The organism is Salmonella sp. 32100201201700099SM, from assembly GCF_017572645.1.
In the GTDB taxonomy this organism is placed as follows: Bacteria; Pseudomonadota; Gammaproteobacteria; order Enterobacterales; family Enterobacteriaceae; genus Salmonella; species Salmonella enterica.
In genome coordinates this window covers 1-57282 of the sequence record NZ_JAGERQ010000007.1, presented here as the reverse complement: position 1 = coordinate 57282, position 57282 = coordinate 1, and the positions used below count along the sequence as shown (strand labels likewise).

Genomic DNA, 57282 nt, shown 5'->3' with positions numbered 1-57282 from the left:
AAAGATCATGAAGAATGGACGAGGTTGCTGCAGCAAGCCCGTAGGTGCAGTTGTATTCATATTCCTTCGCCTTTTAATGCCATCCCGAAACGTATGAACGCGTATATCAAAACGCGCCGAAAAGTCTTACCCTGATATAGACTGCGGTTATTAGCCTGATCAATAGGTTATTATACAAATGATACGCAAACTAATTAGTGGATCACACTAATTATGTTTGGTGTGATGGAATGATGTACTGAGTACTGCGAAGAAGGGGGGATAAACAAAACGCCCACATAAGCGGGCGTTGTTGTTGATAGCCGGAGTTTGCCTGATGGTTCAGGCCAACCTGATTGACTATAGACCAGATGCGGTCTTAGCCGCCAGCCGGCACGGTAAGTTAAGTATTACTCTTCTTCGTCGCGCAGCGGAACAATCAGCATGTCAACGTGAACGGTGTTGATCAGCTGGCGCGCAGAAGACATCAGTTTGCTCCAGAAGTCCTGGTGATGACCGCAAACGACCAGATCCATATCGTATTTCTTGATGGCGTCAACCAGCACCTGGCCCAAATCGCCGCTACCGCTCAGGGTTTCAGTGATAGGGTAGCCAGCGTTGGTAGACAGCTCGGTCAGCGCGTGGTGGGTTTCTTCGGAGATACGTTTCTGCATATCGCCCAGATTGACGTCAATCAGACCGGTGTACAGGTCTGAATAGTTCACATCAACGTGGATGAGGGAGATTTTCGCGTTGTAGGGGCGCGCCATAGAGACCGCTTTTTCAACCAGAACTTTACTTTCCGGGGAGAGATCAACTGCGATAAGAATGTGTTTATAAGCCATAGTGTTACTCCTTCCATAAGTTGTCGATGACCATTGAGCTACTGGCGTTTCTTATGCCGCCGCGTCACCCGCGTCCTGCGAACTCTATGCGCGGGGCTAGCTCAGCCGTTTACCATAACTATCCTTACATTATAGCGACCAGGATAATCCGTCAATCTGCCTTGCTTGCCAGTTAGTTAAACAAAATTTTCAGGGAATTGCATTGATAGTGATTAACCTTCTGGTAAAAAAATTAACTGATCTCCTACAATGTGTATAAGAGCCGTTCGAATGCGGAGCGCTAATATGGACGGCTTTCGTAGTACTCTTTCACTGATTGTCTGGCAGGGTATCGGGGAGCGGTAGTCCCGGAGAGGAACTCCGTGGGCGGGTCGCCGGGGAGGAGATATGATAAGCACCGTCTCACTATTCTGGGCTTTATGTGTCGTTTGCATTGTTAATATGGCGCGCTATTTCTCATCGCTACGCGCACTGTTAGTGGTACTTCGTGGTTGCGATCCTTTGCTCTATCAATATGTCGATGGCGGCGGCTTCTTTACCACGCATGGTCAGCCCAACAAACAGGTGCGCCTGGTATGGTATATCTACGCTCAGCGCTATCGCGATCATCATGATGAAGAATTTATTCGCCGTTGTGAACGCGTGCGCCGCCAGTTTCTGCTGACCAGCGCGTTATGCGGTTTGGTGGTGGTGAGCTTGATTGCGCTCATGATTTGGCACTGAATAAAAAAAGCGGGCCAGTTTCCTGACCCGCTCGTATTAGATAAGCCTCCGGATGACACCGCTTGTAGCGGCCTGTCAGGCCTGTGTCGTTTCATCCTGACAGGCCGGATTAGCGACAGCGCTATCCGGCCCATTTGGCTTAAATAATCTTCAGGGAAAGCCAGTACAGCACGCCGGAAAGAATAATCGCCGCCGGTAACGTAAATACCCAGGCCATCAGAATGCTGGTCACGGTTTTACGCTGTAACCCGCCGCCATCAACGACCATGGTTCCCGCCACTGAAGAGGAGAGTACGTGAGTGGTAGAAACTGGCATACCGGTGTAGCTGGCAAGACCGATAGAGACTGCCGCCGTCATCTGCGCCGACATTCCCTGCGCATACGTCATGCCTTTTTTACCAATTTTCTCGCCGATAGTGGTCGCCACGCGACGCCAGCCGATCATCGTACCAATACCCAGCGCCAACGCCACTGCCATAATGATCCACACCGGCGCATACTCAATGGTGCTTAACATATCGGTCTTCAGCTTTTTCAGCAGGCGCTGGTCATCGCTGCTTACGCCAGGCAATTTCACGACTTTGTCGGTCGTGTCGGAAATGCACAGCATAATGCGACGCAACTGACTACGCTGTTCAACGCTTAACTTGTCGTAGCTTTCCACGTTTGCCAGCATCCCTTTCGCACGGTTAAGCGCGTTAATGGTGTTAGCCGGATGGCAGTGGAATTCAGTCGGTTCAGTCGCGCCCGGTTCCGGAGAGGGAATCAGTTGGTCAACGCCGGTGACGGCTTTCAGCAGGTCAGGACGCTGCTCAAAGTACGTTTCGACATTGTTGATAGCATCGCGCGTACGGGTGATTTCGTAGCTGGAGGCATTCATATTGACCACGAAACCCGCAGGCGCGACGCCAATCAGCACCAGCATGACCAGGCCAATGCCTTTCTGACCATCGTTCGCGCCATGCGAAAACGCCACGCCGATAGCTGAGAGGATCAGCGCGATACGCGTCCAGAATGGCGGCTTTTTCTTGCCGTCTTTCTTTTCACGTTCGGCTGGCGTCAGGTGGATACGGGCGCGTTTCTTAGTACCGCTCCAGTAGCGGCGCAGCAAGAAAATCAGACCGCCGGCGAATACCAGACCGACAATAGGGGAGATAATGAGTGAACCGAAAATATTGATAACTTTCGGGATGTTAAGCGCATCCACCACTGACGTGCCGGTCATCATCGCATTGGTTAAACCGATGCCGATAATGGCGCCAATCAGCGTGTGGGAACTGGACGCCGGCAACCCGAAATACCAGGTACCGAGGTTCCAGATAATCGCCGCCAGCAACATGGAAAAGACCATAGCGAGGCCGTGCGCGGAACCCATGTTGAGCAGGAGATCCGTCGGTAGCATATGCACAATGGCATACGCCACGCTGAGACCCCCCAGCAAAACGCCAAAAAAGTTAAACACCGCCGCCATGACAACCGCCAGCTGCGAACGCATCGCACGGGTGTAAATCACGGTTGCGACTGCATTGGCTGTATCATGGAAACCGTTAATCGCTTCGTAGAACAGCACAAAAGCCAGATCAAGCAATAATAAAAGCCCGGTATGTAAATCCAGGCCAGCAAACAAATGTAGCATAGGACGTTACGCCATTTTGAGGACATGAACGCGGCGCATTATCAGTGACTTTGGCGGCGCGGGCAAAGTGAAATATAGACTTTTTTTGATGTACTTCGTGCTTTGTTTGATATCACTAAAGAATTATCTTATATATTTCAGATAAATACCATTTTCAGGCGCTTTTCGCGCTGGTGCGACCACTGAGGAAACTTTACAATTCTCGCCCGAATTTGAGAGAGGAAGGCGACGTGGAAAGGTTTGATGCCGTTATTATAGGCGCTGGCGCAGCGGGCATGTTTTGCGCCGCACAGGCAGGACAAGCGGGTAGCCGCGTGCTGCTCATCGATAATGGCAAGAAGCCAGGACGTAAAATCCTCATGTCCGGCGGTGGGCGCTGCAACTTTACTAATCTTTATGTTGAGCCTGCTGCGTATTTGAGCCAGAACCCCCATTTTTGCAAATCAGCATTAGCCCGCTATACCCAGTGGGACTTTATCGATCTGGTCGGCAGGTATGGGATAGCCTGGCATGAGAAAACGCTGGGACAGCTTTTTTGCGATGATTCCGCCCAACGCATTGTCGATATGCTGGTTGCCGAGTGCGACAAAGGTGGCGTAACGATGCGCCTGCGTAGCGAGGTATTGAGCGTCGAGCGTGATGAGTCGGGTTTCGTACTGGCGTTGAACGGCGAGACGGTGACTACGCAAAAGCTGGTGATTGCCAGCGGCGGCCTGTCGATGCCGGGGCTTGGCGCATCGCCGTTTGGCTATAAAATCGCCGAACAGTTTGGTCTCAAGGTGTTGCCGACGCGCGCCGGGCTGGTGCCCTTTACGCTACATAAGCCGCTGTTAGAACAGCTCCAGACGCTGTCTGGCGTCTCTGTGCCCTGCGTGATTACCGCCCGCAATGGCACGGTATTTCGGGAAAACCTACTTTTTACCCATCGTGGGCTGTCCGGCCCCGCCGTTTTACAGATTTCCAGCTACTGGCAACCGGGCGAGTTAGTGAGCATTAACTTATTGCCGGATCTCTCGCTGGAAGACGTTCTCAATGAACAGCGTAACGCGCACCCGAACCAGAGTCTGAAGAACACGCTGGCGATGCATCTGCCGAAACGGCTGGTGGAGTGTTTACAACAGTTGGGGCTCATCCCGGATGTATCGCTCAGGCAGTTGAACGTTCGTGACCAGCAGACGTTGGTTGACACGCTGACGGCCTGGCAAGTACAGCCTAACGGTACCGAAGGCTATCGGACAGCGGAAGTGACGCTGGGCGGCGTGGATACAAACGAACTATCATCGCGGACTATGGAGGCGCGCCGCGTGCCGGGTCTCTATTTTATCGGCGAAGTGATGGACGTCACCGGCTGGTTGGGCGGCTATAACTTCCAGTGGGCCTGGTCGAGCGCCTGGGCCTGCGCGCAGGATTTGATTGCGTTAAAAATTAACTAATTGATATTATGTGTTTTTCGGTCTCATTTGACTGATCGCCGTATATCTTGGCCTATAGCATCTTTTAGTCAGAAGTATTCTGGATAAGGGGCACTCATTTTGCATGGCATGACCACCGATTTCGTTTTAACAATGGGGAATGCGGACGGTAGTTTTCGCTATAAGGTCGTGGCAGTAAAACCAGATAAATTGGTTTCAGCTCGGGAGCCTGAATAACTTTAGATTGAACATCTGTTCTGGATGTTACTTTGGGTTGATTTCCCGATTTGCGTTGACTCAAAACAGAATCAAGTTTAGAGATAAAAATGTGTTAGACGATATCTATAATCAGAATGAAACATGTTTAACCATTTTCATTATGAATGCATTAATCTCAGCTGGGTTTTGAAGCAGACCGCATTCAGGTCGGATACTGGCCAACAACACCAGATACAGAATAAGGCCCCTGACAGGGCCTTCTGGTAGTATGTAGTCGATATTTACACTGTTTACAACGGGGAGTCATACTTTCTTATTAATCCTGTAAAGCAAACCACTGCACAGTGCGCCAGCAAAAAGAACAACTGCAATAGTGGCAAACATCAGCGTATATGCAAATTCTTTATACGTATCAAGAAGGTATCCGAAGATAAGATGGACATAAGCTTCCGGGCTGAATCCGATGCAGATTAATATCCCCATTGCGGTCCCGGTAAACACTTTCGGTATGCGAATTTCATTTACCTGCGCATACATTATACCGCGCATGCCAAACGTAAGCGCTCCCAGTAATAAAACCAGAGTAATAAGCAGGATCAGAAATCGTGAGTCATGAGGAATAAATATAAAAGATGCAGTTATCAATGCACCGAGAATAAAGAAGCTGGCCATAACTTTCAGGGAAGAACCAATCTTATCTGCAAGTAGGCCAGCAAAAGGCGAAATAATAAAAGCGAGAAAATATGCCCTAATCATCCCGATAACGGCAGTTTGGTCGGGAGTCATTCCATAGGCATCGGAGAGGTATGGTACCAGATAAGCTCCGCCCTGGTAAACAAAAATAACACAGCTGATAATGAATGCTGCCAGCCAAAGTTTTACACTTTTGAGTAGTGAAATAAGATCCGACATTTTTTTAGGTGCCGCATTTTCAATAGCACTAACACCTTTCGGAAATAAATAATAAGAGGTGAATCCCAGAATAATATAAATGGCTGCGTCAAATCGTAAAATAAAACCAATGCTGACAGCACTGGAGCCATGCAGACCAACAATAGCCACGGCACATAACGTCAGAACAGTGCCGGCAATTCCACGACCGGACTCCAGAAATCCAAAATACCGCCCCTGCTCATTGTCTGATGCAAGGAGTCTGGCAATTTTTGTCATGGAAACCAGGAACAGTCCATTACCGACTAAGGACATAAATCCGACGATAATAAACATGGCCTGATAGGAAGGCCGGAAGGACTGCCAGATGGCAAGGGCCGCCATTGTGAGATAGGCAATGGTAAGAATGCTTTTAGGATTTTTGAAACGGTCAACGATGATGCCTGAAACAGCACCTGATATAATGCCTACAAACCCGAGCCAGCTCATTAACATGCCCGATTGTGTATTTGTCAGTGAAAAGTATTCATTCCACGGATAGTAGAATACTTCACGCAAATACATAGCCTTGAATATTGTTCCCCCACCGACTGCCAGAAGAATAAAAAAAATCAGGTTATGCCTTTTAATCGATTTGTCTTCTGCATGTTCCATATGTCCGCCTGTATAACTAGACGTTATTGTAGATTGATCCGTTAGTGTCTTGTGTTATTTTAATTTTTGTATGTATTTATAAACAGTGGGTTCAGATATGTTAAGTTTTTTGGCTACTTTCGTTACTGCCCCTTTAAGCAGAAATACGCCTTCATCATTTAGTAATGAAATAATATGGCTTTTATTTTCAGCATTCAGTGACTCTGGATTAATATTTCCAATATTGATTACATTATTAATTTTGAGATCAACCATTTCAGGAATGGTCAGTCCAATATGTTCATCAAGCTGAGTGCCGTTATTATTGTCAGTCTGCCCGACAAAAATGCTTAAAAAATGACTAAGTTTATCATTCAGGGCAATTAAATCTTCGACGACGGTATTCAGACATAGTGCACCAACAATTTCTCCCTGCTTATTCCGGATAAAAAAAGTGGCACACTTAAGTCGTCTGCCATCGCGTGTCTTGCTGAGATAATTACACTGGTAATGTACCTCACTGTCATTGTTCTTCATGGCACGGACTACCAGATCGGTGATGGGATCTCCGACAGAGCGACCGCTGATATGTCCATTTCTGATTTTATGTATAGAAGACTCAAGATCAGAAAGATTGTGCAGAACAACTTCCGTGTTTTCGCCAAAATAATCGGCCAGGAAATCGATCAAAAATTCATAGGGTTCAAGACAAGTGTTTTTCATGGTTAATCTGGTTGCCACCTCAGTGGCAACCACCTTTGTTATTGACGAAATGCCACAGCTTCAATCTCAACTCTGGCACCCATAGGAAGTGTTTTTACAGCAAAACAGCTGCGTGCCGGCGGATTTATCTTAAAAAAGCTGGCATAGACATCGTTGAACGCAGCAAAATCAGCCATATCACTCAAGAAACAGGTCGTTTTCAGTACCGTATCAGTATCACCGCCTGCCATCTTAACTACAGCCAGAAGATTAAGCAGTGACTGACGGGTCTGTTCCTGAATATCATCAGTTTCAATTTTGCCACTGTCAGCGTTAATGGGCAATTGTCCGGAGGTAAAAATTAAATTACCCATCGCATTGCCCTGACTGTATGAGCCAATTGCTGCCGGTGCTGTTTCTGTAAAAATAATCTCTTTCACTTCTGTTCCTTAAAAATACTTACTGAATGCCTTTTCCAGACGACTCAGTGCTTCATCAATACGTGACTCCGGAACACCACAGTTAATTCGGGCAAATCCGGTACCGGCAACACCAAACTGATCTCCCCGGTTAAATCCGAGTCCCGCATCCTGCACTAAAAATTCCTGAATGCGATCACCTGACCAGCCCGTATCATTAAAATCGGCCCATACAAGATAAGTGGCTTCCGGCAGATTGGCTTTTACCGGATATGGCATGTTATTGAGCCCGTTAACCAGTTTAATCTGCATTTTACGGATATGATTCACCACCTCTTCACGATAGTCATGGCAATATTTATATCCGGCATAGGCGGCTTCATGCGCGAACGCAGTGGGCTGAAAATGTAATTCTTTCAGGACAACTGCCATCTGTTTTTTAAATACAGGATCGGCCGTGAAGACATAGGAACTAAAAATACCGCCAATGTTAAACAGCTTCCCTCCGGATGAAAAAACGATAATGCCATTTAAATTTTCCGCAGCTTTCATGACCGGCGTATAGCATTTTTCGTCATAGACAAAATCTGCATGAATTTCGTCAGAAATCAGGATTGTTCCTGTTTTCTGGGCAATTGCGGCGACTTTCCTGACTTCCTCTTCAGTCCAGCAACGACCTACCGGATTATGAGGGTTACAGAAAATCAGAATCTTATTCTCCGGGCGTGAACAGGTATCTTCCAGCTTTTCAAAATCAATAGTGTAATGATTGTTTTCATCACGCAGCAGATCACACTCAGTTACAGCACGGTGGTTTTCACGGATGGTTCTGGCAAAAGAATGATAGACCGGTGTCATAACCACAACGGATTCATTACACTGTGTCATTCCCCTGATAAAAGCGCCCATCGTCATCAGTAAAGGCGGTGTTTCAATAATATCAGCCGTATCCGGCCGCCAGTCATAATATCGATCATACCAGGATGCCAGCACATCCTTAAAATCATCATGATAGGCCGGATATCCGAATTCTCTGCGGTTACAGACTTCAATCAGTGCCTGACGAACCTCCACGGGAGAAACTAAATCGGTATCTGCAACAGACATAGGTATTACTGGAAATCCATTAATGACACTGTCATATTCCCATTTTTCTGATGCTATTCTCTGATAGATTTCATTAAAATCGTATTTCATTTTATTTTCCTTAATTTATTCAGCCGCAGTCCGGAAAGTATCTGCCGGTTTACCATCCATTTTCTTAAATGCCGTTTTGGCATTGCGGAGAAGTAAAAGTGAAGTGAATACAGCGAGAGCAAACATGGCACCCATGAAGATAAACATGTAGGTGTAACCCTGTACTTTATATGCATCAAGCCAGTACCCGAATAACGCATGGATAAACATTTCCGGAGAGAATCCCACAGTGGCCATGATCCCCATAACGGTACCGGTCAGACGAACAGGAACCTTCATTTCCTCAATTTGCGCATACATGATCCCGCGCAGAGCAAAGTTAATGGAGCCTACAATCATCAGGGTGCCGATCAGGACCCATACCATAGCCGGATCCTGTGGGATCACCAGGAACATGGCGACACCAATCACCCCGGCAATAAACAGCCAATTCATCACCTTAATCGCTGAGCCGACTTTGTCTGCGAGCAGACCCACAACCGGTGCAATCAGGATAGCGAGGACATAAGCACGGATCATACCGATAATTCCGGCATGTTCGGCGGTCATTCCGTAGACATCAGACAGATAAGGAACCAGATATGAGGACCCCTGATAGAAGGAGATGGTTGCAAAGATGGAGAAAGCTGCAAACCAGACTTCCTTAACCTTCATGACAGCCAGAATATCGTGTACAGATATTTTTTCTTTGGCCTTTTCTTCTCCGGAAGCAGAATTATGGTTATCACGGGGCATGGCGAACCACATCAGAACACCCAGCGCCAGGTAGAGAAAGCCGTATGCATGTAGCACACTGCCAATCCCTTCCACTTCGGTTGCAGACATGGCGAACCATGCTACGGCAACGGCAGAGATGGCTGACCCAGCGATACCACGTCCGGACTCCAGGAAACCAAACAGCTTCCCCTGGTCACTGGCATTACCAATCAGGCGGGTTGCGCGCACCATCGATACTAGGAAAAGACCATTTGCGAGGAAAGATAGTATGCCGATGATGACATACTGCGTAGCCAGACCCGGTGCTGTTGACTGCCATAATGTGGTTACGCCCACAGCCAGAAAGGTAAAAGAAATAATCAGTCGGGTATTGTTCACCTTATCGATAATCACCCCAGCAATTGAAGATGAAACAATCCCCACAAACCCCAGCCAACTCATCAGCAGGCCTGAATCCGTGTTATTCACTCCCATGAATTCATTCCAGGGGTAATAAAATACTTCCCTGAGGTACATCGATTTAAAAATGGTCCCTCCTCCGATTGCCAGAAGAATGACCATCAACCATTTTTGAAAATTGGATGTTTTCATAAACCTTCGCCTGTCCATAAATAAGAACCAAGTGTTCATGTGAGAATATAATTTTTTATACACATGAATATTATGAAGCACCTCACAGAGTGGGTAAAAAAGATAAAAAATTATCTCTTCTAATTTGATATCATTAAAATCATGTGCTTATGTGTATAATAAATTATAATTATGTGTGGGGCATTAATTATTTACGGTTGTAATTTTATAAAAATTATAAATTTTTATATTTCAGAACGTAACTGTCTGACAACATATATGCTGAATAGGGCGGAGAATAGGGGCAGGAAAGTGGATAAAATATTATCGTGTTTTTCCTCCGGCAGGAGCGTTTCCTTATTAGAAGTACGAATATTTGATGCCGTGGGCTGTATCCATGTTTTTTAGCCGGGCCCGGCGACTTGAGCAGGGGTAATCACGCATGCTTTCGTTACCAGCCCCTTCAGTAAATAGATTGACGGGCACGATTTTTTGTCTGCAACATCTGTGCTACAACCGAATAGACATATTGAATCCAGGTGTTAGTATTCAATAGACAGCAGTTATGAGTATGCGTGTTTCATTTCCGGCCAGGAACGCTGATGATGACAACATTACTACCCGGTTTCACAGCATTTTCGTCATTCACTTCCTTCGCGGCGCGCGTTGCCTTAACGCTCGCTCAATGGCCATTGTTTTTCATTCCTTCTTATCCCGGATGGAAACCCCCGCTGAGCGCACGCCCGGCGGACTTTGTGACACGCATGGTTAGACAACAGGGATTACGGCGGGTCGATTATAGACAAAATGAAGCGTCATCTGGTGTGGTGGGGAGCGGGGATTCTTGTGGCGGTGGCCGCGATAGCCTGGTGGATGCTGCGCCCTGCGGGAATACCGGAGGGATTTGCCGCCAGCAACGGCAGAATTGAAGCCACCGAAGTGGATATTGCCACTAAGATTGCCGGGCGTATTGATACCATCCTCGTTTCGGAAGGGCAGTTCGTTCGTCAGGGCGAGGTGCTGGCGAAAATGGATACCCGCGTATTGCAGGAGCAGCGGCTGGAGGCGATCGCGCAAATCAAAGAAGCCGAGAGCGCGGTTGCCGCCGCCCGTGCCTTGCTGGAGCAACGCCAGAGTGAAATGCGCGCCGCGCAGTCGGTCGTCAAACAGCGGGAAGCTGAGCTGGACTCCGTCTCTAAACGCCACGTGCGTTCCCGTTCGCTGTCGCAGCGTGGCGCGGTATCTGTACAACAGTTAGATGACGATCGCGCGGCGGCGGAAAGCGCGCGCGCCGCCCTGGAGACCGCCAAAGCGCAGGTATCTGCGGCAAAAGCGGCGATTGAGGCGGCGCGTACCAGTATTATCCAGGCGCAAACGCGCGTGGAAGCGGCGCAGGCGACCGAGCGGCGTATTGTCGCCGACATCGACGACAGCGAATTAAAAGCGCCGCGCGATGGACGCGTGCAGTACCGCGTTGCGGAGCCGGGCGAAGTGTTATCGGCTGGCGGCCGGGTGTTGAACATGGTCGATCTCAGCGATGTTTATATGACATTTTTCCTGCCGACCGAACAGGCGGGGTTGTTGAAGATCGGCGGCGAAGCGCGACTGGTGCTGGACGCCGCGCCGGATCTGCGTATTCCGGCGACGATCAGTTTTGTCGCCAGCGTGGCGCAGTTCACACCCAAAACCGTGGAAACCCACGATGAACGGCTGAAGCTGATGTTCCGTGTCAAAGCGCGTATTCCGCCAGAGCTACTGCGACAGCATCTGGAATATGTCAAAACCGGTTTGCCGGGAATGGCCTGGGTTCGTCTGGATGAGCGCGTGCCCTGGCCTGACGCTCTAAGCGTGAGGCTGTCGCAATGACGTCGCTGAAGCTGGTGCCTGTTCCTCCCGTGGCGCAGCTTGAGGGGGTGAGCCAGCATTACGGAAAAACAGCCGCGCTGAACAATATCACGCTGGACATTCCCGCCCGTAGTATGGTCGGGCTGATTGGTCCGGACGGGGTGGGTAAGTCGAGCCTGCTGTCGCTGATTTCTGGCGCGCGGGTGATTGAGCAAGGGAACGTTATCGTCTTGGGCGGCGATATGCGCGATGCGAAACATCGCCGCGACGTCTGTCCGCGCATCGCCTGGATGCCGCAGGGGCTGGGGAAAAACCTTTATCACACGTTATCGGTTTATGAGAACGTCGATTTTTTCGCTCGTCTCTTTGGTCATGACAAAGCTGAACGCGAAGCGCGTATTACCGAGCTGCTGAACAGCACCGGCCTGGCGCCGTTTCGTGACCGTCCTGCCGGGAAGCTGTCCGGTGGGATGAAACAAAAGCTGGGGTTGTGCTGTGCGCTGATTCATGACCCGGAATTGCTGATTCTTGATGAGCCTACCACCGGCGTTGACCCGCTCTCCCGCGCTCAGTTCTGGGACTTAATCGACAGTATCCGCCAACGGCAGACCAATATGAGCGTGTTGGTCGCAACGGCCTATATGGAAGAGGCGGAGCGTTTTGACTGGCTGGTGGCGATGAATGCGGGCGAGATACTGGCAACCGGCAGCGCGCAGCAACTGCGGGCAAAAAACCATAGCGCGACGCTGGAACAGGCGTTTATCGCCCTGTTGCCAGAAGCGCAGCGCCAGGCGCATAAGCCAGTGGTGATCCCGCCCTATCACGCTGAGCAGGAAGAGATTGCCATTGAGGCGAAAGATCTGACCATGCGCTTCGGTAAGTTCGTCGCGGTTGACCATGTTAATTTCCGTATTCCGCGCGGCGAGATTTTTGGCTTCCTCGGTTCAAACGGTTGCGGCAAATCGACCACCATGAAAATGCTGACCGGTCTGCTTCCCGCCAGCGAAGGTCAGGCCTGGCTATTTGGCCAGCCGGTGGACCCGAACGACATCGATACCCGTCGCCGGGTCGGGTATATGTCGCAGGCTTTTTCGCTCTATAACGAACTCACCGTGCGGCAGAATCTGGAACTTCATGCCCGCCTGTTTCATATTCCGCCAGCGGAGATCCCGGCGCGCGTCGCGCAGATGATCGAACGCTTTATGCTAACGGAGGTGGAAGATACGCTCCCCGCTTCGTTGCCGCTCGGTATCCGCCAGCGTTTATCGCTGGCGGTAGCGGTGATCCATCGCCCGGAAATGCTGATTCTTGATGAGCCAACGTCCGGCGTTGATCCGGTCGCCAGGGATATGTTCTGGCAGCTTATGGTCGATCTTTCGCGTCAGGATAAGGTGACGATTTTTATCTCGACCCATTTTATGAACGAAGCGGAACGTTGCGACCGAATGTCATTGATGCACGCCGGTAAAGTGCTCGCCAGCGGTACGCCGCAGGAATTGGTGCAACAGCGGGGCGCGGCCAATCTGGAAGCGGCGTTTATTTCCTGGCTACAGGAAGCTGCGGGAGCGGCGCCTGAAACCCCAATACCGCCATCCCAGACGCCCGCCGCGTCAGGTAAACCGTCGCGGCAGGGATTGAGCTTCCGGCGTTTGTTCAGCTACAGTCGCCGCGAAGCGCTGGAGCTACGCCGCGATCCGGTACGCTCGACGCTGGCGCTGCTGAGAACGGTAATTCTGATGCTGATTATGGGCTATGGCATCAGTATGGACGTGGAGAACCTGCGTTTTGCCGTACTCGACCGCGATCAAACCGTCAGTAGCCAGGCATGGTCGCTCAATCTGGCGGGATCGCGCTATTTTATCGAACAGCCGCCGCTCGCCAGCTATGACGAGCTTGACCGGCGGATGCGTTCGGGAGAGCTGGCGGTTGCCATTGAGATCCCGCCTAATTTTGGCCGCGATATTGCTCGCGGTACGCCAGCGCAGATTGGCGTCTGGGTGGATGGCGCCATGCCCAGCCGCGCCGAGACGGTGAAGGGGTACGTTCAGGCGATGCACCAAAGCTGGCTGCAGGAGGCGGCGAGTCGTCAGCCGAACCCGGTTAAACAGATCGGGCTGCTCAACATTGAAACGCGCTATCGCTATAACCCGGATGTGAAAAGTCTGCCCGCTATCGTTCCGGCGGTCATTCCGCTGCTGCTCATGATGATCCCGTCAATGCTTAGCGCCCTGAGCGTGGTGCGGGAGAAAGAGCTGGGGTCGATGATTAATCTGTACGTAACGCCGACGACGCGCAGCGAATTTTTGCTGGGTAAACAACTGCCGTATATCGCGCTGGGTATGCTGAACTTCTTGCTACTGTGCGCGCTGTCGGTCTTTGTGTTCGGCGTGCCGCTGAAAGGCAGCTTTCTCACGCTTACCCTGGCGGCGCTGCTTTACGTCATCATCGCCACCGGTCTGGGGCTGCTGATCTCCACGTTTATGAAGAGCCAAATCGCCGCTATTTTTGGGACGTCGATTATTACCCTCATTCCGGCAACACAATTTTCCGGCATGATCGATCCGGTGGCTTCGCTGGAAGGACCGGGAAGATGGATCGGCGAGATCTACCCGACCAGCCATTTTCTGACGATCGCGCGCGGGACGTTTTCCAAAGCGTTGGATCTGTCCGATCTCTGGCCGTTATTTATGCCGTTACTGATTGCCGTCCCGGTGGTGATGGGTCTGAGCATTCTGCTGCTGAAAAAACAGGAGGGGTAATGCGCGGATTACGTAATATTTATAACCTCGGCGTCAAAGAACTGCGCAGTCTGCTGGGCGACAAAGCGATGCTGGCGCTGATCGTCTTCGCCTTTACGATTTCGGTTTACTCCTCTGCTACCGTCCTGCCCGGTTCGTTGCATCTTGCCCCTATCGCCATCGCCGATATGGATCAGTCGCAGTTGTCGAACCGTATTGTGAATAGTTTTTACCGCCCGTGGTTTCTGCCGCCGGAGATGATTACGGCAACGGAAATGGATGCCGGACTGGATGCCGGACGCTATACCTTTGCGGTCAATATTCCGCCGAATTTCCAGCGTGATGTGCTGGCCGGACGTCAGCCTGATATTCAGGTTAACGTCGATGCGACGCGCATGAGCCAGGCGTTTACCGGCAACAGTTATATCCAGAATATTATTAGCGGCGAGGTCAACAGCTTTGTGGCGCGCGCGCGGGGAGATAACGTTCAGCCGGTGTCGCTGGAGATTCGGATGCGCTTTAACCCGAATCTCGACCCGGCGTGGTTTGGCGGCGTGATGGCGATTATCAACAACATTACCATGCTGGCGATAGTGCTGACCGGGTCGGCGCTGATCCGCGAGCGAGAACACGGCACGGTAGAGCATCTGTTAGTGATGCCGGTCACGCCCTTTGAGATCATGATGGCGAAAGTGTGGTCGATGGGGCTGGTCGTGCTGGTGGTTTCCGGTTTGTCTTTGATGCTGATGGTGAAAGGCGTACTTGGCGTACCGATTGAAGGATCGATCCCATTGTTTATGTTGGGCGTGGCGCTGAGCCTGCTCGCCACCACTTCAATTGGGATTTTTATGGGCACCATCGCCCGTTCGATGCCGCAGCTGGGGTTATTAATGATTCTGGTGCTGTTGCCGCTACAAATGCTCTCCGGCGGTTCCACGCCGCGCGAAAGTATGCCGCAGGCGGTGCAGGATATTATGCTGACCATGCCGACGACGCATTTTGTCAGCCTTGCCCAGGCTATTCTTTATCGCGGCGCAGGTTTGAGTATCGTCTGGCCGCAGTTCCTGACCCTGCTGGCGATAGGCGGCGTGTTCTTCCTGATAGCGCTGTTACGCTTCAGAAAAACGATTGGCACAATGGCGTAAACATTATTGCCGGATGGCGGCTGCGCCTCATCCGGCCTACAAACGACGACGTGCGAACGTAGGCCGGGCAAGCGAAGCGCCCCCGGCAAAGCGCTGTGGCGTTAGTCTTCTTTCGGCAAACACTGCAAGTGGCCGTGGCGCACGCCGCGCTGGGCGATAACATCATCGGCAAAATGCTGTACGTCGCCCATATCGCCCTTCAGAACGGCGATCTCCAGACAGTCATCGTGGTTGATATGGACGTGCAGCGTGGCGACGGATAAATCATGATGATGATGCTGGGTGGAGACGATGCGGCTGGCTAAATCCCGTTTCTCATGTTCATAAACATATGAAAGTACCGCGAAACCCTGTGTGCCGTGTTCCTGAGTGGCCTCCTGCGCCAGAGCGCCGCGCAGAATATCACGGATCGCTTCGGAGCGATTGTTATAGCCGCGTCGCTGGCTCAGGTTGTCCAGCGTTTCCAGTAAATCGTCATCGAGGGTGATGGTGACACGTTGCATCTGACTTAAACCTTTTGGTATGGCGCGTCGGCGCATGGGAAGCTCCGCATTTTGTAACACACGTCCGCCGCCAGAGGGAAAAATTAATGTGTCATAGCGCTTTCGTTATCGTCTGCGGCGTCAGCGTAAACGGTGTGGGGGTACAGACTGCCAGACTGAGCGTATCGAGCTGACACTGGCTGACCGACAAGGCAGAGGGCAACGTGCTGTCCACGCTGACGATTTGCCAGGCGCTGCCGCCGCGTTGTTTTACGATGGCTTCTTTACGCGTCCAGATACGCCAGAATGCCGCCAGTTGTTGCTCCGGACGTTCCGCTTCCATTTCAGCATGTTCGCCGAGGCTGAATACCGCATTTGCCAGCGAACGCCAGTTATCGCGCGGGCGGATCACTTCAATATCGCAGCCGACTTCACCTTCGTCGCTAAGCAACAGAGCAATAGTGTCGCCGCTATGGCTGAGGTTAAACCACAGCGGCGTTCCGGCGGAAAAAGCCGGTTTACCCTGTTCGCCATACACCATCTCCGGTAGCGGCGAGAGCGCACGGGAAAGCAGCACGCGCCCGGCCAGCCAGCTTGCCCAGCGAACGCCCTGCGGCGCCTGAGCGATTAACGCGTCGGGCAATTGACCTGCGCTTAATGTTGACACTTTTCCCAGAACGATCTGGTACATATCAGGACCAACGTTGCCTATGAAGAAGAGGAGATTGTAGCATCTGTCGCCTCATCCCGGTAAACGGCTTTTCGGTCGGCCTGGCCCCAGTAAGATCGCCAGTTTGCTGCCGCCTTTAGTGGTTTCCATCCAGATTTTGCAGACGCTGGTCAAAGGAACGGACAAGAGCATCCCGACCGGGCCTAATAGCCATCCCCAGACCAATAACGAAAGAAATACCACCAGCGTGGACATTCCCAGACGATGGCCCATCATGCGTGGCTCCATAATGTTGCCAATCACCATATGGACCACCAAAAAGAGCGCGCCGACCAGTACGCACTCGTAAAAACCGTTAAATAACAGCGCCTGAATCATGGGGGGAACGGCGGAAATCACCGAGCCGATATTAGGAACGTAATTGAGCAAAAAGGCCAGTACGCCCCACATTAGCGCAAACTGAATATCCATTAACGCCAGTCCCAGCCAGATAATCGCGCCCGTCCATAAACTGAGCAGCGTTTTCAGCGCCAGATAATGCGAGACGCCTTTCAGGGCGCGGTGCAGGCCGGCAATATGGATTTGTGGATTGTTTAGCGCGAAACGTAATTTATAAGGCACGTGACGCACCTCAAACAGCATAAAAACCACGGTCATCACCAGCAGCACAATGCTTGCCATCGCGCCCGATACGCCGGTCATTAATGTTGTGGTGAAGAGCATGATTTTATCGGAATCCATCCCGCGGAGCATACGTTCCGGCGACATATGTAAATTCAGGAAGGGCATTAACTCCTGAAGGTGTAAGACCTTACGCGTCAGCTCCTTGCTGTATTTAGGCAGCATAGCGATAAATTCATTAAGCGATGCGGCAAGCACACCCACCAGCGCGGTAAGCACGATCAGCATGACAACCACCACGATAGTAATCGCCAGCGGTCGCTTCACGCCCCGGCGAATAAACCAGGTCACTAATGGATTAAGAACAATGGCGAAAAAGAGCGCCAGCAAGAGTTGTACAATAATATCCGCCGCGGCATGAATCCCGGCGAGAATAATAACTAGGGAGGCCAGTTTCAGCAGAATATGCATACCCGTTTTGTCGGGTTGAGCGGTTGCCATGAAGTTTTCCTTGTTGTGTTTTTTTCTAAGTGTAGCGGCTGCCCTGATACCGATAATCTGAATCTCACTACTGATTTTCACCGCGCGCCATGATAGAAAAGAAAACATGTTGTAAAAATGCGGTGATACTCATGCCCGAACCCGTCGCTGAACCGGCGCTAAACGGATTGCGCCTCAATCTGCGTATTGTCTCCATTGTGATGTTTAACTTTGCCAGCTACCTGACCATCGGCCTGCCGCTCGCCGTCTTGCCCGGCTATGTGCATGATGCGATGGGATTCAGCGCGTTCTGGGCGGGGCTTATTATCAGCCTGCAATACTTCGCCACTCTGTTAAGCCGTCCCCATGCCGGGCGGTATGCGGATGTATTAGGGCCGAAAAAAATCGTTGTCTTTGGCTTATGCGGCTGTTTTTTAAGCGGACTCGGCTACCTGCTGGCGGATATCGCCAGCGCCTGGCCGATGATCAGTTTGTTGCTACTGGGGCTGGGTCGCGTGATTTTGGGGATTGGGCAAAGTTTTGCCGGCACCGGTTCGACACTATGGGGCGTCGGCGTCGTCGGGTCGTTGCATATTGGTCGGGTCATCTCCTGGAACGGTATCGTCACCTACGGCGCAATGGCGATGGGCGCGCCGCTGGGCGTGCTGTGTTATGCCTGGGGCGGGTTACAGGGACTGGCGCTAACGGTGATGGGCGTGGCGCTGTTGGCGGTACTGTTAGCCCTTCCACGTCCGTCGGTGAAGGCGAACAAAGGCAAGCCGCTGCCGTTTCGCGCGGTGCTGGGGCGTGTCTGGCTGTATGGTATGGCGTTGGCGCTGGCCTCGGCAGGGTTTGGCGTCATCGCGACGTTTATTACCTTATTTTATGATGCTAAAGGTTGGGATGGCGCCGCCTTTGCGCTCACGTTATTTAGCGTCGCGTTTGTCGGCACGCGTTTGCTGTTCCCTAACGGTATCAATCGCTTAGGCGGGTTGAATGTCGCCATGATCTGCTTTGGCGTGGAGATTATTGGTCTGTTACTGGTGGGGACGGCAGCCATGCCGTGGATGGCAAAAATCGGCGTTTTACTCACGGGGATGGGGTTTTCGCTGGTCTTTCCGGCGCTGGGTGTGGTGGCCGTCAAAGCCGTGCCGCCGCAGAACCAGGGCGCGGCGCTGGCGACCTATACCGTCTTTATGGATATGTCTTTGGGGGTGACCGGGCCGCTGGCGGGGCTGGTGATGACCTGGGCGGGCGTGCCGGTGATTTATCTGGCGGCGGCCGGGCTGGTAGCGATGGCGCTATTACTGACCTGGCGCTTAAAAAAACGGCCTCCGTCTGCACTGCCGGAGGCCGCATCATCGTCGTGAAGGTTACTTAATAACCAACGTATTGATGATGTTTTCAGCTGTGGTTTGCGCTTTTTGCTGATTGTCCGCAGGCAGCGTGACCTGAATCGTCAGCAATTGGTTATCCACTTTGCCCAGCACGATGGAAGAGTACGCCGTCTGGCCTTTCGCGGAGATAATGCTGTCCAGCTGTTGCAACGTATGGCCTTTGAGCTCAATAGACTTATTGGTGACGACCTGAAGCTGCGGGTCGCGGCTACGCTGTTGCTCAAGCAGGCGGTTCGCCAGCACCGGCAACGCTTCATCGGTATTATCGCCGACGATAACAATCACCGCTTTCTGGCCCGTCGGGTCAGAATAAACGTGCATATTATTCGCCTGGGTGCCCAGCTTACCGCTTTGATCGGTCATATCCGCCGGCAGTGAGAAACTGAGTTTGCCATCCATCAGGCTGATGGGCTGACCGGAGGCCTGGCTTTCTGCGGCGGCGCTTTCTGCCGACGCTTTTGTATCGTTGTTATCACAGGCCGCAAGCCCCATAACCAGCAGGCCAATACCGGCATATTTAACCAAATTGCGCATTGACTTCTTCCTTTCGATAAACGGCCATAACGGCTCATTCGCTCATCTTATCACAACTCGGAAAACGAACCTTTAACTTGCCGGTAATGGGGAAATTTCAGATTTATCTGCCAGCTTTTTCAGCAACATATTCAGTAGAACGCCGTACATCGGCAGGAAGAAAATAATGCTGATGAGCACCTTAAAGCAATAATCCACCAGCGCAATTTCCATCCAGTGCCCGGCCATAAAGGCATCGGGGCTTCGCCAGAACGCAATGAAGAAAAAGGCAAGGGTATCGCTGATATTGCCAAACAGCGTTGAAGCGGTCGGCGCCAGCCACCAGCGACGATTTTGGCGCAGGCGGTTAAACACATGGACATCAAGGATCTGTCCCAGCGCGTAGGCCATAAAGCTGGCGGCGGCGATACGGGCGACGAACAGATTAAAGTTCGCCAACGCGGCGAAACCTTGCCAGGCACCCATATAGAACAGCGATGACACCACATATGACACCAGCAGCGCAGGGATCATGACGGCGAAGATAATGCGGCGCGCCAGCGGTGCGCCAAAAATACGCACGGTAAGATCGGTGGCGAGAAAAATAAAAGGAAAACTAAACGCGCCCCAGGTCGTGTGGAAACCAAAAATAGTGATGGGGAGCTGCACCAGATAGTTACTGGAAATGATCACCAGTAAATGGAATAGCGATAGCCAGAACAACGCTTTTATGCGCTGTGATTGTGTAAACGGAGTCATATTGTGACCTTTTTGTTGGATGGGGTGAGGGAACCCAATAAAGAACCGCCGCATAATACTGTTTTGCGCTGGCATTGCAATGGCTAATTTTCACGCAATCGTTAACCTGCCTGGCTTACTGACGAAGATGGGCGTAAAATATCGCCGTTTTTCTACCATTGAGACGAAGATGAGCGATCTGTTTTCCTCCCCTGACCATACGCTTGACGCCCTGGGGCTGCGTTGCCCTGAACCGGTAATGATGGTGCGCAAAACGGTGCGCAACATGCAAACTGGCGAAACATTGCTGATTATCGCCGACGATCCGGCGACGACGCGTGATATTCCGGGGTTCTGTACCTTTATGGAACACGATTTGCTGGCGCAAGAGACGGAGGGTCTGCCGTACCGCTATTTATTGCGTAAAGCGCATTAACCGCACGGCAGATAGCATTCTGATTAGAAGCTTTCCCAGTTCGCCTGTTCTGCGGCGGGCTGTGGCGTTAAGCCTTTGCTTAACGGCGTCGGCGACGCCTCCCGACGAGGTTGTTTCTGGATGCGGAACGCGGCGACCGCCTGACGAAGTTCGTTAGCCTGATCTTCCAGCGCCGCCGCTGCTGCTGCGGATTCCTCTACCAGCGAGGCGTTTTGCTGCGTCACGCTGTCCATTTCCGATACCGCCTGCGCCACCTGCTCAATGCCTTTGCTTTGCTCATCGGAGGCAGAGGCGATTTCGCCCATAATATCGGTCACGCGGGTCACGGCGTTAACGATCTCTTTCATGGTTTCTCCCGCTTCGCGTACCTGCGTAGAGCCGGTATCAATGCGCGACACGGAGTTTTCAATCAGCACTTTGATCTCTTTGGCGGCCTGCGCGCTACGGCTGGCCAACGTGCGTACCTCTCCGGCCACAACCGCGAATCCTCGCCCCTGTTCGCCGGCGCGGGCGGCTTCTACCGCAGCGTTCAGCGCCAGGATATTAGTCTGGAAGGCGATACCGTCAATCACGCTGGTGATGTCCACGATTTTTTCCGAGCTTTCGGCGATATCGTTCATGGTGCTCACTACGTTATCCACCACGCGTCCTCCTTTACGCGCGGTTTCTGATGCGGTTTTCGCCAGACCCGTCGCCTGTCGTGCGTTATCGGTGTTTTGCCGTACCGTGGCGGTTAACTGTTCCATGCTGGCGGCGGTCTCCTCCAGCGCCGAGGCCTGCTGTTCGGTACGGGAAGAGAGGTCGCTGCTGCCAGCGGAAATTTCGCCTGCGCCAGTATAGATAGAGTCTGCGTTATCGCGCACCGCGCTGACGGTACGGATTAACGACTGCTGCATCGTTTTGAGACCGGCAGCCAGTTGGCCCATTTCACTGCGTCCTTCAGCCTCTATCTCATGGGTAAGATCGCCGTCGGCGATCGTTTGAATGTGCGCCATAATCCGTTGCAGCGGGCGGAGTAGAACGCGTTGCAGCCCCAGCCAGATAAACGCCAGCACGATGAGCACGATAAGTAGAATTATCCCCAGCGTCCATTGCATCTGGGTAAAACTGCTCTGATTCTGATCGCTGGCTAATTTTATTAATTGCGCATTTTGAGAGAGCCACTGGTCATATACCTGCTCCATGTCATCCTGCGCTTTTTGCGCGTCAAGGTTGCCATAGGCGGCGTAATTATCGGCTTTAAGATAGTGGATAGACTGCTGCAAAACGTCATACATCTGCTTAAAGCTGGCTTCGGCCTGGGCATCCAACGCCGGATCTTTGCCTGCGATCGCTTCGGAGTTCACGTAGTTGTTGAAATGCTTTTCCGCTTCGTTGAGCGACGCGCCAGCGTTGGTTAACAGCGTGTTCATGGCGTCCAGCGAGGCGGGATCGCGCTGATTTTTTAACATGCGTATCGCCACGCGGTTAATGGTGACGCGGGTTTCAATCAATGTCTGAAAACTGCCGCCCAGTTCCTGTTGTTGGTAACTCAGTGCGCTCGCATTCTGGAAATTCAGCCGATCGCTGCTGACGGCGGAATAAAACAGTATTCCTGTCACCAACAATAAGGCGCTAAATATGCCCAGCGTCGCGATAACGCCGGTGATGACTTTGATATTTTTCATAGTGCCTAACATTCCTTATTTTGTAGACGGTATGATCAATATCGGTTGGATAAAAATTAACCTTACATCAAATCACGCTATTTCTGATTAATGGTTTGATAAGTAATAGAAAATAAATGATTTTCGCGTGAATAATATGTACAAAGAAAGGAATATCGCGGGATAACCCGGCGACATGCCGCCGGGTGGGAGAAGATTAGTTTTTACGCAGCAAACGTAGCGCGTTGGCGGTCACTAATACCGTGGCTCCCGTATCCGCCAGGATTGCCAGCCATAGCCCGGTAAAACCCAGTAGCGTCGTCACCAGGAAAATGGCTTTCAGCCCCAGCGCAATGGTGATGTTCTGCCGGATATTCGCGTGGGTAGCGCGCGCCAGCGTAATCATCTGCGCTAACCCGCGCAGACGGTTATGAGTAAGGGCGGCGTCAGCCGTTTCCAGCGCGACGTCAGTACCGCTGCCCATCGCAATTCCGATACTGGCGGCTTTCATCGCGGGCGCATCATTAATGCCGTCGCCCACCATCGCCAGCGGCGCTTGTTGGTTAAGGGCGGTGACTGCCCGCACCTTATCTTCCGGCAGTAGTCCGGCTTTAAACGCCAGATCCAGCTCGCCGGCAATCGCTGCCGCCGCCCGTGGGTTATCGCCGGTCAGAATCACGCCGTTAACGCCTAACTGATGCAGTTCGCGGATGGCGTCGCGCGCATCGTCACGCAACGTATCCTGGAGGGCGAGGACGCCAACAACGGTCTCGTTACGTAGCACCAGAACCACCGTCTGCCCGGCGTTTTCCAGTTCGCTAATTTGCCCGGCAAACGCTGCCGCAGGCTGTTTTCCCGCCGCGCAAATCAGAATACGTTCGCCGTTAACCTGCGCTTCAATCCCGGTGCCGGCCAGCGTTCGCTGCGATTCCGCCGTCGGGATCGCCAGATCGCGTGTCTGCGCTTCGCGGACAATAGCCTGCGCCAGCGGGTGCGTAGCGCCTTGTTCTACGGCTGCCGCCAGCGCCAACAGTTCAGCCTCGCTGATACCGCTTGCCGGATGAATCGCCGTCACCCGTGGTTTACCGATGGTCAACGTACCGGTTTTATCAAAGGCAACCTGCGTGATACGGCCCAGTTGCTCCAGCGCTGCCCCGCCTTTAATCAATGCGCCGCGCCGTGCCGCCGCCGCCAGCCCGGAGGTAATGGCCGCGGGCGTGGAGATCACCAGCGCGCACGGGCAACCGATTAATAGCAGCGTCAGCCCTTTATAAATCCACTCCTGCCAGCCGCCATCGAACATCAGCGGCGGAATAAGCGTCACCAGCAGCGCGATGACCATAATGACTGGCGTATAGATGCGGCTGAAACGGTCAATAAACCGCTCAATGGGCGCACGGCGCTCTTCCGCCTCTTCAATCAGCGTCAGGATACGGTCAATCGCGCTGGCGCCAGGTTCAGATAGCACCTCCAGGGTGACGAGACGGTCAACGCTGGTCGCGCCTGCCGGGACTTTGTCGCCCGTTGCGCGCTCCACAGGGATAGACTCGCCGGTGAGCGCGCTTTCATCAAAGCTGGCGAAACCGGAAACCAGTTTACCGTCGGCGGGTAAACGCCCCCCGGCGGCGACTTCGATAATATCGCCCGGTCGCAGAGTATTAATAGCGACCTCTTCCCGCACGCCGTCGCGCAGACGGGTCGCCGTTTCCGGTTTAAGCGCCATTAACGCGCTGATGCCTTTACGGGCGCGGCTGGCGGCCCATCCTTCCAGGCGCTCGCCGATGAGGAACAGCAGCAATACCATTGCTGCCTCCGCCGTCGCGCCTATAAACAGCGCGCCAATGGCGGCGACGCTCATCAGCGTTTCAATAGCGAACCAACTGCCGCTTTTCATCAGCCGCAGCGCCTGGCGGGCAATAGGATACAGACCGACCAGAGTGGTGACGATAAAGGCCAGTTGGCCGAACGGGTGGTTAAATTGCTCCAGCCCCCAGCTTATCGCCATCATAATGATCAGCGTAATAAGCGGCAGGTTCTCTTTAAGACGAGATTCAGGCGCGGCGTCGCGCGAATCTTCACTACGCAAGGTATAACCCGCCTTCTGTACGGCGTGTTCAATTTGCGCGCGGAGGTCGGTGTCGGCATCGACCACTAACTTTTCGGTGGCGAACAGCACTTGCGCCTGGTTGACGCCGCGAATTTGGCGTACCGCATTCTCCACTTTTCGGGCGCAGGCGGCGCAGTCCATGCCGGAGATTTTCCAGGTATAGCGCGTGCCTGCCACGGCAGTAGAAACAGGCGCGCTGGACGCGCAATGTTCTTCGCAGCAGCAGCTATCGGCCTTCTGTATTGCCGGGGCTAATCTGAAGGAGGTAAAGGGCGGGACTTTTTTGCCATCGGTATCAGGGGTCGACATAACGTCCTCCGGTTGATGATAATTTTCTCATTAACCGGAGGATACACTCTGGAGTCGACTCCAGAGTCAAGCGCTATTATTTACAGGTACAGCGAGCGAACAATCAGGAAGTGTCCTGCAAAGTAGCAGGCGGCGGCAATCGCGTTATCCGCCCGGAAACGGCGGCGGTAATGGCTACCCAGCCAGACGATATTGCCGATGAACAGCAGCGTCGCGCCGGTAAAGGCCGAAAGGGCTGGCGCCGTTGGGCGGAAGAACCACAGTTCGCCCGCCAGCCAGACCATGACCAGCGTCATGGCGATAAAAGTACATACCGGCCAGCGTAGCTCCTCCAGTCGCGTCCAGATAACGGCGATAAGCAACGCGCCGACTATCAGTAACGCCAGCGGCAGCGGCCAGAAGAACGACAACGTCATTTGGCTGGCAAAGTAAATGGTGTAGAGCAGATGCGATAAGAAAAATGCCCCGACGGCGTACAGCAGGCGTTGACGCGGTAAGAGCGTTAACGCATCGCCGACCAGCGAGGCGCACAGTCCGGCCAACACAAGATAACTGATGGCGTCAAACATCGGCGCTTGCCAGGCCAGTAACAGCAACAGTAATAACGTGACGGGCTTAAAAACCCAGCGTTGCCAGGCTGGCCCGCGATAGGAGGCGTCCACATACAGCCATGCGGACAGGCAGACAGCGATAAACGACCAAAGCATCTTAATTCCTTGAATTCGTTATTTTTTCGCAAACGGTATGCTTGCGGCTCTATTATTCAGTGTAGAGGCCGTGACGGTCAGATGACAACACTATAACGGGCAGGGTATGCTTATTTCCGCATTTTCTGACAGGTTAACAGTATGAGTAAGCCACCGCTTTTCTTCATTATAATCATTGCATTAATCGTAGTTGCCGCGTCGTTCCGCTTCGTTCAGCAACGGCGGGAAAAAGCCGCTAATGAGGCGGCGCCGTTACAGCAAAAGCAGGTCGTGGTCAGCAATAAACGGGAGAAGCCGGTTAACGACCGACGCTCTCGCCAGCAGGAAGTGAGCCCGGCGGGAACCAGTATGCGCTATGAGGCCAGTTTTAAGCCGCTCAATGGCGGTCTGGAAAAAACGTTCCGTTTACAAGCGCAGCAGTACCACGCTTTGACGGTGGGCGATCAAGGTACGCTAAGCTATAAGGGAACGCGGTTCGTCGGATTTGTTAGCCGTACCCCGGATAACGAATAAACCGTCATCCGGCAGCAAACGTTATTTTTTGTTCTTAAACTTCTTCTGCCAGACCAGCAGCTCAAACACGCCGAACAGGAAAATGCGGATTTTTTCTCCCGTCGTCATCTGCGGACCCTCTTTCGGTATCGTTGATTTCAGCAGCGCCAGTTGCATACCGTGCATCAGCGCCATGAACACCAACGCCACGTTGACGAAGATATTGAGCGGGCGCGGGAAGGGATGCACCAGGTTAAGAATCAAAAATGCCCACACGAAGAGCATTAATAAGCGGCCCAGATTAATCAACATCATTTTCTCCTTGCGCGTCGCGCTGATACAGACGATAAGCGACCTGTCCGGCCACCTTTTCTCGATACAATGCCCAGTTCGCCGGAACGGGCGGCAGACCGTTTTCCACCTCGCTTTCTACGTAGATTAGCGCGTCGTCGGCCAGCCATCCCTGGGTTTCCAGCAATTGTAACGTCTCTTCCAGCAGCCCTTTACGAAACGGCGGGTCGACAAAGACGACGTGATGCGGCGTCCCCGGCTGGCTGAGGAAGGCCAGAGTATTGGTATTGACGACGCGAGCATTGTTGGCTTTCAGCGTCGCCAGATTTTTTTGCAACTGCTGCGATACGGCGCGATCCATTTCCAGTAACGTTGCCTGGGCCGCATAACGCGATAGCGCTTCCAGACCCAGCGCGCCGCTGCCGGCAAAGCAATCCAGACAATGGGCGTCTACCATTACCGGAGCCAGCCAGTTAAATAACGTTTCGCGCACGCGATCGGTGGTAGGACGCAGACCCGGGCTGTCCGGAACCGGTAATTTACGGCCACGCCATTGCCCGCCAATAATGCGGATTTGGCCGCTGCCAGAGTGAGTCGGTTTTTTCATTTCTCTTGCTCGAACCGCCTGTTGCAAGTTATTCCAGGCGGTGATGTGAATTAAGTTAAGTGATAGACTATTTCATCATTTTTTTAGCTTCCATGTATATAGCGCCGCGAGGGGTGTAGTCGCAGATGGCAAAACAGAAAAAACGTGGCTTCTTTTCCTGGTTGGGCTTCGGTGATAAAGAGCAGAAGCAGGAACAGACCGAAGAACAGCAGATTGTTGAGGAACAACGACCGGTTGAGCCCCCTGTTGAAACGGCGGCAGACGTAGACGCGCAAACGCCCGCGCACAGCAAAGCAGAAACCGAAGCCTTTGCGGAAGAGGTGGTGGACGTTACTGAGAAAGTTCAGGAGAGCGAAAAACCGCAGCCGGTAGAGCCGGAGCCCGCGACGGCCATTGAGATGGCAGCGCCGCAGATCGCGGTGGAACGCGAGGAATTGCCGCTGCCGGAAGAGGTCAAAGACGAGGCTATCTCGCCGGAAGAGTGGCAGGCCGAAGCGGAAACCGTAGAGGTCATTGCCGCGGTAGAAGAAGAGGGCGAAAACGCGGCGAAATTCACCGACGAAGAGCTGGAAGCGCAGGCGCTGGCCGCTCAGGCGGCGGAAGAGGCGGTGATGGTTGTTCCGCCGGCGGAAGAAGACGCGCCGGTGGAAGCGATCGTTCAGGAGCAGGAAAAACCGACTAAAGAAGGTTTCTTTGCCCGCCTGAAACGCAGTCTGCTGAAAACCAAAGAAAATCTCGGTTCCGGATTTATCAGTCTGTTCCGCGGCAAGAAAATCGACGATGATTTGTTCGAGGAGCTGGAAGAGCAGTTGCTCATCGCTGATGTCGGGGTGGAAACCACGCGTAAGATTATCGCTAATCTGACGGAAGGCGCCAGCCGCAAACAGCTTAAAGATGCCGAGGCGCTGTATGGTCTGTTGAAAGACGAGATGGGCGAGATTCTGGCGAAGGTAGACGAACCGCTTAATATTGAAGGTAAAACGCCTTTTGTTATTCTGATGGTTGGCGTGAACGGCGTGGGTAAAACCACCACTATCGGTAAACTGGCGCGCCAGTTTGAGCAGCAGGGTAAATCAGTGATGCTGGCGGCGGGGGATACTTTCCGCGCGGCGGCGGTCGAACAGCTACAGGTCTGGGGACAGCGTAACAACATTCCGGTTATCGCCCAGCATACCGGCGCGGACTCCGCCTCGGTGATTTTTGACGCTATCCAGGCCGCGAAGGCGCGTAATGTGGATGTGTTAATTGCCGATACGGCAGGGCGTCTGCAGAACAAGTCGCACCTGATGGAAGAGCTGAAAAAAATCGTTCGCGTCATGAAAAAGCTGGACGAAGAAGCGCCACATGAAGTTATGCTGACCATTGACGCCAGCACCGGACAGAACGCGGTAAGCCAGGCCAAACTGTTCCATGAAGCGGTAGGCTTAACCGGTATTACCCTGACCAAGCTGGACGGTACGGCGAAAGGCGGGGTGATTTTCTCGGTAGCTGACCAGTTTGGCATTCCTATCCGTTACATTGGCGTGGGCGAACGTATCGAGGATTTGCGTCCGTTTAAGGCGGGCGATTTTATTGAGGCACTTTTTGCCCGAGAGGATTAACAATGATTCGCTTTGAACATGTCAGCAAGGCCTATCTCGGCGGGAGACAAGCGCTGCAGGGAGTGACATTCCATATGCGGCCAGGCGAGATGGCGTTTCTGACCGGCCACTCCGGCGCGGGGAAAAGTACCCTGCTGAAGCTAATCTGTGGGATTGAGCGGCCCAGCGCCGGCAAAATCTTCTTCAGCGGGCATGATATTACGCGCCTGAAAAACCGCGAAGTGCCGTTTTTGCGCCGCCAGATTGGGATGATTTTCCAGGATCACCATCTGCTGATGGATCGCACGGTCTATGACAATGTGGCGATACCGTTAATCATTGCTGGCGCCAGCGGCGATGATATCCGTCGTCGTGTGTCGGCGGCGCTGGATAAGGTTGGACTACTGGACAAAGCGAGAAACTTCCCGATTCAACTCTCCGGAGGCGAACAACAGCGCGTGGGCATCGCCCGCGCGGTGGTCAATAAGCCAGCGGTATTGCTGGCGGATGAACCGACCGGGAACCTGGACGACGCGTTGTCGGAAGGGATTTTACGTCTGTTTGAAGAGTTTAACCGCGTAGGGGTGACGGTACTGATGGCGACGCACGATATTGGACTTATCTCCCGTCGTTCCTATAGGCAGCTCGTCCTGAGCGATGGACATCTGCATGGAGGCCTGGCCAATGAATAGGCGCGACGCGATTAACCAAATCAGGCAGTTCGGCGGACGGCTGGATCGACTGCGTAAGTCTCGCGGCGGAACAGGCGGCGGGCGCAACGCGCCAGGACGTCAGAAGCCGACGCCGAAACCAAACTCACGTAAAACAAATGTCTTTAATGAACAGGTGCGCTATGCCTGGCACGGCGCGCTGCAAGATCTGAAAAGCAAACCGCTGGCGACGTTTCTGACGGTGATGGTGATCGCCATCTCCCTGACGCTGCCCAGCGTCTGTTACATGGTCTATAAGAACGTCAACCAGGCGGCGACTCAGTATTATCCGTCGCCGCAGATCACCGTTTATCTGCAAAAAACGCTGGATGATGACGCGGCGGCGCGGGTTGTTGGGCAGCTTCAGGCCGAGCAGGGCGTTGAGAAGGTCAACTACCTGTCCCGTGAGGACGCGCTGGGAGAATTCCGCAACTGGTCGGGTTTTGGCGGCGCGCTGGACATGCTGGAAGAGAACCCGCTACCGGCGGTGGCGGTGGTGATCCCCAAGCTGGACTTTCAAAGTACCGCCTCGCTTAATACGCTGCGCGACCGTATCTCGCAGATTAACGGCATTGACGAAGTCCGCATGGATGATAGCTGGTTTGCGCGTCTGGCGGCGCTCACCGGGCTGGTGGGCCGCGTGTCGGCGATGATTGGCGTGCTGATGGTCGCGGCGGTCTTCCTCGTTATCGGCAACAGCGTGCGCCTGAGCATTTTTGCCCGTCGCGACACCATTAACGTGCAAAAGCTGATTGGCGCGACCGATGGCTTTATCCTGCGTCCGTTCCTCTACGGCGGCGCGTTGCTCGGTTTTTCCGGCGCGTTTCTTTCACTGATATTGTCTGAAATTTTGGTGATGCGTTTATCATCGGCGGTGACTGAAGTGGCGCAGGTCTTCGGCACGAAGTTTGATCTCAATGGTTTATCGTTCGATGAGTGCCTGTTGCTGCTGCTGGTCTGTTCCATAATCGGCTGGATCGCCGCCTGGCTGGCTACGGTGCAACATTTACGTCACTTTACTCCCGATTGATAAAATCGTGGTATAATCTTTCCCTGCAATGGGCTTCCGTTCGCAGGGAAAGAGTCCCTGTTGTCTCTTCCCCGCGTTTCATCTTCATGTCACATTATGTGTGTAAATTATGCACAGTGTTACATTGAACTTGTGGATAAAATCACTGTCTGATAAAAGAGTGGATGATATTCTCGTTGCTCATCGGCTTTGGCACGGTTGTTGCTCGCTGACGGTGCCAGGCAATACTGATTGAGAGGATTTGAATGACCAAAGAAATGCAAAATTTAGCTTTAGCCCCTGTTGGCAACCTGGAATCTTATATCCGGGCGGCGAACGCGTGGCCGATGTTATCGGCTGACGAGGAGCGGGCATTGGCTGAAAGGCTGCATTACCAGGGCGATCTGGAAGCAGCTAAAACGCTGATCCTGTCTCACCTGCGCTTTGTTGTTCATATTGCTCGTAACTATGCGGGCTATGGTCTGCCGCAGGCGGATTTGATCCAGGAAGGCAACATCGGCCTGATGAAAGCCGTACGTCGTTTTAACCCGGAAGTAGGCGTGCGCCTGGTTTCCTTCGCCGTACACTGGATTAAAGCAGAAATTCACGAATACGTGCTGCGTAACTGGCGTATCGTTAAAGTCGCAACCACGAAAGCGCAGCGTAAGCTGTTCTTTAATCTGCGTAAAACCAAGCAGCGTCTGGGCTGGTTTAATCAGGATGAGGTTGAAATGGTGGCGCGCGAACTGGGTGTTTCCAGTAAAGACGTGCGTGAGATGGAGTCGCGTATGGCGGCGCAGGACATGACGTTTGACATGTCTTCGGACGATGAGTCCGACAGCCAGCCAATGGCGCCGGTGCTGTATCTGCAGGATAAATCGTCTAACTTTGCCGACGGCATTGAAGACGATAACTGGGAAGAGCAGGCCGCCAACCGACTGACCGACGCGATGCAGGGGCTCGACGAGCGTAGCCAGGATATTATCCGCGCTCGCTGGCTGGACGAAGACAATAAGTCTACGTTGCAGGAGCTGGCCGATCGTTACGGCGTCTCCGTTGAGCGTGTGCGCCAGCTTGAAAAGAACGCCATGAAAAAGCTTCGCGCTGCGATCGAAGCGTAATCTTCGCGAATTGCCAATGAACCCTCGAATGTGAATTCGGGGGTTTTGTTTTTTGTAGGCCGGATAAGGCGTTTACGCTGCTATCCGGCAACACGTTTGCCCGATGTCGCTTCGCTTATCGGGCCTACGGGCCCTTCCTCTCCCCCACCGACACAAATCTGTTATCTGGATGTAAATTTAGCTATTCCAAAATAATAAAAATCGGGTATGTTTTAGCAGAGTATGCTGCTAAAGCACGGGTAGCTAGCCAATAATCGAAATAAAGTGCTGAACAATAACACCACAACACACGTAACAACCAGAATAATGGGGATTATCAGGATGAATATGAAGGGTAAAACGTTATTGGCAGGATGTATCGCCCTGTCATTAAGCCATATGGCATTCGCCGAGGACATTAAAGTCGCGGTTGTCGGCGCGATGTCCGGTCCGGTGGCGCAGTATGGCGACCAGGAATTTACCGGTGCGGAGCAGGCAATTGCCGATATCAATGCGAAAGGCGGTATTAAAGGCGATGAGCTCGTCGCGGTGAAATATGACGACGCCTGTGATCCGAAACAGGCGGTAGCTGTCGCTAACAAAGTGGTGAACGACGGCATCAAGTATGTTATCGGTCACTTATGCTCCTCTTCCACACAGCCAGCGTCTGATATCTACGAAGACGAAGGCATCCTGATGATAACCCCGGCGGCGACCGCGCCGGAGCTGACCGCGCGCGGCTATAACCTGATTTTGCGCACGACCGGCCTGGACTCTGACCAGGGACCAACGGCGGCAAAGTATATTCTGGAGAAGGTAAAACCGCAGCGCATCGCGATTATCCACGATAAGCAGCAGTACGGCGAAGGGCTGGCGCGCGCGGTGCAGGACGGTCTGAAGAAAGGCGGCGTTAACGTCGTATTCTTTGACGGCATCACCGCCGGCGAAAAAGATTTCTCCACTCTGGTAGCGCGCCTGAAGAAAGAGAATATCGACTTTGTCTACTACGGCGGTTATCACCCGGAAATGGGGCAGATCCTGCGCCAGTCCCGCGCCGCAGGGCTGAAAACCCAGTTTATGGGGCCGGAAGGGGTGGCGAACGTCTCGCTGTCTAACATCGCCGGAGAGTCGGCGGAAGGCTTACTGGTCACCAAACCGAAGAACTACGATCAAGTCCCGGCGAACAAACCGATTGTGGATGCCATCAAAGCCAAGAAACAAGATCCTAGCGGCGCATTCGTGTGGACCACCTACGCCGCGCTGCAATCGTTGCAGGCGGGCCTGAACCACTCCGACGATCCGGCGGAAATCGCCAAATACCTGAAAGGCGCCACGGTCGACACCGTAATGGGACCGCTGTCGTGGGATGAGAAAGGCGATCTGAAAGGATTTGAGTTCGGCGTATTTGACTGGCATGCGAACGGTACGGCGACAGACGCTAAGTGATTTTCCTGGCGCCTTTCGCGCTGCAGGTGCGTTGGCTACGTTATTCAACCCCGGTCACTTACTTATGTAAGCTCCCGGGGATTTCATAACTTGCCGCCTGCCTGCAACGCGAAATTCTTGGAAAATTGCGAGGTGGTTTTTATCTTTTCTCCCGGCATGTAGGCCGGATAAGCGTCAGCGCCATCCGGCTTTTTTATCTTTTTTCCCAGCCATCCGCCTGTGCGGTAAAGCCTAACGCCTGCATAAACGCGGCCATCACGCTACGGTCTTCAACACCGACATCTGCCATCCACCACGACGAGACGTTGGGATTATTGCGAATGACTTCTTCTACCAGGTATTGCCCGACGCCGCGGCGACGGGTGATTTCACGCACGCGTAAGGAATCCAGCGCGCCCTGCGTTCCGCTCAGCGTCACTCTTACGGCGCCCAACAAACGCTCGTTAAACCGCGCGGCATAAATCCGGTGCGTTTCATCTACGCTTAATGAGGAGGCGGAATATTCCGGCCAGATTTTGCCCAGATCGATCTGATCCTGAGCGCTAAAGTGTTCTAAACGAAGAATGGTCAGCTTCATCGACGGCTTGTCCCGATTTCAAAAGATGCGATCAGTGTACCGAAACAGGCAGGCCAGATGCTTTCTCTTTTTTGTGTCATTTACCAGGTTATTAATTTTTTAACAACGATAATTACAGTTTGAAGCATTAGAGAATGGAAAACAGGCAGCATAATTCCCTGAATGCTAGTGAATTATTCCGCTTAATATGCCGTTATTTTATGCTGACAAGCGTGCTTTTTTTGTTTATCTATAGCGAAAAGCAGAATATTATCTTTTCTTAATAGACTGAAAAATAGAGATTTTAATCTTATTATGCTTTAAATGCTGCGCTAACTCATTAATGAGTCAGTAAAAAGCGCACCATTTATAAAAAGTACAGTCTGCTTTTTAACCAGCAAAAAACAAAACATATAACATCACGAATGGGGATACAGGCACATGAAACGGAAAGCGAAAACAATAATCGCAGGGATTGTTGCATTAGCAGTCTCGCAGGGGGCAATGGCAGATGATATTAAAGTCGCCATAGTCGGGGCGATGTCCGGCCCGGTAGCGCAATGGGGCGATATGGAATTTAACGGCGCGCGTCAGGCCATTAAAGACATCAACGCGAAAGGCGGTATTAAAGGCGATAAGCTGGTCGGCGTAGAGTACGATGATGCCTGCGATCCAAAACAGGCGGTGGCGGTGGCCAACAAAATCGTTAACGACGGTATTCAGTACGTTATTGGTCACTTGTGTTCTTCTTCTACTCAGCCAGCATCCGATATCTATGAAGATGAAGGTATTCTTATGATCTCCCCGGGGGCGACTAACCCGGAGCTGACCCAGCGCGGCTATCAGTACATTATGCGTACCGCCGGCCTGGACTCCTCCCAGGGGCCAACGGCCGCAAAATACATCCTGGAAACGGTGAAACCGCAGCGCATCGCTATCATTCACGATAAACAGCAATACGGCGAAGGACTGGCGCGCTCCGTGCAGGATGGCCTGAAGCAGGGCAATGCCAATATTGTCTTTTTTGATGGTATTACCGCCGGTGAAAAAGATTTCTCCGCCCTGATTGCTCGCTTGCAAAAAGAGAATATCGACTTTGTGTATTACGGCGGCTACTACCCGGAAATGGGGCAGATGCTGCGCCAGGCACGGGCTAATGGCCTGAAAACGCAATTTATGGGGCCGGAAGGCGTGGGTAACGCGTCGCTGTCCAATATTGCGGGCGGTGCGGCGGAAGGCATGTTGGTGACGATGCCAAAACGTTATGACCAGGACCCGGCGAATAAAGCGATTGTTGAGGCGCTGAAAGCCGACAAGAAAGATCCCAGCGGTCCGTATGTCTGGATCACCTACGCCGCCGTCCAGTCGCTGGCGACCGCAATGACGCGTAGCGCCAGCCATGCTCCGCTGGATCTGGTGAAAGATCTTAAAGCGAACGGGGCTGATACCGTTATTGGGCCGCTGAAATGGGATGAAAAAGGCGATCTTAAGGGATTTGAATTTGGCGTCTTCCAGTGGCACGCCGACGGCTCGTCAACCGTCGCGAAGTAATGCCAGAAGATAAGTTATCCCACCGCCCGCACGCCGGGCGGGTTTAAAAAGGTTACCTTATGTCCGAGCAGTTTCTCTATTTCTTGCAGCAGATGTTTAACGGCGTCACGCTGGGGAGCACCTACGCGCTGATTGCTATCGGTTATACGATGGTGTACGGCATTATCGGCATGATCAACTTCGCTCATGGCGAGGTGTATATGATCGGCAGCTACGTCTCTTTTATGATCATCGCCGCGCTAATGATGATGGGAATAGACACCAGTTGGCTCCTGGTGGCCGCTGGATTTATCGGCGCGATTATTATTGCCAGCGCCTACGGCTGGAGTATCGAGCGAGTCGCTTACCGGCCCGTGCGCAACTCCAAGCGCCTGATTGCCCTGATTTCCGCCATCGGGATGTCCATCTTCCTGCAAAACTACGTCAGCCTGACGGAAGGTTCGCGCGACGTGGCGTTACCCAGCCTGTTTAACGGCCAGTGGATTGTGGGCAGCAGCGAAAACTTTTCCGCGTCCATCACCACCATGCAGGCGGTTATCTGGATAGTCACCTTTCTGGCTATGCTGGCGCTCACCATTTTCATTCGCTACTCCCGGATGGGCCGCGCCTGCCGCGCCTGCGCGGAGGATCTGAAAATGGCCAGCCTGCTCGGCATTAATACCGACCGCGTCATTGCGCTAACGTTTGTTATCGGCGCGGCAATGGCGGCGGTGGCGGGCGTGCTACTCGGTCAGTTCTATGGCGTAATTAACCCCTACATCGGTTTTATGGCCGGGATGAAAGCGTTCACCGCAGCGGTACTGGGCGGTATTGGCAGCATTCCGGGCGCGATGATCGGCGGTCTGATTTTGGGCGTCGCCGAAGCGCTCTCGTCTGCATATTTAAGTACCGAATATAAAGATGTCGTGTCGTTCGCTCTGCTGATTCTGGTACTGCTGGTGATGCCGACCGGTATCCTGGGGCGTCCGGAGGTAGAGAAAGTATGAAACCGATGCATATTGCGATGGCTCTGTTCTCTGCGGCGATGTTCTTCGTTCTGGCTGGCGTCTTTATGGGCGTACAACTGGAGCTGGACGGCACCAAACTGGTGGTGGATACCGCCGCCGACATCCGCTGGCAGTGGATCTTTATCGGTACGGCAGTGGTTTTTTTCTTTCAGTTGCTGCGTCCGATGTTCCAGAAAGCGGTGAAGCACGTCTCCGGACCGAAGTTTATTCTGCCGGCGATCGATGGCTCTACCGTTAAGCAAAAGCTGTTTCTGATGGCGCTGTTGGTTATCGCCGTGGCGTGGCCGTTTATGGTGTCGCGCGGTAGCGTCGATATCGCCACTATGACCATGATTTATATCATCCTCGGTCTGGGGCTGAACGTGGTGGTGGGGCTGTCCGGCCTGCTGGTATTGGGCTACGGCGGCTTTTACGCCATCGGCGCTTATACCTTTGCGCTGCTCAACCACTATTATGGTTTGGGTTTCTGGACCTGCCTGCCGCTGGCGGGATTGGTCTCCGCCGCTGCTGGTTTCCTGCTCGGCTTCCCGGTACTGCGTCTGCGCGGCGACTATCTGGCGATTGTGACGCTCGGCTTCGGCGAAATCGTCCGTATCCTGCTGCTCAACAACACGGAAATTACCGGCGGCCCGAACGGTATCAGCCAGATCCCCAAACCGACGCTATTTGGTCTGGAGTTTAGCCGCAACACCCGCGAAGGCGGCTGGGATACCTTCAGCAATTTCTTTGGCGTGAAGTACGACCCATCCGACCGGGTCATTTTCCTCTATCTGGTGGCCCTGTTGCTGGTGGTCCTGTCGCTGTTTGTCATTAACCGCCTGCTGCGTATGCCGCTGGGCCGGGCGTGGGAAGCGTTGCGTGAAGATGAGATCGCCTGTCGCTCATTAGGTTTAAGCCCGACGCGCATCAAGCTGACCGCTTTTACTATCAGCGCCGCGTTTGCCGGTTTCGCCGGGACGTTGTTTGCCGCCCGCCAGGGCTTTGTCAGCCCGGAATCCTTCACTTTCGCCGAATCCGCCTTCGTGCTGGCGATTGTGGTGCTGGGCGGAATGGGCTCGCAGTTTGCGGTGATCCTGGCGGCGGTTCTGCTGGTGGTGTCGCGCGACTTCAACGAATACAGCATGTTGATGCTCGGCGGTTTGATGGTGTTGATGATGATCTGGCGCCCGCAGGGATTGCTGCCGATGACGCGTCCGCAGTTGAAGCTGAAAAGTGGTCAGGCGAAAGGAGAGCAGGCATGAGTCAGCCATTATTAGCGGTTAACGGCCTGATGATGCGCTTTGGCGGTTTGCTGGCGGTCAACAATGTATCGCTGGAATTGCGTGAGCGGGAAATTGTGTCGCTGATTGGCCCTAACGGCGCGGGTAAAACGACGGTGTTTAACTGCCTGACCGGTTTTTATAAGCCGACAGGCGGTACGATCACGTTGCGCGAGCGGCATCTGGAAGGATTGCCGGGCCAGCAGATCGCCCGCATGGGCGTGGTACGCACTTTCCAGCATGTGCGCCTGTTTCGCGAAATGACGGTGATTGAAAACCTGCTGGTGGCGCAGCACCAGCAACTGAAAACGGGCCTCTTTTCCGGCCTGTTGAAAACGCCCGCTTTCCGCCGCGCGCAAAGTGAAGCGCTGGACCGCGCGGCGACCTGGCTTGAGCGTATTGGCCTGCTGGAACATGCCAACCGCCAGGCCAGTAATCTGGCCTACAGCGACCAGCGCCGGCTGGAGATTGCCCGCTGCATGGTGACGCAGCCAGAAATTCTGATGCTCGACGAACCGGCGGCCGGCCTTAACCCGAAAGAGACCAAAGAGCTGGATGAGCTGATTGCCGAACTACGTAACCATCACAACACCACTATCTTGCTGATTGAACACGATATGAAGCTGGTGATGGGCATTTCCGATCGCATTTACGTGGTGAACCAGGGCACGCCGCTGGCGAACGGCACGCCGGAAGAGATCCGCAACAACCCGGACGTCATCCGCGCTTATCTGGGTGAGGCATAAGATGGAAAAAACGATGTTAACGTTTGAAAAAGTCAGCGCCCACTACGGCAAGATTCAGGCGCTGCACGACGTCAGTCTGCACATCAACCAGGGGGAAATCGTTACCCTGATTGGCGCTAACGGCGCGGGGAAAACGACGCTGCTTGGCACCTTGTGCGGCGATCCGCGCGCCTCCAGCGGACGGGTGGTGTTTGACGGTAAAGACATCACCGACTGGCAGACGGCGAAAATCATGCGTGAAGCGGTGGCGATAGTGCCGGAAGGGCGGCGCGTCTTCTCGCGGATGACGGTGGAAGAGAACCTGGCGATGGGCGGTTTTTTTGCCGAGCGCGATCGGTTTCAGGAGCGTATCAAATGGGTGTACGAGCTGTTTCCGCGCCTGCATGAACGCCGTATCCAGCGAGCGGGCACCATGTCCGGCGGCGAACAGCAGATGCTGGCGATTGGTCGCGCGCTGATGAGCCAGCCGCGCCTGTTGCTGCTGGATGAACCGTCGCTGGGGCTGGCGCCGATCATCATCCAGCAGATCTTCGACACCATTGAGCAGTTGCGCGAGCAGGGTATGACCATCTTCCTTGTCGAGCAGAACGCCAACCAGGCGCTGAAGCTCGCCGACCGCGGTTATGTGCTGGAAAACGGCCACGTGGTGCTATCCGATACCGGTGATGCACTGCTGGCGAACGAAGCGGTGCGCAGCGCCTATCTGGGCGGATAAGGCGCAGTTTACAGCTGCCATCTGGCAAACGCGCCCGGTGGCGCTACCGCTTACCGGACCTGGCGGATTACTCGGCATTCGGCAAATCAGTAGAACATTTTTCGTACCAATATGTTATAGTTGAGAATAGTTATCAACTATAACCACCGAAGAAGGAGCAAGGATGATACGTTCAGGCGCCTGCATAATGGGAACGCTGTTGTTCGCGGCTTCGTTCAGTGTTAACGCCTTAACCTCAAACGATTTTGATCCCCGCGATCCTGCTATCTGGCAAGAAGAAACCGCAACGCCTTATCCACTGGCCGCAACGACCTGCGAAGTGCGTCATCATCCGGATTGTGCAACGTGGGAGGATGAAAAATCCGACATTCAGCGTGAACGCGAGCGGCGAGATCAGCGGCGCTTACAAAATCTGTACAAAAAGTATTCTCATCGTGATTAACTGCTGACGCCAGCCAAATAACGCATGTCTGGTCAGCATTACGCTGTCAGACGTGCAGTAGCTCCCACTTTTCTTTTCCGGCGCTTTCACTGCCTTGCCATCTCTCTGTCGCCTTACTATCTTTTTTTTGTAATAAAAAAGTTATTTTTCTGTCATTCGAGCATGTCATGTTACCCCCGCGAACATAAAACGCGTGATATCGCGCATCCCGGCACAAAAAGAGAGATAACCGATGATATCGTTACGACATACAGCTTTAGGACTGGCGCTGAGTCTGGCATTTACGGGTCAGGCGTTGGCCGTCACCACTATTCCATTCTGGCATTCAATGGAAGGGGAGTTAGGCAAAGAAGTTGATTCACTGGCGCAACGTTTCAACCAGGCCAATCCGGATTACAAAATCGTTCCGGTCTATAAGGGGAACTATGAACAGAACCTGAGCGCCGGGATCGCGGCATTCCGTACCGGCAACGCGCCGGCAATATTGCAGGTTTATGAGGTTGGGACGGCGACCATGATGGCCTCGAAAGCCATTAAGCCGGTTTATGAAGTGTTTAAAGACGCCGGTATTAACTTTGACGAGTCCCAGTTTGTACCGACCGTTGCAGGCTACTACACCGATGCTAAAAGCGGGCATCTGCTCTCCCAGCCCTTTAACAGCTCCACGCCGGTACTGTACTACAACAAAGACGCCTTTAAGAAAGCCGGTTTAGATCCGGAACAGCCGCCGAAAACCTGGCAGGAGCTGGCTGACTATACCGCGAAACTGAGAGCGGCAGGCATGAAATGCGGTTACGCCAGCGGCTGGCAAGGCTGGATCCAACTGGAAAACTTCAGCGCCTGGAACGGTCTCCCCTTTGCCAGTAAAAACAATGGCTTTGACGGTACAGACGCGGTGCTGGAGTTTAATAAGCCAGAGCAGGTGAAACATATCGCGCTGCTGGAAGAGATGAATAAAAAAGGCGATTTTAGCTATGTTGGGCGTAAGGACGAGTCTACCGAGAAGTTTTATAACGGTGACTGCGCGATGACAACCGCGTCCTCCGGCTCGCTCGCCAATATCCGCCAGTATGCCAAATTTAACTATGGCGTGGGTATGATGCCGTACGACGCTGATATCAAGGGCGCGCCGCAAAACGCCATTATCGGCGGAGCCAGCCTATGGGTCATGCAGGGTAAATATAAAGAAACCTATACCGGCGTCGCCAAATTCCTCGACTTCCTGGCAAAACCGGAAAACGCTGCTGAATGGCATCAAAAAACTGGCTACCTGCCGATTACCACCGCCGCCTACGAGCTGACCCGCGAGCAGGGTTATTACGATAAAAACCCCGGTGCGGATATCGCCACTCGCCAGATGTTGAATAAGCCGCCGTTACCCTTCACCAAAGGCTTGCGTCTGGGCAATATGCCGCAGATTCGTACCATCGTGGACGAAGAGCTGGAAAGCGTCTGGACCGGGAAGAAGACCCCACAACAGGCGTTGGATACCGCAGTGGAGCGCGGGAATCAGTTGCTGCGTCGTTTTGAGAAAGCGAGCAAATCTTAAGTGTATAAGTGCCTGGTGGCGCTGCGCTTATCAGGCCTACAGCGTTTGTAGGCCGGATAAGGTGCTTGCACCGCCATCCGGCACCTTCCAGGAAAAGAACCTTCATGTCATCATTCCGTCCGGTGTTCCGCTCGCGCTGGCTGCCGTATTTACTGGTTGCCCCGCAGTTGGTTATCACCGTTATTTTCTTTATCTGGCCTGCGGGCGAAGCGCTGTGGTATTCGCTGCAAAGCGTCGATCCGTTTGGTTTTTCCAGCCAATTTGTCGGGCTGGAGAATTTCGTCGCGCTTTTTCACGACAGTTATTATCTCGACGCCTTCTGGACGACGATTAAATTCAGCGCGCTGGTCACGTTTAGCGGCCTGCTGGTCTCGCTGTTTTTCGCCGCCCTGGTGGATTACGTGGTGCGCGGCAGCCGTTTTTATCAGACGCTGATGCTGCTGCCTTATGCCGTCGCGCCCGCCGTCGCCGCCGTATTGTGGATTTTCCTGTTTAACCCAGGGCGGGGATTAATCACCCATTTCCTCGGCGAATTCGGCTATGACTGGAACCACGCGCAAAACAGCGGTCAGGCGATGTTCCTGGTGGTATTTGCGTCAGTCTGGAAGCAGATTAGTTACAACTTTTTATTCTTCTTTGCCGCGCTGCAATCCATTCCCCGCTCGCTGGTGGAAGCGGCGGCCATTGATGGCGCCGGGCCGATTCGTCGTTTCTTCCGGCTTTCTTTGCCGCTTATTGCGCCGGTCAGTTTCTTCCTGCTGGTGGTCAACCTGGTGTACGCCTTTTTCGACACCTTCCCGGTGATCGACGCCGCGACCGCCGGCGGGCCGGTACAAGCCACCACGACGCTGATTTATAAGATCTATCGCGAAGGGTTTACCGGCCTGGATCTCTCGGCGTCCGCCGCGCAGTCGGTGGTGTTGATGTTCCTCGTCATCATTCTGACGGTGGTGCAGTTCCGCTATGTGGAAAGTAAGGTGCGTTACCAATGATAGAGAATCGTCGCGGGCTGACAATATTCAGCCATACCATGCTGATTCTGGGGATCGCGGTCATTTTGTTTCCGCTGTATGTCGCGTTTGTCGCGGCGACGCTGGACGACCGCGCGGTGTTTGAGACGCCGATGACGCTGCTTCCCGGCACGCAGTTACTGGAGAATATCAAAACTATTTGGGTCAACGGCGTCGGTGTTAATAGCGCGCCATTCTGGCTGATGATGCTTAACAGTTTCATTATGGCGTTCAGCATTACGGTAGGCAAAATCACGGTATCTATGCTTTCCGCATTCGCCATCGTCTGGTTTCGTTTTCCCCTGCGTAACCTGTTCTTCTGGATGATTTTTATCACCCTGATGTTGCCGGTTGAAGTGCGTATCTTCCCGACGGTGGAAGTGATCGCCAACCTGAAAATGCTCGACAGCTATGCCGGTCTGACGTTACCGCTGATGGCGTCCGCTACCGCCACTTTCCTGTTTCGTCAATTCTTCATGACGCTTCCGGATGAACTGGTGGAGGCGGCCCGTATTGACGGCGCGTCGCCGATGCGCTTTTTCCGCGACATCGTGTTGCCGCTGTCAAAAACCAACCTGGCGGCGTTATTCGTCATCACCTTTATCTACGGCTGGAACCAGTATCTGTGGCCGCTGTTGATTATCACCGACGTGAATCTTGGCACTGCCGTAGCGGGTATCAAAGGGATGATCGCCACTGGCGAAGGTACCACGCAATGGAACCAGGTGATGGCGGCAATGCTGCTGACTCTGATTCCCCCGGTCGTAATTGTGTTAGCCATGCAACGGGCGTTTGTGCGTGGTTTAGTGGACAGTGAGAAATAAAAATGGCTGGTTTAAAACTACAGGCAGTAACCAAAAGCTGGGACGGCAAAACCCAGGTCATTCAACCGCTGACGCTGGACGTGGCGGATGGCGAATTTATCGTGATGGTCGGGCCGTCCGGCTGCGGCAAATCAACGTTGTTGCGGATGGTGGCCGGTCTGGAACGCGTGACCAGCGGCGATATCTGGATTGATCGCAAACGGGTCACCGAGATGGAGCCCAAAGATCGCGGCATCGCGATAGTATTTCAGAACTATGCTCTCTATCCCCATATGAGCGTAGAGGAGAACATGGCGTGGGGGCTGAAAATTCGCGGTATGAGCAAAGCGCATATTGAAGAACGCGTGCGGGAGGCGGCGCGCATTCTGGAGCTGGACGGCCTGCTTAAACGCCGTCCACGCGAGCTTTCCGGCGGTCAACGGCAGCGCGTGGCAATGGGGCGCGCGATCGTCCGCGAGCCGGCAGTCTTTTTATTCGACGAACCGCTCTCTAACCTCGACGCCAAGCTGCGCGTGCAGATGCGTCTGGAGTTACAACATCTGCATCGTCGCCTTCGTACCACCTCGCTCTATGTTACTCACGATCAGGTAGAGGCGATGACGCTGGCCCAGCGGGTGATGGTGATGAATAAAGGCGTCGCAGAACAGATTGGCACGCCGGTAGAGGTGTATGAAAAACCGGCCAGTCGCTTCGTGGCGAGCTTTATTGGCAGCCCGGCGATGAATCTGTTGGACGGCGTTATCAGCGCTTCCGGCGACCGTTTCGAATTGCCTGGCGGTCTGGCGTTGCCGATTGGTGCGGGCTATCGGGGTCATGCTGGACGTAAAATGACGCTGGGTATCCGCCCGGAGCATATTGCGTTAAGCTCGCAGGCGGAAGGCGGCGTGCCGTTAACGGTAGACACGCTGGAGATTCTGGGCGCGGATAATCTGGCGCATGGGCGCTGGGGCGATCAGAAACTGGTGGTGCGGTTGGCGCATCAGCAGCGCCCGGCGGCGGGCAGTACGCTATGGCTGCATCTGCCGGAACATCAGCGACATCTTTTTGATGGCGAAACAGGACAACGTGTATGAGTAACTGGCCTTATCCTCACATTGTCGCCCATCGCGGCGGCGGTAAACTGGCGCCGGAAAACACTCTGGCGGCGATTGACGTGGGCGCGCGATACGGGCACACCATGATTGAGTTTGATGCCAAGCTGTCGAAAGACGGCGAAATTTTCCTGCTGCATGACGATAACCTGGAGCGCACCAGCAATGGTTGGGGTGTGGCGGGCGAGTTGAACTGGCAGGATTTATTGCGTGTGGACGCTGGCGGTTGGTTTAGCGGCGAATTTAAAGGCGAGCCGCTGCCGTTGCTCTCGCAGGTGGCGGAGCGCTGCCGTAAACACGGCATGATGGCGAATATTGAGATCAAACCGACAACGGGGAGCGGAAGGCTAACAGGACGTGTCGTGGCGTTGGCCGCCCGCGAACTGTGGGCCGGGATGACGCCGCCGCTGCTTTCTTCCTTTGAGATAGAGGCGCTGGAAGCGGCGCAGGCGGCAGTACCTGAACTGCCGCGCGGGTTACTACTGGATAAATGGCGTGAAGACTGGCGTGAACTGACGACCCGTCTGGGCTGTGTTTCCCTCCATCTCAACCATAAATTACTCGATGAGACGCGAGTGCAAGAGATTAAGGCCGCGGGTCTGCGGATTCTGGTGTATACCGTCAATCAGCCCCAGCGGGCGGCAGAGCTGCTGCGCTGGGGCGTGGATTGTATCTGCACCGATCGCATTGATGACATCGGCCCTCACTTTCAGTTTTAAGGGCTGATAGTTTTCAGCGGGATGTCAGGCTGCGGCGTCCCGCTGCCCTGCTGCAACATTGGCTGGGAATGGTTTAGCATCCGGTCCGGATTTCCGCTGCCGCTGAGCATTCCGCCCTGCGTATTGGGCAGCGTTTGCTGACCGAGCATACCGTTGCCCGGCTGTCCCTGCTGAACCCGCTGCGTATTGGCATTCAACTGCGACTGTAGATTTTGCTGCTGGCTGCGCGCCTGCGTTTGCATCTGTTGTTTCAACATACCTTGCTGCTGAATCTGCTGCGTTTGCATCTGCGTCTGCATACGCTGCTGGCTGGGGATTTGATAACCTGGCTGATTAGGATTATTCATAGTGTTAATTGGCTGGGCCAATACAGCAAAGGGTAATAAAGCCGTAATAAGTAGTAAGCGTTTCATTGTCGTCTCCTCCCGATGAGGCCTCTTTTTAAGTGTACCTCTATTTCGCCATGATGATGATTTTTTAAGCGTTGTGGACCAGGATTAAACGGGACATACACCCCTTTATCTGGAGAAAAACAACGATGAAACCAACGTTTATGCGCTGGGTGGCGATCGCCGCTCTGCTGGCCGGGGGGACGTTTAGCGCGGTGGCCAATCCTCCCGTCGCGCCGCCAGTCTCCTATGGTGTTGAAGAAGATGTCTTTCATCCTGTGCGGGCGACGCAAGGGATGGTGGCCTCGGTGGATGCAATGGCGACGCAGGTTGGCGTGGATATCTTAAAGCAGGGCGGTAATGCCGTGGATGCCGCCGTCGCCGTGGGCTATGCGCTGGCTGTCACGCATCCGCAAGCCGGGAATCTGGGCGGCGGGGGATTTATGCTGTTGCGCACTAAAGATGGCGCTACCACGGCGATTGATTTTCGTGAAATGGCGCCGGCCGGCGCTACGCGCGATATGTTCCTTGACGATCAGGGTAACGCCGATGCGAAAAAGTCGCTGACGTCGCATCTGGCATCCGGTACGCCTGGCACCGTGGCGGGGTTCTCGCTGGCGCTGGAGAAATACGGCACGATGCCGCTGAATAAAGTGGTGCGTCCGGCGATTAAGCTGGCGGAAGAGGGTTTTGTGGTTAACGATGCGCTGGCCGACGACTTAAAAACTTACGGCAGCGAAGTGATCCCTAATCATGAGAACAGCAAAGCCATTTTCTGGAAAGACGGCGAGCCGCTGAAAAAAGGCGATAAGCTGGTCCAGAAGAATCTGGCGAAAAGCCTGGAAATGATTGCCGAAAACGGCCCGGCTGCGTTTTATAAAGGGGCGATTGCCGACCAGATTGCCGGGGAAATGCAGAAGAACGGCGGTCTGATGACCAAAGAGGATTTAGCCAGCTATAAAGCCGTTGAGCGTACGCCAATCAGCGGTGACTATCGCGGGTATCAGGTCTTCTCCATGCCGCCGCCGTCCTCGGGCGGTATTCACATCGTGCAAATCCTCAATATTCTTGAAAACTTCGATATGAAGAAGTACGGCTTTGGCAGCGCCGATGCCATGCAAATCATGGCGGAAGCGGAAAAATATGCCTACGCTGACCGCTCAGAGTATCTGGGCGATCCGGACTTTGTGAAAGTGCCGTGGCAGGCGCTGACCAACAAAGCCTATGCGAAAACGTTGGCCGATCAAATTGATATTAATAAGGCAAAACCTTCCAGCCAGATCAAACCGGGCAAGCTCGCCCCGTATGAAAGCAACCAGACCACCCACTTCTCGGTGGTGGATAAAGACGGCAATGCCGTGGCGGTGACCTATACCCTGAACACCACCTTCGGCACAGGAATTGTGGCGGGAAATACCGGTATTCTGCTGAATAATCAAATGGATGATTTTTCTGCTAAACCCGGTGTACCCAATGTTTATGGCCTGGTGGGCGGCGATGCTAACGCGGTCGAACCAAAAAAACGTCCGCTGTCGTCGATGTCGCCCACTATCGTGGTAAAAGACGGCAAAACCTGGCTGGTGACCGGTAGCCCTGGCGGGAGTCGAATCATCACTACTGTGCTGCAAATGGTAGTGAACAGCATTGATTTTGGCATGAACGTCGCCGAAGCGACCAACGCGCCGCGCTTCCATCATCAGTGGTTGCCGGATGAGCTTCGCGTCGAGAAGGGCTTCAGCCCGGATACAATCAAACTGCTGGAGCAAAAAGGACAGAAAGTGGCGCTGAAAGAGGCGATGGGCAGCACACAAAGTATTATGGTTGGGCCGGATGGCGCACTGTATGGCGCGTCCGACCCGCGTTCCGTAGATGACTTAACGGCGGGATACTGATTTTTAATACCAGGCCCGGTGTCAGACACCGGGCTATTTGCAGATTATGCCGTGAGTAATCGGGCTGGATTATCAATACAGAGCTTGCGAAGAGTATCGTTGTCTACTCCACGGGCAGCCAGATAGGCGAGGAAGACATTTGGTACAAACCCCCAGCCATTTCCGCCATTTTTCGCCCACATCTGTTTGAGAAAAACATCATGGCTTAAAACGATTTGGTCGGCGTAACCCAGTGCAATCAGATTCGCTACTGCATCTGCGGTCTCCTGAACGCCCGGCGCGACACCTTCTTTTGGAAAGGTGATGTCCAGACCAATCATGTCAAATTCAAGCCATACGCCGCGGTCGAGCATTTTACGTTGATAGGCGACATCTTTTCCTGAAGGGTCCGAATGCGCCAGCGAGACTTTTGCCGGGGAGACGTTCATTTCTTCCAGCACAATATCCAGCACCTCATCCCCCAGTCGCAGCCACCCCGGCATATGGATATTCATCGCCGTGTGGGGGTTGTTACATTGTGCCAGAGAAGCAGCCCGCAGGCTGTTACGCTCCGTTTGGGTAAAAGCAGGTGATACGCCGATTTCACCGATCATGCCCGCGCGAATATCCGTCTCACCAATACCCTGATTCAGTTCTTTATCAATGAGTGAGGCTAACAACTCGACAGGTTTATGAATCCGGGTGCTTTCAAATTTCTCCAGATAAGGTCCTGAGGACGCAACGATATTCAAACCCGTTTTTAAGGCAACTTCTCGTAGCGCTGAGGCATCCCGCCCAATGGATTCTGATCCCGTGGCGTCGACAATCGTCCTGCCGCCTAAGGACATAAAGTTATTGATTTCAAAGATAACATCATCAATCTCTTTTCTGTCCATGTTATCGGCGCAGCAGTATGGGTCGTGTTTCAGCCCCCACTGCAGGTCAGCACTGACTTTCTTTCCCACCAGTTGCTGTGAAAAAGCATAATGTGGCTCGTCAACGACTGATGACAGATCGTTAAACAGATGCTCATGCGGTAGCGTCAGGCCCATATCAGTATGCGCCACCGGGCCAGTTACGGTTTGCAGGAAACCTTTCATCCTGACACCTCCATTTTTTGCGCCATTTTGGATGCTCTGTATTCAGGGATGGTGGTAACAATCGCACCGACTAACGCGAACAGCGTACCGATGATGGTGACCAGGTAGACCGTATTGCCTAATGAAGGGATCAATTCATCAATTAGCACTGAGCCAAGCAGTTGGCCTGCTGTTGACGCTACGCCCAGCATCAATAGCCCTAAGCCTCTCACCAGAATCGCCATCAGCCCGATGGACAGCAGACCCAGCGGACCACCGAGATACATCCACCATGTATCGGGTAACTGGACGGTGACATGTCCTAATGCGATACGTATCGCCAGCGCTGCGCCCAGGACACAAAAGCCGACGATGAAGTTCCATGTAATGGACACCAGCATGGAGCCTGTTGCCTCGGCGACTTTAGCATTCCCCGCAGGCTGCCAGCCAGCGAGTAACCCTGCCAAAAAGGGGAGGATAGCGAGCAGGATAAACGAGGTTGAGTGCCACTGTGGCGACACGACAAAAACGGTGGCGATAACGGCGAACAATGCGCCAGTAATGCGCCATGGCGTAAAATATTTCTTCTCATCCACACCGACGCCAAAACGGTCGCACAGCAGGCCGGAAAGGAGCAGGGCGGAAATTAATGCCGTTTGAAAGGTGGCAACGCCCAGCGCGCTGGCGGATGCGCCTTCAGAAAATACGACCATCGCCCCGCATAATCCTGCAAACCAATTCCATAGCGGGATTTTTCTCTTTTTAATCAGAGTAGGGATTGAGGCGAATTGCTGGCGTGTTTCTTTGCGCGCAACAATAATAAAAAACATGACGACCAGACCGCTGGCAAATGAGATTACTGCGCAAGCATTACCGTCTTGTAACCAATGTCCTAACTGCCCATTAACGGCAGACTGCATCGGGGAAAGCATACCGGCTAAGATGGTGGCAAGCATCAGTAAGGGGGTTGAGTACTTATTCTTGTTCATACATCAATCCTTATATTTTATAAAAGGAGTAACTTTCGTTACTCCATTGTTTTTTATTTTCTGGCGATGAATTGAAGCGTGTTGACCCACAGGTCGGTATAAAACGGCCATGACATAAACTGCTGGGTTCCCCAGTGTGGGGAGCAGTCACTCATAAAGCAGGCGGTTTTACCCTGTTGGTATTCACCGAACACTAACAATGGGTCATTATTTATTGTTAATACGACATCGGCATCGTCTCTGGCGACGGCCTGGTTATATCCAAGAAATACCGGGTAATCTGAGAACCCGTTAACAACAGGATGTTCAGGTGAGACAGCCTCAGCACAAATACCCTCTGGCTTTTCTACCCGGTCATAGCCGTCAAGCATAATAACTGGCAGAACCTCAGCAAGAACGGTGTTCTTATAATTGGCTTTTGCCTCAATACCCATAAATGACAGATAACCGCCAATCATGAGTAGTCCACCGCCATTTTTGACGTACTCTTTAATGGATTCCAGAGCGTTTGGCTTTATTTTTAGCTGATAGAAGGTTTCATTTTGTAGCAGGAAGGTATTACTACCAATGTCGCTAATAACAATCACATCGTAACGATTTAATTCGTCAATACTCTCTGGAAAGGCAATTTGTACCGTGTGGGCAGGCATGTAATCAATATCAACGCCGCCTTTCCTCAGACATTCCAGTAACCATGTAGCGCCTTCTTCATATTTACTGGAGGTGAAACTGTCATAACCTTTTGAATGAATCATATGAATATGCCAGGATTCTCCAATAAAGAGCACCTTTAGTTTTTTCTGCGTATTGTTCATAGTCTGCTCCTTGATTTAGTGAGTAGAGATAGTTTGTTTGTAATGTGAACCCTGAATACGATGAAGAACGGAGTCGTTTTCCGGCATATCAGAGGCATTAGGCGTTTCAACCGCAAGTGAGGCAAATGCGCTGGCGTAGCACAATGCGGATGCCAGTGACTTTCCTTTTGCAAGACCAGATGCGAGGGCGCCATTGAAAGCGTCACCCGCTCCCGCCGTATTTTTTACAACTGCCGGAAATGCCGGGGAATAGATGAATTGTGTGCCATCATAAGCAAGCGAACCTTTGCTACCTAATGTAATAATGGTATTTTTGACGCCTTTCTGATGAATAATTTTGGCCGCGCATTTGGCTGATTCGATATCATTAACCGCCATATTGGCCAGCAGGCCTGCTTCCGTTTCATTTGGCGTAATATAGTCAATGTTATTAATGATGGTGTTAACCATGTCATTGTATGGCGCTGGATTGATAATGACCGGTATGTCATTTTTTTGTGCGAGACGAATTGTTTGCTGCAGCGCTTCGTAATTCGTCTCCAGTTGGACAAGAACAATATCTGAATGAACAATGGCTTCTTTCTGAATGGTGATTTCATCAGGGGAAATTGTCATGTTGGCGCCAGGGTAGATAGCGATGACGTTATCTCCGGTATCACCATTCACCATGATGGTTGCTGTACCTGTTTGTGTTTCTTTGGTCTGGTAGATAACACTTTTATGGATTTTTGATGAGTTTATAAAATTAATGGCGTAATCACTAAAATGATCTGACCCTACTTTAGTAATAAAATGCACATCAGAATCGGCATAGCTTGCTGCTAATGCCTGATTACATCCCTTACCGCCGGGTGAAAAAATAAATTTATCGGCCAGCAATGATTCTCCCGTTGAGGGTAATCTCGGTAGATAACTGATAATATCAACATTGAACGAGCCGATAACACATACATTATTTTTCATGGCAGAGAGACCTTTTTTTATTTTCTGCGCTGATTCATATTTTTCCAGCACATAAGCAATTTCATTTTTTGCGACGTTATCAAGAGAATCAAGGGTAATAAATGCACCACCATGACAGCGAGTAAGATATCCCTGTCCGGCAAGTTCATTGAGATCTGAACGAATAGTTTCCTTTGTTACCTTGAGACTTTTCGCCAGATTTGAAACTTTTACAACTCCCGAAATACTGAGTTCCTTCAATATTCTATGATGGCGTTCAAATTTCATTTTTTACCTCACCGTGGTTAAATTAGTCCCGGGAGGAGTATATTGTTGTGATTGTCACCATAAAGTGATGGTAGAAACCAAAAAAAAACAAAAATGTAATATTGATATTGCTAAAATTACGGAAAAAACGGTGATAAAGCTTAAAGTGGTAATAACCATGAAATTCAGGTGGTTATTGTTTTGATATAGGGGAAGTAGGTTGCAATAACTGGAATGTTGTGAAGGTTTGTGACGTTTCGCCCCACAGGGTGGGGCGGGGAAACTTTATTTCACGCGCGCCATAAAGTACGCATCAACGTACTCACCGTTGCGCAGGCCGTATTTCTTACCGGTGCCTTCGATTTCAAAGCCGTACTTCTTATACACCGCCACCGCGGGCTCGTTATCAACAAACACCGTTAACTCAATACGCTCGACGCGCAGCCAGTTGTCGCACATGTCGATCATCGTGCGGATCAGCGCGCTGGCAATGCCACGATTGTGCCACCGGGCATCCACGCAGATACCAAAATCGGCCACGTGGCTGCGACGGGGACGTTGGGTGACCTGAATAGAAAGATGGCCAACGACAATATCGTCAATGCAGGCAACCAGTTGTTTAACCCCGGCTTGCTCGGTTAGCCGCGCCTGCCACATTTCGAGGGAAGGATGAGGAACCTGTAGCGTGTTGTGGTACACCTTCGGCTGGGCGTGGATCTGACGAATGGCGTCGTAATCTTTCGGTTCAGCGTGGCGTATCACTATTTCACTCATTCCTTATCTCCTGCAGGGGTAATTGTGTATTTACACTCGCTGAGAAAGAAAATTCCGTCAACCGCATTTTTTTGCAAAAAGAAGTAGACAAGTGCGAATGAGAATGATTACTATTGCCTTGCATTCAGGGGAACCCCTACGGAGAACCTGAAAGCACGACATTGCTCACATTGCTTCCAGTATTATTTTGGCCAGCTTTTGCTGGCTTTTTTTTTGGGTTTTGTTTCAGCCTGGCTTACTTGTCATTTTGTCCCCGGGAAGTGCTCGTGCTCCTCACGTACATTTAGCACGCTCCGGGCCCTGCGCGCTTGCCGTGAACAAACTGACCGCGACGCCGACGGCTGATCTTGAGGCATCTGCTTTTGTAGGCCCGAAAAGGCTTCTCCGCATCCGGCAAAGAATCCAACATTCAGTCTCCTCACGCTTTGCGCTATGGTGTAAACAATCATCTTCAAAAGGATCGTCTCATGACCTTACACTGCGCATTTATTGGATTCGGCAAAAGCACCACCCGTTACCATCTCCCCTATGTTCTGAATCGGAAAGATACCTGGCATGTCGCGCATATTTTCCGTCGTCACGCTAAACCGGAAGAGCAGGCGCCACAGTATTCACATATTCACTTCACCAGCGATCTGGATGAGGTGTTGGGCGATCCGTAGGTAAAGCTGGTGATCGTCTGTACGCATGCTGACAGCCATTTCGAATACGCCAAACGCGCGCTGGAAGCGGGTAAAAATGTGCTGGTTGAGAAACCTTTCACGCCGACGCTGGCGGAAGCAAAAGTGTTGTTCGACCTGGCGCGAAGCAAAGGACTGACCGTCACGCCGTATCAGAATCGGCGTTTTGATTCCTGTTTTCTCACTGCTAAAAAAGCGATTGAGAGCGGGAAACTGGGCAAGATTGTCGAAGTTGAAAGCCATTTTGACTACTACCGACCCGTGGCGGAAACCAAACCTGGCCTGCCGCAGGATGGCGCATTCTATGGACTTGGCGTCCACACCATGGATCAAATTATTTCGCTATTTGGCCGCCCGGATCATGTCGCGTATGACATTCGTAGCCTGCGTAATAAAGCGAATCCGGATGACACCTTTGAAGCGCAATTGTTCTACGGTGACCTGAAAGCCATTGTGAAAACCAGCCATCTGGTGAAAATCGACTATCCGAAGTTTATTGTTCACGGCACCAAAGGTTCGTTTGTGAAATACGGTATCGATCAACAAGAAACCAGCCTGAAAGCGAACATTATGCCTGGCGAACCCGGTTTCGCCGCTGACGAATCCGTCGGCGTGCTGGAATATGTTAACGATGACGGCGTTACGGTGAAAGAAGAGGTGAAACCGGAAACGGGTGACTATGGTCGCGTCTATGATGCGCTGTACCAGACGTTGACCGTCGGTACGCCTAATTACGTCAAGGAATCTGAAGTTCTTACCAACCTGGAAATCCTCGAACGTGCTTTCGAACAGGCAACGCCTGCGACGATAACCCTCGCTAAATAGCCATTACAGACTCCTCTGCGCTTATTCATATTTTTTGAACAGAGGAGTCAATTTTCACTCTCTATGATCCCGGACGGAATGAGTCCACACTTATTCCATCGAAAACATCTGGGGGTGAACACAATGATCTACTTACGCAAAGCAAACGACCGCGGTCATGCGAATCATGGCTGGCTTGACTCCTGGCATACTTTTTCTTTTGCCGATTATTACGATCCGAACTTTATGGGGTTCTCGGCGCTGCGTGTGATTAACGACGATGTGATCGACGCAGGTCAGGGCTTTGGTACTCACCCCCATAAAGACATGGAAATCCTGACTTATGTGCTGGAAGGCGCGGTGGAGCATCAGGACAGTATGGGCAATAAAGAACAGGTTCCGGCAGGTGAATTCCAGATTATGAGCGCCGGGACCGGCGTTCGCCACTCCGAGTACAACCCGAGCAAAACGGATCGTCTGCGGCTGTACCAGATCTGGATCATTCCGCAAGAAACAGGCATCACGCCGCGCTACGAACAGCGCCGCTTCGACGCCGCGCAGGGCAAGCAACTGGTGCTTTCGCCAGATGCTCGCGATGGTTCGCTGAAGGTCCACCAGGATATGGAGCTGTACCGCTGGGCGCTGCTCAAAGATGAGCAGTCGGTGCATCAGATTGCCGCTGAGCGCCGCGTCTGGATCCAGGTGGTAAAAGGTAACGTGACCATTAACGGTACCAAAGCGACGACCAGCGACGGCCTGGCGATTTGGGATGAGCAGGCAATCTCGATTCATGCCGACCGCGACAGTGAAGTGTTGCTGTTTGACTTGCCGCCAGTTTAACGTGCTGTAACCTTTTGTAGGCCGGATAAGACGCGAAAGCGTTGCCATCCGGCTTTTCATCGTTTGTCATTAATTCCGCACGTCCGTGGTAAACTGGGCAAATCTATCCCTTTTATACCTTTCAGGACGATGAAAAAGAAAAGACCCGTACTTCAGGATGTAGCCGACCGCGTGGGCGTGACCAAAATGACGGTCAGCCGTTTTTTGCGTAATCCGGAGCAGGTCTCCGTCGCGCTGCGGGGTAAAATTGCGGCTGCGCTTGATGAGCTCGGGTACATTCCTAATCGCGCGCCTGACATTCTTTCCAACGCCACCAGTCGCGCCATTGGCGTTCTGCTGCCGTCTTTAACCAACCAGGTCTTTGCGGAAGTGTTACGCGGCATTGAGGCCGTCACCGATGCCCACGGGTATCAGACCATGCTGGCGCACTACGGCTATAAACCGGAGATGGAGCAGGAGCGCCTGGAATCGATGCTCTCCTGGAATATCGACGGCCTGATCCTCACTGAGCGTACCCATACGCCGCGCACCTTAAAAATGATCGAAGTCGCCGGGATTCCGGTGGTGGAACTGATGGACAGCCAGTCGCCGTGTCTCGATATTGCCGTTGGTTTTGACAACTTTGAGGCCGCCCGTCAGATGACCGCCGCGATTATCGCGCGTGGTCATCGTCATATCGCCTATCTGGGGGCGCGCCTCGACGAACGTACTATCATCAAGCAGAAGGGCTATGAACAGGCGATGCGGGACGCAGGCCTGGTTCCTTACAGTGTGATGATGGAGCAATCTTCATCCTACTCTTCCGGTATCGAACTCATGCGCCAGGCGCGACGCGAATACCCACAGCTTGACGGTATTTTTTGCACCAACGATGACCTGGCGGTGGGGGCGGCCTTCGAATGCCAGCGCCTGGGGCTAAAAATCCCGGACGACATGGCGATCGCCGGGTTCCACGGTCATGACATCGGCCAGGTGATGGAACCGCGTCTGGCAAGCGTCCTGACGCCGCGCGAGCGAATGGGCAGCATTGGCGCGGAACGTCTGTTGGCCCGCATTCGCGGCGAAACGGTCACGCCAAAAATGTTAGATTTAGGTTTCACCTTGTCACCGGGCGGATCTATTTAGTCTGACAACTTTGAAGTAGCTCACACTTATTCACTTTTGGCACGAATGGTCATTGCGTCGTGAATGGTGCGGTTGGACAATGTTACCGATAACAGTTACCCGTAACAAATTTTGCAACTTGTAGAGTGGGGGCCCGCTTTGAGCACGACTAATCATGATCACCACGTTTACGTTCTGATGGGCGTATCAGGCAGCGGTAAATCCGCTGTCGCAAGCGCCGTGGCGCATCAGCTTCATGCCGCGTTTCTGGACGGCGATTTTCTGCATCCGCGCTGCAATATTGAAAAAATGGCTTCCGGCGAGCCGTTGAATGATGATGACCGCAAACCGTGGTTGCAGGCGCTGAACGACGCCGCTTTCGCGATGCAGCGTACCAATAAAATCTCGCTGATTGTCTGTTCCGCACTGAAAAAACACTATCGCGACCTGCTGCGCGAGGGAAACCCGAATCTCTCCTTTATCTATCTGAAAGGTGATTTCGACGTCATTGAAAGCCGTCTGAAAGCGCGCAAAGGTCATTTCTTCAAAACCCAGATGCTGGTGACGCAGTTTGAAACGCTGCAAGAGCCGGGTGCCGACGAACGCGATGTTCTGGTGGTGGATATCGACCAGCCGCTGGAAGGCGTTGTGGCGAGCACCATTGAGGTCATCAATAAAGGCAGTACGCTGTGAGTACATTAACACTGGTTTTAACCGCCGTCGGTTCCGTCTTACTGCTGCTGTTTCTCGTGATGAAGGCGCGTATGCACGCCTTCGTCGCGTTAATGGTCGTCTCAATGGGCGCGGGGCTTTTTTCAGGGATGCCGCTTGATAAAATCGCCGCGACCATGGAAAAAGGGATGGGCGGCACGCTGGGCTTCCTGGCGATTGTGGTCGCGCTGGGGGCGATGTTCGGTAAAATTCTGCATGAAACCGGCGCGGTCGATCAGATAGCCGTGAAAATGCTTAAATCCTTTGGCCATAACCGCGCGCACTATGCGATTGGCCTTGCCGGGCTGATTTGCGCGCTCCCGCTATTCTTTGAAGTGGCGATTGTGCTGCTGATAAGTGTGGCGTTCTCTATGGCGCGTCATACCGGCACAAACCTGGTGAAGCTGGTCATTCCGCTGTTTGCGGGCGTGGCGGCAGCCGCGGCGTTTTTGTTGCCTGGGCCTGCGCCGATGCTGCTGGCTTCCCAGATGCATGCTGATTTCGGCTGGATGATCCTGATTGGGCTGTGCGCCGCCATTCCTGGCATGATTATCGCCGGGCCGCTGTGGGGGAATTTTATCAGCCGTTACGTTGAGCTGCGTATTCCTGACGACATTACCGAGCCGCATCTGGGCGAAGGCAAAATGCCTTCTTTCGGCTTCAGCCTGTCGCTGATCCTGCTGCCGTTGGTGCTGGTAGGACTGAAAACGATCGCCGCGCGCTTTGTGCCGGAAGGTTCCACCGCTTATGAATGGTTTGAGTTTATCGGCCATCCCTTCACTGCGATTCTGGTCGCTTGTCTGGTAGCGATTTACGGCCTGGCGATGCGCCAGGGGATGCCGAAAGACAAAGTGATGGAAATCTGCGGCCACGCGCTGCAACCGGCGGGCATTATCCTGCTGGTGATTGGCGCAGGCGGGGTGTTCAAACAGGTACTGGTTGACTCCGGCGTCGGCCCGGCGCTGGGCGAAGCGTTAACCGGTATGGGACTGCCGATTGCCATTACCTGCTTTGTGCTGGCGGCGGCGGTGCGCATCATTCAGGGTTCCGCGACCGTGGCGTGTTTAACCGCGGTCGGTCTGGTGATGCCGGTCATTGAGCAACTGAATTTCTCCGGCGCGCAGATGGCGGCGCTCTCTATCTGTATCGCCGGCGGTTCAATTGTGGTTTCTCATGTTAACGACGCCGGTTTCTGGCTGTTCGGTAAATTTACCGGCGCGACCGAAGCACAGACGCTGAAGACCTGGACGATGATGGAAACTATCCTCGGTACGGTCGGCGCGATTGTCGGAATGATTGCTTTCCAATTGCTGAGCTGAGTCTTGTTGCCCGGTGGCGCTGTGCTTACCGGGCCTGGAAACGGGCACATATCGATACCGTAAGCCGGGTAAGGCGTAATCGCTACCCGGTTTTTTGTCTATGGAAAACCCCCAGCTAGGCTGGGGGTTCCGGAAAGCTTTCAGCTTTAAGCCAGTTATTAAAACCCCTTTTGATTTGTTAAAACATCTTGCGGTCTGGCAACTGCAAAAGTTCAAC

55 protein-coding genes and 2 pseudogenes (1 of these 57 only partly in view) are annotated in these 57282 nt (G+C 52.9%); 30 read left to right on the top strand and 27 right to left on the bottom strand.

All coding sequences use genetic code 11. The features are described from left to right. Window positions 1-60 carry the beginning of a dipeptide/tripeptide permease DtpB gene (gene dtpB / locus J4685_RS12880; protein ID WP_001098283.1) on the bottom strand. The gene continues 1413 nt to the left of window position 1, outside the view, so only the first 60 of its 1473 coding nucleotides appear in the window; its start codon is at window positions 58-60; its stop codon lies beyond the left edge, outside the window. A gap of 329 nt (window positions 61-389) precedes the next feature. After that, entirely contained in the window at window positions 390-824 is a 435-nt protein-coding gene (uspA, locus tag J4685_RS12875; RefSeq protein WP_000323565.1) for a universal stress protein UspA, read from the bottom strand. Window positions 825-1211: 387 nt separating this feature from the next. Here uspA and uspB point away from each other — a divergent pair, with 387 nt between their 5' ends. Further along, window positions 1212-1547 (top strand): universal stress protein UspB, encoded by a 336-nt coding sequence (gene uspB / locus J4685_RS12870; protein WP_000626193.1) that lies wholly within the window; start codon window positions 1212-1214, stop codon window positions 1545-1547. Window positions 1548-1686: 139 nt separating this feature from the next. Here uspB and pitA read toward each other — a convergent pair whose 3' ends face one another. Beyond that, a complete protein-coding gene (pitA, locus tag J4685_RS12865; protein ID WP_000902790.1) occupies window positions 1687-3183 on the bottom strand; it encodes an inorganic phosphate transporter PitA in 1497 nt (498 codons plus the stop codon). 230 nt (window positions 3184-3413) lie between these two features. Here pitA and J4685_RS12860 point away from each other — a divergent pair, with 230 nt between their 5' ends. Beyond that, on the top strand, window positions 3414-4616 hold the full coding sequence (locus tag J4685_RS12860; RefSeq protein WP_000439232.1) for an NAD(P)/FAD-dependent oxidoreductase: 1203 nt from the start codon (window positions 3414-3416) through the stop codon (window positions 4614-4616). Between the two features lie 501 nt (window positions 4617-5117). Here J4685_RS12860 and J4685_RS12855 read toward each other — a convergent pair. Genes J4685_RS12855 through J4685_RS12835 form a run of 5 tightly spaced genes read right to left on the bottom strand, consistent with a single transcriptional unit; the run spans window position 5118 to window position 9964 of the window. Continuing rightward, window positions 5118-6359: an MFS transporter gene (locus J4685_RS12855; protein ID WP_000399445.1), complete on the bottom strand. Its 1242-nt coding sequence runs from the start codon at window positions 6357-6359 to the stop codon at window positions 5118-5120. A 54-nt stretch (window positions 6360-6413) separates the two neighbouring features. Continuing rightward, a complete protein-coding gene (locus tag J4685_RS12850; RefSeq protein ID WP_228370096.1) occupies window positions 6414-7079 on the bottom strand; it encodes a transcriptional regulator in 666 nt (221 codons plus the stop codon). 20 nt (window positions 7080-7099) lie between these two features. Next, complete coding sequence (locus J4685_RS12845) at window positions 7100-7480, bottom strand: RidA family protein (protein ID WP_000658719.1); 381 nt, start codon at window positions 7478-7480, stop codon at window positions 7100-7102. A 9-nt stretch (window positions 7481-7489) separates the two neighbouring features. Beyond that, on the bottom strand, window positions 7490-8656 hold the full coding sequence (locus tag J4685_RS12840) for a MalY/PatB family protein (protein ID WP_000872633.1): 1167 nt from the start codon (window positions 8654-8656) through the stop codon (window positions 7490-7492). Window positions 8657-8671: 15 nt separating this feature from the next. Continuing rightward, entirely contained in the window at window positions 8672-9964 is a 1293-nt protein-coding gene (locus tag J4685_RS12835; RefSeq protein WP_000858309.1) for an MFS transporter, read from the bottom strand. A 777-nt stretch (window positions 9965-10741) separates the two neighbouring features. On the opposite strand from J4685_RS12835, the gene J4685_RS12830 reads away from it, so the two are divergent. From J4685_RS12830 to J4685_RS12820, 3 genes are read left to right on the top strand one after another with little or no spacing between them, the layout of a single operon-like run. Further along, on the top strand, window positions 10742-11809 hold the full coding sequence (locus J4685_RS12830; protein ID WP_000359836.1) for an HlyD family secretion protein: 1068 nt from the start codon (window positions 10742-10744) through the stop codon (window positions 11807-11809). Next, on the top strand, window positions 11806-14547 hold the full coding sequence (gene rbbA / locus J4685_RS12825; protein WP_000202478.1) for a ribosome-associated ATPase/putative transporter RbbA: 2742 nt from the start codon (window positions 11806-11808) through the stop codon (window positions 14545-14547). The genes J4685_RS12830 and rbbA overlap by 4 nt, the downstream gene beginning before the upstream one ends. Beyond that, the gene (locus J4685_RS12820; RefSeq protein WP_001214752.1) at window positions 14547-15671 is read left to right on the top strand and encodes an ABC transporter permease; all 1125 of its coding nucleotides are present in this window, start codon (window positions 14547-14549) and stop codon (window positions 15669-15671) included. Before rbbA ends, J4685_RS12820 begins: the two co-directional genes overlap by 1 nt. A gap of 101 nt (window positions 15672-15772) precedes the next feature. Here the strand turns inward: J4685_RS12820 and nikR are convergent, their stop codons facing one another. The 3 genes from nikR to J4685_RS12805 all read right to left on the bottom strand — a co-directional run bounded on the left by nikR (window position 15773) and on the right by J4685_RS12805 (window position 17945). Further along, on the bottom strand, window positions 15773-16174 hold the full coding sequence (gene nikR / locus J4685_RS12815) for a nickel-responsive transcriptional regulator NikR (protein WP_011233197.1): 402 nt from the start codon (window positions 16172-16174) through the stop codon (window positions 15773-15775). Between the two features lie 91 nt (window positions 16175-16265). Continuing rightward, window positions 16266-16844, bottom strand: a complete 579-nt coding sequence (gene acpT, locus J4685_RS12810) for a 4'-phosphopantetheinyl transferase AcpT (RefSeq protein ID WP_000284369.1) — start codon at window positions 16842-16844, stop codon at window positions 16266-16268. A gap of 51 nt (window positions 16845-16895) precedes the next feature. Continuing rightward, a complete protein-coding gene (locus J4685_RS12805) occupies window positions 16896-17945 on the bottom strand; it encodes an AI-2E family transporter (RefSeq protein WP_000179588.1) in 1050 nt (349 codons plus the stop codon). An 89-nt stretch (window positions 17946-18034) separates the two neighbouring features. Here J4685_RS12805 and J4685_RS12800 point away from each other — a divergent pair, with 89 nt between their 5' ends. After that, entirely contained in the window at window positions 18035-19294 is a 1260-nt protein-coding gene (locus J4685_RS12800) for an MFS transporter (protein ID WP_001576500.1), read from the top strand. A 3-nt stretch (window positions 19295-19297) separates the two neighbouring features. On the opposite strand, the gene J4685_RS12795 is transcribed toward J4685_RS12800, so the two are convergent. Together J4685_RS12795 and J4685_RS12790 are read right to left on the bottom strand one after the other, a co-directional pair. Beyond that, entirely contained in the window at window positions 19298-19855 is a 558-nt protein-coding gene (locus J4685_RS12795; protein WP_001245277.1) for a DcrB family lipoprotein, read from the bottom strand. Between the two features lie 72 nt (window positions 19856-19927). Then, window positions 19928-20593: a 7-cyano-7-deazaguanine/7-aminomethyl-7-deazaguanine transporter gene (locus J4685_RS12790; RefSeq protein ID WP_000187489.1), complete on the bottom strand. Its 666-nt coding sequence runs from the start codon at window positions 20591-20593 to the stop codon at window positions 19928-19930. A gap of 169 nt (window positions 20594-20762) precedes the next feature. Here J4685_RS12790 and tusA point away from each other — a divergent pair, with 169 nt between their 5' ends. After that, window positions 20763-21008 carry a sulfurtransferase TusA gene (gene tusA / locus J4685_RS12785; protein WP_001541054.1) on the top strand — a complete coding sequence of 82 codons (246 nt, stop codon included), beginning with the start codon at window positions 20763-20765 and terminating at the stop codon, window positions 21006-21008. 23 nt (window positions 21009-21031) lie between these two features. Here tusA and tcp read toward each other — a convergent pair whose 3' ends face one another. The 3 genes from tcp to J4685_RS12770 all read right to left on the bottom strand — a co-directional run bounded on the left by tcp (window position 21032) and on the right by J4685_RS12770 (window position 25777). Next, window positions 21032-22675 carry a methyl-accepting chemotaxis citrate transducer gene (gene tcp, locus J4685_RS12780; protein WP_000789682.1) on the bottom strand — a complete coding sequence of 548 codons (1644 nt, stop codon included), beginning with the start codon at window positions 22673-22675 and terminating at the stop codon, window positions 21032-21034. A 196-nt stretch (window positions 22676-22871) separates the two neighbouring features. Beyond that, on the bottom strand, window positions 22872-25070 hold the full coding sequence (gene zntA / locus J4685_RS12775) for a Zn(II)/Cd(II)/Pb(II) translocating P-type ATPase ZntA (protein WP_000106666.1): 2199 nt from the start codon (window positions 25068-25070) through the stop codon (window positions 22872-22874). Window positions 25071-25150: 80 nt separating this feature from the next. After that, complete coding sequence (locus J4685_RS12770; protein ID WP_000964735.1) at window positions 25151-25777, bottom strand: lysoplasmalogenase; 627 nt, start codon at window positions 25775-25777, stop codon at window positions 25151-25153. A 141-nt stretch (window positions 25778-25918) separates the two neighbouring features. Between J4685_RS12770 and J4685_RS12765 the strand changes: the two genes are divergently transcribed. Then, a complete protein-coding gene (locus J4685_RS12765; RefSeq protein ID WP_000042855.1) occupies window positions 25919-26290 on the top strand; it encodes a DUF2500 domain-containing protein in 372 nt (123 codons plus the stop codon). 21 nt (window positions 26291-26311) lie between these two features. On the opposite strand, the gene J4685_RS12760 is transcribed toward J4685_RS12765, so the two are convergent. Further along, entirely contained in the window at window positions 26312-26581 is a 270-nt protein-coding gene (locus J4685_RS12760; protein WP_000906759.1) for a DUF1145 family protein, read from the bottom strand. Next, entirely contained in the window at window positions 26571-27167 is a 597-nt protein-coding gene (gene rsmD / locus J4685_RS12755) for a 16S rRNA (guanine(966)-N(2))-methyltransferase (protein ID WP_000743275.1), read from the bottom strand. Before rsmD ends, J4685_RS12760 begins: the two co-directional genes overlap by 11 nt. Before the next feature lie 125 nt (window positions 27168-27292). Between rsmD and ftsY the strand changes: the two genes are divergently transcribed. The 5 genes from ftsY to livJ all read left to right on the top strand — a co-directional run bounded on the left by ftsY (window position 27293) and on the right by livJ (window position 33012). Next, window positions 27293-28768, top strand: coding sequence for a signal recognition particle-docking protein FtsY (gene ftsY / locus J4685_RS12750; protein WP_001118695.1), 1476 nt, complete (start codon window positions 27293-27295; stop codon window positions 28766-28768). Window positions 28769-28770: 2 nt separating this feature from the next. After that, a complete protein-coding gene (gene ftsE / locus J4685_RS12745; protein WP_000617729.1) occupies window positions 28771-29439 on the top strand; it encodes a cell division ATP-binding protein FtsE in 669 nt (222 codons plus the stop codon). Beyond that, the gene (gene ftsX, locus J4685_RS12740; protein WP_001081706.1) at window positions 29432-30487 is read left to right on the top strand and encodes a permease-like cell division protein FtsX; all 1056 of its coding nucleotides are present in this window, start codon (window positions 29432-29434) and stop codon (window positions 30485-30487) included. The genes ftsE and ftsX overlap by 8 nt, the downstream gene beginning before the upstream one ends. A gap of 245 nt (window positions 30488-30732) precedes the next feature. Further along, on the top strand, window positions 30733-31587 hold the full coding sequence (gene rpoH / locus J4685_RS12735; protein WP_000159622.1) for an RNA polymerase sigma factor RpoH: 855 nt from the start codon (window positions 30733-30735) through the stop codon (window positions 31585-31587). A gap of 321 nt (window positions 31588-31908) precedes the next feature. Next, complete coding sequence (livJ, locus tag J4685_RS12730) at window positions 31909-33012, top strand: branched chain amino acid ABC transporter substrate-binding protein LivJ (RefSeq protein WP_011233196.1); 1104 nt, start codon at window positions 31909-31911, stop codon at window positions 33010-33012. 83 nt (window positions 33013-33095) lie between these two features. On the opposite strand, the gene J4685_RS12725 is transcribed toward livJ, so the two are convergent. Both J4685_RS12725 and panM read right to left on the bottom strand, forming a co-directional pair. After that, a complete protein-coding gene (locus J4685_RS12725; protein ID WP_011233195.1) occupies window positions 33096-33221 on the bottom strand; it encodes a hypothetical protein in 126 nt (41 codons plus the stop codon). Then, complete coding sequence (gene panM / locus J4685_RS12720; RefSeq protein ID WP_000778875.1) at window positions 33206-33589, bottom strand: aspartate 1-decarboxylase autocleavage activator PanM; 384 nt, start codon at window positions 33587-33589, stop codon at window positions 33206-33208. Before panM ends, J4685_RS12725 begins: the two co-directional genes overlap by 16 nt. A 420-nt stretch (window positions 33590-34009) precedes the next feature. Between panM and livK the strand changes: the two genes are divergently transcribed. From livK to ugpQ, 11 genes are all read left to right on the top strand, one after another. Beyond that, window positions 34010-35119, top strand: coding sequence for a high-affinity branched-chain amino acid ABC transporter substrate-binding protein LivK (gene livK, locus J4685_RS12715; RefSeq protein WP_000822976.1), 1110 nt, complete (start codon window positions 34010-34012; stop codon window positions 35117-35119). 59 nt (window positions 35120-35178) lie between these two features. Beyond that, window positions 35179-36105 (top strand): high-affinity branched-chain amino acid ABC transporter permease LivH, encoded by a 927-nt coding sequence (gene livH, locus J4685_RS12710; protein ID WP_000003007.1) that lies wholly within the window; start codon window positions 35179-35181, stop codon window positions 36103-36105. Continuing rightward, window positions 36102-37367, top strand: a complete 1266-nt coding sequence (locus J4685_RS12705) for a high-affinity branched-chain amino acid ABC transporter permease LivM (RefSeq protein ID WP_000803763.1) — start codon at window positions 36102-36104, stop codon at window positions 37365-37367. The genes livH and J4685_RS12705 overlap by 4 nt, the downstream gene beginning before the upstream one ends. After that, window positions 37364-38131: a high-affinity branched-chain amino acid ABC transporter ATP-binding protein LivG gene (gene livG / locus J4685_RS12700; protein WP_000082084.1), complete on the top strand. Its 768-nt coding sequence runs from the start codon at window positions 37364-37366 to the stop codon at window positions 38129-38131. Before J4685_RS12705 ends, livG begins: the two co-directional genes overlap by 4 nt. A 1-nt stretch (window position 38132) precedes the next feature. Continuing rightward, a complete protein-coding gene (gene livF / locus J4685_RS12695) occupies window positions 38133-38846 on the top strand; it encodes a high-affinity branched-chain amino acid ABC transporter ATP-binding protein LivF (protein ID WP_000416114.1) in 714 nt (237 codons plus the stop codon). Between the two features lie 163 nt (window positions 38847-39009). Then, window positions 39010-39288, top strand: a complete 279-nt coding sequence (locus tag J4685_RS12690; RefSeq protein WP_000621260.1) for a hypothetical protein — start codon at window positions 39010-39012, stop codon at window positions 39286-39288. Between the two features lie 232 nt (window positions 39289-39520). Beyond that, window positions 39521-40837, top strand: coding sequence for a sn-glycerol-3-phosphate ABC transporter substrate-binding protein UgpB (gene ugpB, locus J4685_RS12685; RefSeq protein WP_000624750.1), 1317 nt, complete (start codon window positions 39521-39523; stop codon window positions 40835-40837). 104 nt (window positions 40838-40941) lie between these two features. Then, complete coding sequence (ugpA, locus tag J4685_RS12680; protein WP_000094074.1) at window positions 40942-41829, top strand: sn-glycerol-3-phosphate ABC transporter permease UgpA; 888 nt, start codon at window positions 40942-40944, stop codon at window positions 41827-41829. Beyond that, a complete protein-coding gene (gene ugpE / locus J4685_RS12675) occupies window positions 41826-42671 on the top strand; it encodes a sn-glycerol-3-phosphate ABC transporter permease UgpE (RefSeq protein WP_000572196.1) in 846 nt (281 codons plus the stop codon). Before ugpA ends, ugpE begins: the two co-directional genes overlap by 4 nt. A gap of 2 nt (window positions 42672-42673) precedes the next feature. Further along, complete coding sequence (locus tag J4685_RS12670; RefSeq protein WP_000907834.1) at window positions 42674-43744, top strand: sn-glycerol-3-phosphate import ATP-binding protein UgpC; 1071 nt, start codon at window positions 42674-42676, stop codon at window positions 43742-43744. Next, on the top strand, window positions 43741-44481 hold the full coding sequence (ugpQ, locus tag J4685_RS12665) for a glycerophosphodiester phosphodiesterase (RefSeq protein WP_000073552.1): 741 nt from the start codon (window positions 43741-43743) through the stop codon (window positions 44479-44481). The genes J4685_RS12670 and ugpQ overlap by 4 nt, the downstream gene beginning before the upstream one ends. Here the strand turns inward: ugpQ and J4685_RS12660 are convergent. Then, window positions 44478-44894: a DUF2756 family protein gene (locus tag J4685_RS12660; RefSeq protein ID WP_000826042.1), complete on the bottom strand. Its 417-nt coding sequence runs from the start codon at window positions 44892-44894 to the stop codon at window positions 44478-44480. The genes ugpQ and J4685_RS12660 overlap by 4 nt on opposite strands. 125 nt (window positions 44895-45019) lie before the next feature. On the opposite strand from J4685_RS12660, the gene ggt reads away from it, so the two are divergent. Beyond that, a complete protein-coding gene (gene ggt, locus J4685_RS12655; protein WP_000805087.1) occupies window positions 45020-46762 on the top strand; it encodes a gamma-glutamyltransferase in 1743 nt (580 codons plus the stop codon). A 44-nt stretch (window positions 46763-46806) separates the two neighbouring features. Here ggt and J4685_RS12650 read toward each other — a convergent pair whose 3' ends face one another. From J4685_RS12650 to yhhY, 5 genes are all read right to left on the bottom strand, one after another. Continuing rightward, on the bottom strand, window positions 46807-47841 hold the full coding sequence (locus tag J4685_RS12650) for a phosphotriesterase (protein ID WP_000675713.1): 1035 nt from the start codon (window positions 47839-47841) through the stop codon (window positions 46807-46809). After that, window positions 47838-48809 carry a DMT family transporter gene (locus tag J4685_RS12645; protein ID WP_001038958.1) on the bottom strand — a complete coding sequence of 324 codons (972 nt, stop codon included), beginning with the start codon at window positions 48807-48809 and terminating at the stop codon, window positions 47838-47840. Before J4685_RS12645 ends, J4685_RS12650 begins: the two co-directional genes overlap by 4 nt. A gap of 53 nt (window positions 48810-48862) precedes the next feature. After that, window positions 48863-49624 carry a glutamine amidotransferase gene (locus tag J4685_RS12640; protein ID WP_001066514.1) on the bottom strand — a complete coding sequence of 254 codons (762 nt, stop codon included), beginning with the start codon at window positions 49622-49624 and terminating at the stop codon, window positions 48863-48865. 15 nt (window positions 49625-49639) lie between these two features. Further along, the gene (locus J4685_RS12635) at window positions 49640-50854 is read right to left on the bottom strand and encodes a PfkB family carbohydrate kinase (RefSeq protein WP_000667444.1); all 1215 of its coding nucleotides are present in this window, start codon (window positions 50852-50854) and stop codon (window positions 49640-49642) included. Window positions 50855-51118: 264 nt separating this feature from the next. Next, window positions 51119-51607: an N-acetyltransferase gene (gene yhhY, locus J4685_RS12630; protein WP_001290287.1), complete on the bottom strand. Its 489-nt coding sequence runs from the start codon at window positions 51605-51607 to the stop codon at window positions 51119-51121. Window positions 51608-52074: 467 nt separating this feature from the next. On the opposite strand from yhhY, the pseudogene J4685_RS12625 reads away from it, so the two are divergent. From J4685_RS12625 to gntU, 5 genes and pseudogenes are all read left to right on the top strand, one after another. Then, window positions 52075-53112: pseudogene (locus J4685_RS12625) on the top strand (oxidoreductase). Window positions 53113-53235: 123 nt separating this feature from the next. Beyond that, window positions 53236-53931 (top strand): pirin family protein, encoded by a 696-nt coding sequence (locus J4685_RS12620; RefSeq protein ID WP_000639787.1) that lies wholly within the window; start codon window positions 53236-53238, stop codon window positions 53929-53931. Between the two features lie 129 nt (window positions 53932-54060). Then, window positions 54061-55056 (top strand): gluconate operon transcriptional repressor GntR, encoded by a 996-nt coding sequence (gene gntR, locus J4685_RS12615; RefSeq protein WP_000730239.1) that lies wholly within the window; start codon window positions 54061-54063, stop codon window positions 55054-55056. Between the two features lie 138 nt (window positions 55057-55194). Further along, window positions 55195-55728 carry a gluconokinase gene (gene gntK / locus J4685_RS12610; RefSeq protein ID WP_000108342.1) on the top strand — a complete coding sequence of 178 codons (534 nt, stop codon included), beginning with the start codon at window positions 55195-55197 and terminating at the stop codon, window positions 55726-55728. Beyond that, the gene (gntU, locus tag J4685_RS12605; protein ID WP_000105950.1) at window positions 55725-57065 is read left to right on the top strand and encodes a gluconate transporter; all 1341 of its coding nucleotides are present in this window, start codon (window positions 55725-55727) and stop codon (window positions 57063-57065) included. The genes gntK and gntU overlap by 4 nt, the downstream gene beginning before the upstream one ends. On the opposite strand, the pseudogene J4685_RS12600 reads toward gntU, so the two are convergent. Then, window positions 56988-57161 (bottom strand): annotated as a pseudogene (locus J4685_RS12600) (MarC family protein); the annotation flags it as partial. The gene gntU and the pseudogene J4685_RS12600 overlap by 78 nt on opposite strands. Between the last annotated feature and the right edge of the window lie 121 nt (window positions 57162-57282).

What these genes read in the sequence shown, in the direction of transcription:
- J4685_RS12790 (WP_000187489.1), bottom strand. Translation starts at nt 20,593, where the DNA reads ATGACTCCGTTTACACAATCACAGCGCATAAAAGCGTTGTTCTGGCTA.
- J4685_RS12820 (WP_001214752.1), top strand. Translation starts at nt 14,547, where the DNA reads ATGCGCGGATTACGTAATATTTATAACCTCGGCGTCAAAGAACTGCGC.
- ugpE (WP_000572196.1), top strand. Translation starts at nt 41,826, where the DNA reads ATGATAGAGAATCGTCGCGGGCTGACAATATTCAGCCATACCATGCTG.
- ftsX (WP_001081706.1), top strand. Translation starts at nt 29,432, where the DNA reads ATGAATAGGCGCGACGCGATTAACCAAATCAGGCAGTTCGGCGGACGG.
- J4685_RS12765 (WP_000042855.1), top strand. Translation starts at nt 25,919, where the DNA reads ATGAGTAAGCCACCGCTTTTCTTCATTATAATCATTGCATTAATCGTA.
- ggt (WP_000805087.1), top strand. Translation starts at nt 45,020, where the DNA reads ATGAAACCAACGTTTATGCGCTGGGTGGCGATCGCCGCTCTGCTGGCC.
- J4685_RS12660 (WP_000826042.1), bottom strand. Translation starts at nt 44,894, where the DNA reads ATGAAACGCTTACTACTTATTACGGCTTTATTACCCTTTGCTGTATTG.
- J4685_RS12855 (WP_000399445.1), bottom strand. Translation starts at nt 6,359, where the DNA reads ATGGAACATGCAGAAGACAAATCGATTAAAAGGCATAACCTGATTTTT.
- panM (WP_000778875.1), bottom strand. Translation starts at nt 33,589, where the DNA reads ATGAAGCTGACCATTCTTCGTTTAGAACACTTTAGCGCTCAGGATCAG.
- ftsY (WP_001118695.1), top strand. Translation starts at nt 27,293, where the DNA reads ATGGCAAAACAGAAAAAACGTGGCTTCTTTTCCTGGTTGGGCTTCGGT.
- ftsE (WP_000617729.1), top strand. Translation starts at nt 28,771, where the DNA reads ATGATTCGCTTTGAACATGTCAGCAAGGCCTATCTCGGCGGGAGACAA.
- uspA (WP_000323565.1), bottom strand. Translation starts at nt 824, where the DNA reads ATGGCTTATAAACACATTCTTATCGCAGTTGATCTCTCCCCGGAAAGT.
- acpT (WP_000284369.1), bottom strand. Translation starts at nt 16,844, where the DNA reads ATGTACCAGATCGTTCTGGGAAAAGTGTCAACATTAAGCGCAGGTCAA.
- J4685_RS12690 (WP_000621260.1), top strand. Translation starts at nt 39,010, where the DNA reads ATGATACGTTCAGGCGCCTGCATAATGGGAACGCTGTTGTTCGCGGCT.
- J4685_RS12670 (WP_000907834.1), top strand. Translation starts at nt 42,674, where the DNA reads ATGGCTGGTTTAAAACTACAGGCAGTAACCAAAAGCTGGGACGGCAAA.
- ugpA (WP_000094074.1), top strand. Translation starts at nt 40,942, where the DNA reads ATGTCATCATTCCGTCCGGTGTTCCGCTCGCGCTGGCTGCCGTATTTA.
- ugpB (WP_000624750.1), top strand. Translation starts at nt 39,521, where the DNA reads ATGATATCGTTACGACATACAGCTTTAGGACTGGCGCTGAGTCTGGCA.
- ugpQ (WP_000073552.1), top strand. Translation starts at nt 43,741, where the DNA reads ATGAGTAACTGGCCTTATCCTCACATTGTCGCCCATCGCGGCGGCGGT.
- J4685_RS12835 (WP_000858309.1), bottom strand. Translation starts at nt 9,964, where the DNA reads ATGAAAACATCCAATTTTCAAAAATGGTTGATGGTCATTCTTCTGGCA.
- J4685_RS12620 (WP_000639787.1), top strand. Translation starts at nt 53,236, where the DNA reads ATGATCTACTTACGCAAAGCAAACGACCGCGGTCATGCGAATCATGGC.
- zntA (WP_000106666.1), bottom strand. Translation starts at nt 25,070, where the DNA reads ATGTCGACCCCTGATACCGATGGCAAAAAAGTCCCGCCCTTTACCTCC.
- J4685_RS12705 (WP_000803763.1), top strand. Translation starts at nt 36,102, where the DNA reads ATGAAACCGATGCATATTGCGATGGCTCTGTTCTCTGCGGCGATGTTC.
- rpoH (WP_000159622.1), top strand. Translation starts at nt 30,733, where the DNA reads ATGACCAAAGAAATGCAAAATTTAGCTTTAGCCCCTGTTGGCAACCTG.
- pitA (WP_000902790.1), bottom strand. Translation starts at nt 3,183, where the DNA reads ATGCTACATTTGTTTGCTGGCCTGGATTTACATACCGGGCTTTTATTA.
- J4685_RS12760 (WP_000906759.1), bottom strand. Translation starts at nt 26,581, where the DNA reads ATGTTGATTAATCTGGGCCGCTTATTAATGCTCTTCGTGTGGGCATTT.
- tcp (WP_000789682.1), bottom strand. Translation starts at nt 22,675, where the DNA reads ATGAAAAATATCAAAGTCATCACCGGCGTTATCGCGACGCTGGGCATA.
- livH (WP_000003007.1), top strand. Translation starts at nt 35,179, where the DNA reads ATGTCCGAGCAGTTTCTCTATTTCTTGCAGCAGATGTTTAACGGCGTC.
- nikR (WP_011233197.1), bottom strand. Translation starts at nt 16,174, where the DNA reads ATGCAACGTGTCACCATCACCCTCGATGACGATTTACTGGAAACGCTG.
- livG (WP_000082084.1), top strand. Translation starts at nt 37,364, where the DNA reads ATGAGTCAGCCATTATTAGCGGTTAACGGCCTGATGATGCGCTTTGGC.
- tusA (WP_001541054.1), top strand. Translation starts at nt 20,763, where the DNA reads ATGAGCGATCTGTTTTCCTCCCCTGACCATACGCTTGACGCCCTGGGG.
- livJ (WP_011233196.1), top strand. Translation starts at nt 31,909, where the DNA reads ATGAATATGAAGGGTAAAACGTTATTGGCAGGATGTATCGCCCTGTCA.
- uspB (WP_000626193.1), top strand. Translation starts at nt 1,212, where the DNA reads ATGATAAGCACCGTCTCACTATTCTGGGCTTTATGTGTCGTTTGCATT.
- J4685_RS12650 (WP_000675713.1), bottom strand. Translation starts at nt 47,841, where the DNA reads ATGAAAGGTTTCCTGCAAACCGTAACTGGCCCGGTGGCGCATACTGAT.
- rbbA (WP_000202478.1), top strand. Translation starts at nt 11,806, where the DNA reads ATGACGTCGCTGAAGCTGGTGCCTGTTCCTCCCGTGGCGCAGCTTGAG.
- rsmD (WP_000743275.1), bottom strand. Translation starts at nt 27,167, where the DNA reads ATGAAAAAACCGACTCACTCTGGCAGCGGCCAAATCCGCATTATTGGC.
- J4685_RS12800 (WP_001576500.1), top strand. Translation starts at nt 18,035, where the DNA reads ATGATAGAAAAGAAAACATGTTGTAAAAATGCGGTGATACTCATGCCC.
- J4685_RS12840 (WP_000872633.1), bottom strand. Translation starts at nt 8,656, where the DNA reads ATGAAATACGATTTTAATGAAATCTATCAGAGAATAGCATCAGAAAAA.
- livF (WP_000416114.1), top strand. Translation starts at nt 38,133, where the DNA reads ATGGAAAAAACGATGTTAACGTTTGAAAAAGTCAGCGCCCACTACGGC.
- J4685_RS12640 (WP_001066514.1), bottom strand. Translation starts at nt 49,624, where the DNA reads ATGAACAATACGCAGAAAAAACTAAAGGTGCTCTTTATTGGAGAATCC.
- yhhY (WP_001290287.1), bottom strand. Translation starts at nt 51,607, where the DNA reads ATGAGTGAAATAGTGATACGCCACGCTGAACCGAAAGATTACGACGCC.
- J4685_RS12805 (WP_000179588.1), bottom strand. Translation starts at nt 17,945, where the DNA reads ATGGCAACCGCTCAACCCGACAAAACGGGTATGCATATTCTGCTGAAA.
- J4685_RS12645 (WP_001038958.1), bottom strand. Translation starts at nt 48,809, where the DNA reads ATGAACAAGAATAAGTACTCAACCCCCTTACTGATGCTTGCCACCATC.
- livK (WP_000822976.1), top strand. Translation starts at nt 34,010, where the DNA reads ATGAAACGGAAAGCGAAAACAATAATCGCAGGGATTGTTGCATTAGCA.
- J4685_RS12795 (WP_001245277.1), bottom strand. Translation starts at nt 19,855, where the DNA reads ATGCGCAATTTGGTTAAATATGCCGGTATTGGCCTGCTGGTTATGGGG.
- J4685_RS12635 (WP_000667444.1), bottom strand. Translation starts at nt 50,854, where the DNA reads ATGAAATTTGAACGCCATCATAGAATATTGAAGGAACTCAGTATTTCG.
- gntR (WP_000730239.1), top strand. Translation starts at nt 54,061, where the DNA reads ATGAAAAAGAAAAGACCCGTACTTCAGGATGTAGCCGACCGCGTGGGC.
- J4685_RS12770 (WP_000964735.1), bottom strand. Translation starts at nt 25,777, where the DNA reads ATGCTTTGGTCGTTTATCGCTGTCTGCCTGTCCGCATGGCTGTATGTG.